Source organism: Curtobacterium sp. GC_Cur_3 (assembly GCF_026544205.1).
Taxonomy (GTDB): Bacteria; Actinomycetota; Actinomycetes; order Actinomycetales; family Microbacteriaceae; genus Curtobacterium.
Map to the genome: position 1 here is coordinate 1 of NZ_JALNUI010000025.1, position 56425 is coordinate 56425.

Here is a 56425-nt window from a genome sequence, read left to right on the forward strand (position 1 = left end):
CTTCGTGTCGGCTCCCGATGCCGGGACCCGACACGAACTGCGATCTCACCCGGGCTCGAGCGAGGACGCGGACGGGAACGACGACGCGGACGCGGATACGCCCGCGCACCCGACCGGTCACGACTCCCCGCTCACGTCCGCCGAGCGGTCGGAGACCGTCGCTGCAGAGCCCGCCGACCGACGCTCCCCGACCGGTCGGCGCCCACCCGACGGGGTGTCGTGACCACTCGGCGGGCGGAACCAGCGCTGCGGGGGCCACCCGAGCCTCCCGGCCGGCGCCACAGGCACGGCGGACCCTGCTGCCGACACCCCGGACACGACGAAGGCCCCGCACCGATCGGTGCGGGGCCTTCGTCAACAGGACTACTTGACGAGCGCGGGGAGGTTCTTCCGGCTGGTCAGGACCTGGTCGATCAGGCCGTACTCCACGGCTTCCTGCGCGGACATGATCTTGTCGCGCTCGATGTCGTGGTTGATCTCTTCCGGCGTCTTGTTCGAGTGCTTCGACAGCGTCTCCTCGAGCCAGGTGCGCATGCGGAGGATCTCCGCAGCCTGGATCTCGATGTCGGAGGCCTGTCCGCCACCCTGCTGGACGGCAGGCTGGTGGATGAGCACACGCGCGTTCGGCAGAGCGAGGCGCTTGCCAGCGGTGCCGCCGGCGAGGAGCACCGACGCGGCCGAGGCAGCCTGTCCGAGGCAGACCGTCTGGATCTGCGGACGGATGTACTGCATCGTGTCGTAGATCGCCGTCATCGCGGTGAACGAGCCACCGGGCGAGTTGATGTACATCACGATGTCGCGGTCCGGGTCCTGCGACTCGAGCACGAGCAGCTGGGCCATGACGTCGTCGGCGGACGCGTCGTCGACCTGCACGCCGAGGAAGATGATGCGGTCCTCGAAGAGCTTCGCGTACGGGTCCTGGCGCTTGTAGCCGTAGGCCGTGCGCTCTTCGAACGTCGGCAGGATGTACCGATCAGTGGGAGCCGGGACGTTCTGCGCGCCACCGAGCATGGGGAGATGCATTCTCGTTTCCTTTTCTTCGGTGGTGATCAGGACTGGGCGTCGGGGTCGGCGGCCGGGGTCGGCGTCTCGCCGTCGCTGACGGTTCCGCCACCACCGACGACCTCGGCGGACGATGCGCGGAGGTGGTCGACGAAGCCGTACTCCAGGGCTTCCTGCGCCGAGAACCAGTTGTCGCGGTCGTTGTCCTTGAGGACCTGCTCGATCGTCTTGCCGGTCTGCTCGGCGGTCAGCTCGGCCATGCGCTGCTTCATGTCGAGGATGACCTTCGCCTGCGTCTGGATGTCCGCGGCGGTCCCGCCGAAGCCACCGGACGGCTGGTGCAGGAGCACACGGGCGTTCGGGGTGATGTAGCGCTTGCCGGGCGTGCCGGACGAGAGCAGGAACTGCCCCATCGACGCGGCGAGGCCGATGCCCACCGTGACGATGTCGTTCGGCACGAACTGCATCGTGTCGTAGATCGCCATGCCGGCGGTGATCGAACCACCGGGCGAGTTGATGTAGAGGTAGATGTCCTTCTCAGGGTCCTCGGCGGCGAGCAGCAGCAGCTTGGCTGCGATCTCGTTCGAGTTGTCGTCGCGGACCTCGGAGCCGAGCCACACGATCCGGTCTCTCAGAAGGCGGTCAAAAACACTGGGGTTCAGTGTTGCTTCGGCCATGGAAAAGCTCCCGTTCAGTTGTCGCTTGATGTCGAACTTATCGGTTGCAACGCAGCACTTCTCGCCTGTTCGCTGTCGGCAATGCGGTGGTGCTCCGCGAGGACGTCGTGGGGGTGTTCTGGGGCGTTGCCTGGTGCGCATCGCGCGGCGCATCGCGGAGTCAGACACCCCTGTCTGCGCGAGACGCCGCCATCCGAGCGAGACGCCGCCAGAATCGGCGGCGTCTCGGCGCGCAGGCGGCGTCTCGCGGTGACGCCGGTGTCTCAGCGTCAGCCGGGCCGGGGCGGCCCAGCGTCGCTCCCCGGAAACAGACAGGAGGCGCGGTGCCAGCTGGCACCGCGCCTCCCGTCGTTGACGCTGGTCGCGTCGAGCAGATGACTACTCGGCGTCGACCGTGGTCGGCTCGGCGACGCCCGCGGTGAACGCGGACAGGTCGACCGGCTCGCCGTTGGAGTCCTTCACCGTGACCTGCGCGAGGACGGTGGCGACGGCCTTGGAACGAGCGACCTCGCCGACCATGCCGGGGATCTGCCCGTTCTGGTCGATCACCTTGATGAACTCGCCCGGCTCCATGCCGTACTGCGCGGCGGCCTGGATGAGGTACTGCGTGAGCTCCTCCTGCGAGACCTGGATCTGCTCCTTCTCCGCGATGGAGTCGAGCAGGATCTGCGAGCGGAAGGCGGTCTCGCTGGACTCCGCGACCTCCTTGCGGTGCTCGTCGTCCTCCAGGCGGTTCTCCTGCTCGAGGTGACGGTGCACCTCGTCCTCGATGAGCTTCTCCGAGATCGGGATGTTGACGTCCTCGAGCAGCTTCTCGACGAGCAGGTCGCGCGCCGCGGAGCCCTGACCGAAGGTCTTGGACTTCGCGATCTGCTCCTTCAGGTCGGCCTTGAGCTCGTCGATGGTGTCGAACTGGCTGGCGATCTGCGCGAACTCGTCGTCGGCGTCGGGGAGCTCGCGCTCCTTGACGGCGGTGACGGTCACGGCGATCTGGGCGATCTCGCCTTCGCGGTCGCCACCGACGAGCTTGGACTCGAAGGTGGTGGACTCGCCGGCGGTGAGGGACTCGAGGGCCTCGTCGATGCCCTCGAGCAGGTCGCCCGAGCCGAGCTCGTAGGAGACGCCGGTGGCCGAGTCGACCTCGTCGTCGCCGATGGTGGCGGTGAGGTCGATCTGCGCGAAGTCGCCGGTGGTGGCCGGACGGTCGACCGTGACGAGGGTGCCGAAGCGCGTGCGGAGGTTCTGCAGCTCTTCGTCGATCTCGTCGTCGGAGACCTCGACCGCGTCGACGGTCAGCTCGTACGAGGAGTAGTCGGGGAGGTCGAACTCCGGACGGACGTCCACCTCGAAGGTGAGGACGAGGTCACCGGTGAAGTCGTTGACGTTCGGGAGCTCGGCGACGTCGGCCTCGGCACGGCCGAGGATGCGCAGCTCCTGCTCTTCGACCGCCTGGCGGTAGAAGGTGTCGATCGCGTCGCCGACGGCGTGGTTCAGGACCTCGCCGCGGCCGACACGCTGGTCGACGATCGCCGGCGGGACCTTGCCCTTGCGGAAGCCGGGGATGTTGATCTGCTCGGCGATGTGCTTGTAGGCGTGGTCGAGGCTCGGCTTGAGCTCTTCCGGCGTCACGTTCACCGTGAGCTTGACGCGGGTCTCGCTCACCTTGTCGACGGTGCTGTTGGCCAAGGGGGATTCTCCTGATGGTTGGCGGTGGTGTGTCCTGGTCGGGGCGACAGGAGTTGAACCTGCGACCTCCCGCTCCCAAAGCGGGCGCTCTACCAAGCTGAGCTACGCCCCGTTTGACTGGGCCAGGGTGCTCGCGCACACCGGTAGGGCGCATGCGACGCCGATGAGTCTAGCGGGGATGTGCTCCGTCGTCCCCGGGAGCCGCGCGGCCTGTGGGAAGCTCGTCGTCCTCCACAGCCACGAGCCCCTTGCGCCACTGCACGCCGACGACGATCTGCACGCCGAGTGCGGCGAGCGCCAGCACCAGGCCGAGCACGATCCGCCACACGTGCAGGAGCGCGTGCCACGGCTGGGCCTGCGGGTCCCCGAGGACCTCCGGGCGCAGCGAGAGCACGACCGCGGCCAGCACGACGAGGGCGTAGGAGACGACCCGGGAGCGTCTGATCCTGCGCTGGGAGGCCTCGTCCGGCGGGAGCACGACCACGCTGCCGGGAGCCGTCCGCTTCGGTGCTGATCGTCCGCTCACGTGCCGTTCGTCCGCTACAGTGGTGGGGCTGCGCCTCGTGCGCAGGCGCGGGGATGTAGCTCAATGGTAGAGCCCCAGTCTTCCAAACTGGCTACGCGGGTTCGATTCCCGTCATCCCCTCTCTGCAACCACTCGCACCTCGGCCTGCTCGTGGCCGATGGAGAACGACGTCGCCGCACCACGCACGTCGACCCGGTACTCCCCCCGGAACCCGCGCACCTGCACCTGGCCCCGCTCGTCCGTGCGCATCGTGGTGGGAGCGAACCACCACTCCTCCTTCACCAGGCGGCGGAGCACGTCGTACGCGGGCTTCGGCGTGCCGTCGGCCCGGACGAGTCCGATCGGGGCCCCGAGCCAGGCGTCAGCGTCGGTGATCCCCCAGTAGGTGACCGCCTCGACGGACGGGTGCCCCACGAGGCTCCGGTAGTGCCGCTCGACGTCGTCCGCCTGGCGCGCCTCCCCCTCGGGCGTGGACGGCCACGAGTCGACCTGGTGGTCGTTGAGGTCGACGATGTGCGCGGGCATGAGGTCGCCCGACACGAGTGACGTCTCGGTCAGGTGCAGCGGCAGGCCGTAGCGGGCGAACCGATCGACCATCGCGAGCATCGTGTCCTCGCCCCAGTAGCCCTGGTGCATGTGGGTCTGCAGCCCGATGGCGTCGAGCTGCACGCCGGCCTCGAGGACGCCCTCGATCAGGCACTCGTACGCGCTCGACAGGTCGAAGTCGTTGAGCAGGAGCGTGGCGTGCGGGTTCGCCGCGCGGGCCTCCTCGAACGCCATCCGGATCATCGGGATGCGGCCCCGGGCCCGGGCGAGCGGGGTGATCGCGTTCTCGCCGTTGTCGAACACGGGCATGATCACGACCTCGTTGATCGCGTCCCAGGTGTCGATGACCCCGGCGAACCCGCTGACCTCGCGGCGGATGCGCGCGCGCTGCAGCTCCTCCACCTCGTCCAGGGGCAGTCCGAGCAGCCAGTCCGGCTGCACGGTGTGCCAGACGAGCGGGTGCCCCTTGAGGGCGATGCCACGGTCGCGGAACCACCGCGCCGTGGTCAGCAGCCGTGCGGTGTCGGGGTTCCCGCGCTCCGGCTCGAACCGCCCCCAGTAGAACGGCAGCGTCGCCACGTTGAACACGTCGGCGTAGAGGTCGGCGAGGTGGTCGTCACCGACCCCGGGCTCACCGTTCGCGAGCCCGATGAAGTCGAACCCGATGTTGCCGAACGAGAAGGCGTGTCGGGTCTGCTCGACGGTGACGTCGGCGCCGGGCACCGGGGCGCCGTTCCCGTCCACGACGGTCAGCGTCGTCGTTCCAGAGCGGTGGTCTGTTCCGTGCGTCATCGCGCGTCCTCCGACGTCGTCGTCCGGGTTTTGTTGTGCGCGCCAACATAGCACCGGGCTGCCCGTTCGTGAACAATGTGTCAACTTTCCCGTCGACGGCCCCGACCTTCGCCACACTGAGACCGGACCCGGCGAGCAGCCACCGTCGCCAGGCCTCCTCCCACCCGGAGCCGCCAGTGCTGGCGGCGTCGCACACAAAGGAGCTCTCATGGGCACGATCACCACCACCGACGGCACCGACATCTTCTTCAAGGACTGGGGCTCGGGTCAGCCCGTCGTCTTCAGCCACGGCTGGCCGCTGTCGGCCGACGACTGGGACACCCAGATGCTGTTCTTCCTGGCGCAGGGGTACCGGGTCATCGCGCACGACCGACGCGGGCACGGCCGCTCCAGCCAGACGTCGGACGGGCACGACATGGACCACTACGCCGCCGACCTCGCGGCGCTGACGGAACACCTCGACCTGCACGACGCCATCCACATCGGCCACTCGACCGGTGGTGGCGAGGTCGCCCACTACATCGCGCAGTACGGCGAGGAGCGGGTCGCCCGGGCGGTCCTGATCAGCGCCGTGCCGCCGATCATGGTGCAGACCGACGCCAACCCCGGTGGACTGCCCAAGAGCGTGTTCGACGACCTGCAGGCACAGCTTGCCGCGAACCGGTCGAACTTCTACCGCGCCCTGCCCTCCGGTCCGTTCTACGGGTACAACCGCCCGGGCGTCGAGGCCTCGGAGGCGATCATCGAGAACTGGTGGCGCCAGGGGATGATGGGCGGCGCGAAGGCCCACTACGACGGGATCGTCGCGTTCTCGCAGACCGACTTCACCGAGGACCTCAAGAAGATCAGCGTGCCCACCCTGGTCATGCACGGCGAGGACGACCAGATCGTGCCCTTCGCGGACGCCGGCCCGCTCTCGGCCGAGCTCGTGCAGAACGGCACCCTGAAGGCCTACCCCGGCTTCCCGCACGGCATGCCGACGACCGAGGCCGACACGATCAACGCCGACATCCTGGCCTGGCTCCGCGCCTGACCCACCGCGGTGCGGCAGCCCGGCGACGGCTGCCGCACCCCCGGCAGCCCGGCGACGGCTGCCGTACCCCCGGCAGGCACCACACGTCATCCCCGGCGGTGAAGCCTGTCCGTCGCGCGGCCGATGCGACGGGGCCCGGTCCGTTCCCAGACTGGAACCCCGTTCCCCGACCCCGCGCCCACCGAGGCCGGAGATGACGAGTCGAGCCATGACCACTGTCGCCGAGAAGCTCCAGCAGAAGACGAAACAGCCCGTCAGCACCCGCCAGGTCCGGCTCCGGCTGGTGCACCTCGACTTCTGGTCCGTGGTCAAGCTGTCGTTCCTCATCTCCCTGGCCGGGGCGATCGTGCTCGTCGTCGCCGTGGCGGTGGTGTGGGCGGTGCTCGAGCAGACCGGTGTCTTCGACCGGGTCGACTCCCTGCTGCGGGACGTCCTGCAGCAGAAGGCGTACTCGATCCGGGACGAGGTCTCGCTGGGTCAGGTGCTCGGGTTCGCGAGCGTCCTGGGCATCCTCGACGTGGTCGTCGGGACGGTGCTCGGCGCCGTGGTGAGCATCCTCTACAACCTCAGCGTGCTGGTCACCGGCGGCCTGAACGTCGGCTTCGCCAACGACTGACCCCGCCACGACGGTCAGGTCGCTCATCGAGCGCGTCCGCCCGCCGGACGGGAGGCTCGGTGCCAGCTCGCACCGAGCCTCCAGTCCGGCCCGTACCGGCCACGCGAGTGGTCACGACACCCCGAGCGCGTACCGGCGAGGGGTTGGAGGTCGTCGCTTCGCGACGCCCCGACGGACGATCTGTGACCCGTCGGCGGACCTGAGCAGGGTGTCGTGACCGCTCGCCACCCCCACTCGACCCGTCGCACGCCCGCCCGCGTTACATCGTTGACATGCGTTTACAGCGCTGTAAAGATGGTCCAGCGCGACGGAGCGCCAGAGGGAGCAGCAATGGCCGGCAGCAGGACAGGCACCATCGGAACCGCACTCAGTCGACGCGGGTTCCTCACGAGCGCCGCGGGTGGCATCGCCCTCGGCACGATGGCACTCGCCGGGTGCGCGGCTCCCGGCGGAGCGGCTTCGGGCGGTGCGACGACGATCCGCTTCTACGAGCAGAAGCAGGAGGTCATCGCCTACTTCGACGAGCTCCTCCGCCGCTTCGAGCGCGAGAACACCGGCGTCCGGGTCGTGCACGACAGCACGACGGCGATCGCCCCGCAGTTCGTGCGCGGGCAGCCGTCCGATGTCGGGTGCTTCAACGACAACCTCGAGCTCGCCCGGTACGTCGAGCGCGGCGTGCTGCGGGACCTCAGCTCCCTGCCGTCGGCCGACCGCATCCGCCCCAGCATCACCACCCTCGGCCAGCAGTACGCCACCTACCAGGGCCAGACGAGCGTGCTGCCGTACTCGCTCGCGGCCGCCGGCGTGATCTACAACAAGAAGATCTTCGCCGAGCACGACCTGCCCGTCCCCACGACGTGGAACGAGTTCGTCGACGTGTGCACCGCCCTGCAGAAGGACGGTGTCACGCCGATCTACGCCACCGACCGCGACACCTGGACGCTCTGGCAGGGGCTCTTCGACTACTCGGTCGGCAGCCTCGTCGAGCCCGGCGCCTTCTTCCGGAAGATGACGGCGATCGGCGCCGACGTCGGCCCCGACTCCGAGGTGTCGTTCGAGAAGACCCTCGCGGTGCCGATGGAGCGGGCGAAGCGCATCTCCACGTTCTTCAACCCGGACCACGCGACCCGGTCCTACGCCGACGGCAACCTGGCGTTCGGGCAGGGCAAGGCGGCGATGTACCTGCAGGGCCCGTGGGCGCTCGGGCAGATCGCGCTGATCGACGACAAGCTCGAGGTCGGGACGTTCGCGCTCCCGGTGACGAACGACCCCGCCGACCGCAAGGCGCGCGTGAACATCGACCTCGGCCTGTGGATCCCCACGGCGAGCGGCAACGTCGAGCGGGCGGAGGAGCTCGTCGAGTTCCTCATGCAGCCCGAGGTGCTCGACGCCTACAACCGCGACAACCTGGCCTACTCGACGACGAAGGACGCCCCGCCGCAGTCCGACGAGCGACTCGCGGGCCTGCAGCGCTACGTCGACAGCGCCGCGTTCTACCAGGGCGCCGGCACCTTCATCCCGACCTCGATCCCCCTCGGCAACTACCTGCAGTCGGCGATCCGGAGCGGTGACTTCACCTCGATGCTGCAGCGGCTCGACGCGGACTGGCGACGCCTCGCCGGCCGGTCCGCCACCGTCTGACCCGGCAGCGACCGAGACCTCCAGGAGCCCTCATGACCATGCAGACCCCGCTGTCCCCCGACACGGACCAGCCAGCGCCCGGCCCGGCCACCGCGGCCACACGCGTGCACCACCGCGTCGGGTCCATGCGCCGCACCGAGCGCATGTACTACGCGTTCATCATCCCCACGCTCGTGCTCTTCACGGCCTTCGTCGTGGCGCCCGCCTGCGTCGGCATCTTCTACAGCTTCACGGACTACCTCGGCTTCGGGCAGTGGAAGTTCCTCGGGCTGGAGAACTACCGCGCCCTGGTGTCCGACCCGTCGATCCTCGGCTCGTACGGGTTCACGCTCGGCTTCGCCGTCGTCACGGTCATCGTCACGCAGGCCATCGCGCTCTCGCTGGCGATCGCGCTGACGAAGCGCGTGAAGTTCGCCGCCGGGCTCCGCTCGGTGTTCGTCATCCCGATGGTCGTGTCCGGCATCATCGTCGCCTACGTCTTCAACTACCTGTTCTCGAACACGCTGCCGGCCCTGGCGACCTCGGTCGGGTTCGCGCCGCTCGAGCAGAGCATCCTCGGTGACCCGAACCTCGCCTGGGTCTCGATCGTGATCGTCTCCGCCTGGCAGACCGTGCCCGGTGCGCTCCTGGTCTACACGGCCGGCCTCACCTCGATCCCGACCGACCTGTACGAGGCAAGCGCGCTCGACGGCGCCGGCGCGTGGAAGCAGCTGCGCTCGATCACACTGCCGCTCATCAGCGGGTTCATCGTCATCAACACGGTGCTCGGCGTGAAGGGGTACCTCGGCGCGTACGACGTCATCGTCGGCCTGACCGGCGGCGGCCCCGGCACTGCGACCAGCAGCGTCGCGATGACGATCTTCAGCGGCTTCACCGGTGGCGACTACGCCTACCAGATGGCCAACGCGACCGTCTTCTTCATCATCACCGTCCTCATCTCCGTGCTGCAGCTCGCGGCGACCCGCGGAAGGAACCTGCGACTCGCATGACCGCCCTCGACACCCGCTCCCCAGCCCAGCGCCCGACGACGACGTCCGGACCCGACCAGCCTCCGCGGCGGCGCCGTGGACGCCTGGGCGGGACCAACTGGATCCTGACCACGGTCCTGGCCATCGCCTCCCTGACGGTGCTCGTGCCGCTCTTCGTGACCGTCGCCATGGCGTTCAAGACGAGCGCGCAGTCCGTCGACGGCAACGCGCTGTCCCTGCCGAACCCGTTCAACCCGGCGAGCTTCGCCGAGGCGTGGCAGCTCACCCGCTTCCCCGTGTCGTTCTCCGTGTCGCTCGGCGTCGCGGCGCTGACCGTGGTGGCCACCCTGCTGCTCAGCTCGTTCGCGTCCTACGCCATCGTCCGGAACTGGCACCGACGCTTCTTCCGCTGGTCGTTCGTCTACCTGCTCGCCGCGATGTTCCTGCCGTTCCCGGTGATCGCGCTCCCGCAGATCAAGCTGACGGCCGAGATCGGGCTCGACAACCCGGTCGGCGTGGGCATCCTGCACGCCATGTTCCAGCTGTCGTTCTCGGTGCTGCTGTACTCGGCGTACCTCAGGTCGATCCCGGTCGAGCTCGAGGAGAGCGCCCGCATCGACGGGGCGAGCACGTGGCAGATCTTCTGGCAGATCATCCTGCCGCTGCTCGCGCCGATGAACGCCACGGTCGGCATCTTCGCGTTCCTGGCGTCCTGGAACGACTTCATGCTGCCGTCGCTCATCACCGCGGACCCGACCCTGCAGACGCTGCCGGTGGTGCAGAACATCTTCCAGAGCAAGTTCGGCACGAACTACAACGTCGCCTTCGCCTCGTACCTGATGGCGATGGCGCCGACGATCATCGTCTACCTGTTCGCCCAGCGCTGGGTGATCAGCGGCGTGACCCAGGGAGCGGTGAAGAACTGATGCACGAGACAGCGAACGAGACCGACGTCATCCGTCCCTTCCCCGGCTCCGCCCCCCACGCGGACCCGGCGGCGGTGACCACCGGCGACCACTGGCGCGTCACCGTCCTCGGCGACGGCCTGTTCCGCGTCGAGTGGAGCGAGGACGGCGGGTTCGAGGACCGCGCCTCGACCTTCGCCCTCCGCCGTGACCTGCCCGTCCCCGAGCACACCGTCGTCCGCGTCGGCAGCGGGGTCGAGGTCACCACGGCACGCGCCCGGCTCCGCTACGACGGCCAGGCGTTCTCCCCCGGCGGCTTCGTCGTCGAGACGTTCGGCCCCGACGCGAACCGCTGGCGCTGGGGACAGCCCGCGCGGGACCTCGGTGGCACCGGCAGGACGCTCGACGACGTGGACGGTCGGATGCCCTTCGAGCAGGGGCTCCTGGCGCGCGACGGCATCACCGTGCTCGACGACTCCGAGTCATTCCTGTTCGAGGACGACGGCTGGATCGGCACCCGCGTGCCCGGTCGCCGTGACGTCACGGTCTTCGCCCACGGGCGGGACTACGCCGCCGCGATCCAGGCCTACTACGCGGTGTCCGGGGCGCCGTCGTTGCTCCCCCGCTGGGCGCTCGGCAACTGGTGGAGCCGCTACCACCCGTACTCGGACACCGAGTACCTGGCGCTGATGGACCGGTTCGCCGAGGAGTCCCTGCCGTTCTCGGTCGCCGTCATCGACATGGACTGGCACCGCGTGGACTCCGTGCCGGAGCGGTTCGGCAACGGCTGGACCGGGTACTCGTGGGAGCCCGAGCTGATCCCCGACCCGGCAGCGTTCCTGGCCGAGCTGCACCGCCGCGGGATGCGCACGACGCTGAACCTGCACCCCGCCGACGGCGTCCGGGCGTTCGAGGACGCCTACCCCGCGATGGCCGAGGCGATGGGCATCGACCCGGCGACGGAGACCCCGATCCCGTTCGACCCGACCGACCCGACGTTCCTCCGCGCGTACTTCGCGGTGCTGCACCGTCCGCTCGAGGAGCAGGGCGTCGACTTCTGGTGGATCGACTGGCAGCAGGGCCGCACGACGAGCCTGCCCGGCGTCGACCCGCTGTGGCTCCTGAACCACTTCCACCACCTCGACTCCGCGCGCGACGGCGGCGCAGGCATGACGTTCTCGCGCTACGCCGGGCCGGGTAGCCACCGCTACGCCGTCGGGTTCTCCGGCGACGCCGTCGTGTCCTGGGCGTCGCTGGCGTTCCAGCCGGAGTTCACCGCCACGGCCGCGAACATCGGCTACGGCTGGTGGAGCCACGACGTCGGCGGCCACACCCGGGGCGTCCGGGACGACGAGCTCGCGACCCGCTGGGTGCAGTTCGGCGTGTTCTCGCCGATCATGCGGCTGCACTCCGCGAACAACCCGTTCATCCGCAAGGAGCCGTGGGCCTTCCCGGCCGAGGCGCGTGCGGCAATGGGCGACGCGCTGCGCTTCCGGCACCGCCTGGTGCCGTACCTGCACACGATGAACCACCGCGCCGCTGCTGGCACCCCGCTCGTCCGGCCGCTCTACCACCTCGAGCCGCACCGCGACGAGGCGTACCGCGCGCCGAACGTGTACGCCTTCGGCAGCGAGCTCGTCGTCGCGCCGGTCGTCGAGCCGCGCGACCCGTCGACGCTGCTCGGTCGCGCCCGTGCCTGGCTGCCGCCGGGCAGCTGGACGGACGTCTTCACCGGCACGACGTACGCCGGTGACCGCTGGGTCGACCTGCACCGCGGGCTCGACGGCGTCCCGGTGCTGCTCCGTGCCGGCGGTGTCCTGCCCCTGGCCACCGAGGACGAGGTCGACGCCACCGTCAACCCGACGTCGTTCGAGGTGCTCGTCGCCCCCGGTGCGTCCGGCTCGTTCACCCTGGTCGAGGACCGGGAGGGCGACCCCGCCTCGACCTGCACCACGCGGCTGTCGTGGGACGCGGACACGGCGACGTTCCGCATCGAGGCCGCCGAGGGCGACCGCACGGCCGTCCCCACGGAGCGGCACTGGCGTGTGACGTTCCTGGCGGCACCGGCACCGGGACAGCACGTGGACGCGCAGGGGCACGACCGGTTCTCCGTCGACGTCACGGCCGACACCGCCACGGGCGCAGACGTCACGCTCGCCGGCTCGCCCTCGGTCGGGCTCGACGCCCGCGACGCCGTCCGCCAGGTGCTGGAACGCGCGCAGGTCGGCAACCCCGAGAAGCTCGAGGCGTGGACCGTGCTGGCCCGCGACACCCCCCGCGCGGACCGGATCGCGGAGCTCGAGACGGTCGGGCTGCCAGACCCGCTCCGCGCCGCCCTGGTCGAGCTGCTGGGGAGCGTCCACCCCGCGGTCTGACCGCCGGACGGGAGGCTCGGCCCGGGCCCGCATCGCACGCCGCGGACCGCAGGCGCTGGGGACCGGAGATGACGTGGACCGCGAGCGGCGGGGCGGGCAGGTGCCGAGCCTCCTGGCTGTCAGTCCACGGACCCGTCCGGGTAGGGCGCGCTCTCGCCGACGAGCAGGCGGTGCCCGACCGACACGGTCCGCCCGGGGCCGTCGTGGCCGTCCATCCGCTCGAAGAGCAGCGTCAGGGCGGTCTCGGCGAGCGCGACGGTGTCCGGTGCGACCGAGGTCAGGCTCGGGACCAGGCTGGCGGCGAGACCGATGGCGTCCCAGCCGACGACGGCGACGTCGCGCGGGGCCTCGAGGCCGCGCAGCCGCATGGCACGGAGGGCACCCACGGCGGCGAGGTCGTCGCGACAGACCAGGCCGTCGATGACCAGGCCGTCGTCGAGTGCCCGGCCGAAGGACTCCTCGGCACCGCGGGCGTCCCCGACCTCGCGGGCGACGAGCAGGTGGTCGTCGACGGGCAGGTCCCCGCGCTCGAGGCCGAGGTGGTACCCCTCGAGCCGGAACGCCGAGGTGCGCGATGCCGGTCCGACCTCGTGCCCGAGGAACCCGATCCGGCGGCGGCCGAGGGCCACGAGGTGGTCGACGGCCTCGGCGGCGGCGCGGACGTTGTCGATCGCGACCTGGTCGGCGTGCTCGGGCGGGACGTCCTCGCCGAGGAACACGACGGCGGTGTCCCCGCGGATCGCGTCGATCTCCGCCGGCGTCATGATCTGCGGGTGGATGACGACCCCGTCGACCACGCCGGCCTCACGCCCGCGGACGGCCGAGCGCTCGCCGTCCGCTGCGCCGCCGGTCTCCTCGAGCAGCAGCTGGTAGCCGTGCTGCACCGCGACGCGGGAGAAGACGTGCGCGAGCTCGGCGAAGTACGGCCGACGGAGGTCGGGGAACGCGAACGCGAGCATGTTCGTCCGTCCGGTCGCCAGGCTGCGGCCGGAGACGTTCGGCCGGTACCCGAGCTCGTCGACCGCGGCCTGCACCCGGTCGCGCATCGGCGTGCTGACGTGCCGGTAGCCCCGCACCACGTTGGACACGGTCTTCATCGACACGCCCGCGTGGTCGGCGACGTCCTGCAGCGTGACCTTGCCCATCGGGTCACCGTACCGTTGACGGGTGATTTACAGCGCTGTAAATTACGGGCATGAGTTCCGTCATCGACGACGTCGCCGTCGCCGCCCCTGCCGCTCCCCCGCTCGCCAGTCGTCAGGACGGCACCCACCCGCGGCCGCAGCTGCTACGCGGCGCGTGGGCCGACCTCACGGGGACGTGGGACTTCCGCCATGACGACGAGGACACGGGCTCGGATGCCGGCTGGGCGCAGGGCTTCCCCGACGCGCGTGACATCGTCGTGCCGTTCCCGCCGGAGTCCCCCGCGTCGGGCATCGGCGACACCGGGTTCCATCCCGTGGTCTGGTACGCCAGGACCATCCGGACCGAGGACCTCGTCGCCGCCGGCCACGGAGCCGATCGCCCGCGGCTGCTGCTGCACTTCGGGGCGGTCGACCACCGGGCACGCGTGTGGGTCGACGGCCGCCTGGTCGGGGAGCACGAGGGCGGTCACACCCCCTTCACGTTCGACGTCACCGACGTGCTGCTGGGCGTCGGTGCGGACGGGCGCACCGAACACCGGCTCGTCGTCCGTGCCGAGGACGACCCGCACGACCTCACCCAGCCCCGCGGCAAGCAGGACTGGCACCAGGACGCCCACGCGATCTGGTACCGCCGCACCACCGGCATCTGGCAGACCGTGTGGCTCGAGGCCGTGCCCACCGCGTCCGTCGCCGCGCTCCGCTGGACCCCGGCCGGGCCGACGGCGGTCGCCCTGAGCGTCCGATTCCGCGGGCGTCCGCCCGTCGGGGCCCGGTTCCAGGTGGCACTGCGGTTCGACGAGCGCGACGAGGACCTCGGCACGACCGAGTTCGACGCGGCCTCGCACCACCCGACGCTCGACGTGACGGTGCCGATCGGCCGGCAGCGCAACGGCCAGGCGGAGGACGAGCTGACGTGGTCCCCCGAGCGACCCCGGCTCGTCGACGCCACCCTGGAGCTCCTCGACGCCGACGGCCAGGTGCTCGACACGGTGACGAGCTACCTCGGCGTCCGCACCGTGGGGGTCGGCGGCGGGCGCTTCCTGCTGAACCACCACCCGTACGACGTCCGCAGCGTGCTCGACCAGGCGTTCTGGCCCGAGTCGCACCTGGCCGCCCCGGAGCCGCTCGCGCACCGCCGCGAGGTCGAGCTCATCAAGGACCTCGGCTTCACGGCCGCCCGGGTGCACCAGAAGATGGAGGACCCCCGCTTCCTGTACTGGGCGGACCGGCTCGGGTTGCTCGTCTGGGCCGAGGCCCCGGGCGCCTACGAGTTCTCCCCCGTCGCCGTCCAGCGCCTGACGGCCGAGTGGATCGCGGTGGTCGAACGGGACGCCTCGCACCCGTCGATCGCCACCTGGGTGCCGTTCAACGAGTCGTGGGGCATCCAGCACGTCGTCGACGACCCGGCGCAGCAGGCCTACGCCAGGGCCCTCACTGACCTGACCCGGGCGCTCGACCCCTCGCGCCCCGTGATCACGAACGACGGGTGGGAGCAGCAGCACACCGACATCGTCACGATCCACGACTACGAGGGCGACGGCACCCGCCTCGCCGCCACCTACGCCGACGACGCCGCTCGGACCGCCGCGGTGTCGGGCATCGCGCCGTCCGGGCACTTCCAGTTCGTCGGCGGGGCGTCCGACGCGGGCCAGCCGGTGATGCTGACCGAGTTCGGGGGCGTGGACTACCAGCCCGGGTCGGCGCGCGAGGACGGCTGGGGCTACACCTCCGCCACCGACGGCGACGACTGGATCGCCCGGATCACCGCGCTGTACGACGCTGTCCGCGCGAGCTCGTTCCTCGCCGGGTCCTGCTGGACGCAGCTCACCGACACGATGCAGGAGACGAACGGCCTGCTCAACGCCGACCGCAGCTCGAAGGTCCCGATCGAGCAGATCCGGCGCGCGGTCACGGGGCGCTGACCGGGGGGCGCGGCGTCAGGCCCCGAGCTTGAGGAGCCAGTCGCGCGGGGCCGCCTGGTACTCGGACGGCACCGCGTCGCCGGCGGCGTCGATCGCCCGCTGCCAGCTCAGCGCCCGCGGCACGACGGCCAGCCGGGTCGCGAGGCCGACGATGTGCTGCACATCCGGGTCCTCGGCAGCGCCGGGCTCGTCGAAGAACGTGTCGAGGTAGGCCGCCATCGCGCCCGGCACCTCCTGCTGCCCGGCGACGAGCAGGCTGAGGAACGGGTGCGACACGCAGGCGTCGCCCCAGTCGAACGGCACCGCGCCGGCGGCGAACGCGTTGCCGTCGTGCAGGTCGCCGTGCTCGAGGGTCGCCATCGGCAGCAGTTCGTCGAGCTCGGCCGCCAGGTCGCGCAGCACCGGCACGAACCCGGGCCGCTCGGGCACCCAGCGCGCGACGACCTCGGCGGCGGCGTCGGGCAGCACGGACAGCCGGAGGTCGGGCACACCGGCGCGCACCAGGTCCTCGGCAGCTGCGGGTTCGGTCGCCCACTGCACCTCGGCGTAGTGCCGCATGACCTCGAGCCAGCGGGCGTCACGGTCGGGTGCCGTCCGGACGAGCGGCCCGCCGTCGGGCAGCAGCACGTGGGCACCCTCGACGGCGACGGGACGCTGCACGTGCGGGACCCCGTGCAGGGCCAGGACCTCGAGCAGCGCGGGCTCCGGCGAGACCCCGGCCGGCGCGGTCTTCAGGAACAGGTCCCCCGACGCGGCCCCACCAGCGACGGCGTCGGCGTCAGCGTCGACATCGGCGGCTGCGTCCGTGCGCACCCGCCAGACCGTGCTCCACGCACGCCGGTGCACCTCCTCGACCCCGAGCACCGTGGTCCCCTGCTCGGCGAGCACCTCGCGTGCCCACGCGACGGCGTCCGTCACTCCGTCGTCCTGCCCGAGGTCCCTGTCCATCCCGACACCGTATTGCAGCCCGCAGCATGACGGATCCGGTCCGCCATCCCCGAGGGGAGCGAACCGGATCCGTCACCGCGCGGGAGGAAGTCCTACTGGTAGACCGCCGCCTGGCCGTACAGCACGTTCGTGAACGAGGACACGTACGCGCTCTCGTCCCCACCCGGCAGGTTGTACGTCATGAACACGCCGTAGCCGTCGGCCTTCGTGCGCTGCGCGAGCGTCACGGCCGTCGCCTGCGGGGTGTTCTGGATGTCGACCGCGGCCGCGGAGATCTTCGACTTCGGCAGGCCCGGGATCGTCGGCGCCGTGTAGGTGCCGTAGTACGGGTTCCAGGCGTAGTCGAGCTTCTTCCCGATCGACGGGTTCGCGGTCTTCAGGGCGTCCGACGACGGGCCGATGTCGTAGAACGAGATGAGCTTGCCGGGCATGTCCGCCCGCAGCGCCGAGACGAGCCAGCCGATCGACTGATCGTTCGGCTGCGGGGTGCCGTTCACGCCGTAGTCCGAGTACTCATCGTCGAGGTCGACGCCGTCGAGCCCGTACTGCTTGACGGTCGCCGCGACCTGCGCCGCGAAGTCCCGCGCGGCGGCCTTCGAGGTGAAGTTGGCGAGCCCCGCACCCTGGTGGTTCCCGAGCACCGAGAGCGACACCTTGATGCCCTTGGCCTGCAGCGGCCGGATCTGCGTCGCCGCCTGGTCGAGCGTGCGCTGCACGTTCTCGTTCTCGACGAGCACGGCCTTGCCGTCCTCGGAGTTGATGTTCGCGGCGAAGATGATCGCCACGTCGAACGCGTTCGCGCCGTTCGCCAACGTGTACCGGCCGACGTTGGCCAGCTCGTCGTTGTTGACCTCGACGTACGCGATGCTCGTCGGACCCGACTTCGTCGGAGCGGCGTGCCCCGGCCGCCCGTGACCGTGCCCGTGTCCGATGCCGTGCCCGGCGCCGTGTCCCTGCGCTGCCGCAGGAGCGGCCGACGCTGCGGCCGGCACCATCGGCACCGCCACCATCGCCACGAGTGCCGCGACGATCCCGATCTTCATTGACTGCTTCATGTCACTCCTCATCTCCGATCCGCGGGAAGCGGAAGGTCCTGACCTCGAAGGCGTCGACCGGGAACGCGGCCACGCCGTCGGTGATCGCCGCGACGCCAGGCAGCGCCGGGTCGCGCTCCTCGAGCAGGGTCACCTCGACCGGCTGGCCGAAGGGTCCGTCGACCGCCAGGCCACCGGTTCCCCGGCGCCCGGACGGCTCGTACACGCGCACGACCAGGTCGCCCGAGCGGTCGTCGGCGAGCTTCACGCTCGACACCACCACGTCGCCGGAGGCCTGCACGAGCGGCCCGAAGCCCGACCCGCCCGTGACCGTCCGCGCGCTCGTGTTCATCAGGATGCCGGCGGTGGTCGCACCGACGACGTCCGTCCCGACGACCAGCCCGTACCGGTGCGTCTGCACGCCCTGGTCGGTCTCCGGGTCGGGGAACCGGGGTGCCCGGAGCAGCGACAGCCGGAGCGTCGTCGTGACGTGGCCGTCGACCGAGTCCCGCGTGACGTCGAACCCGTGGATCGAGTCGTTCACCAGGGCGACACCGAAGCCGGGCTCCTCGACGAGCACGTAGCGGTGCATCGAGGTCTCGAACTTGGCGGCCTCCCACGAGGTGTTCGTGTGGGTCACCCGCTTCTGGGCACCGAACTGGGTCTCCGCGATGGTGTGCTCCGCGCGGACGTCGAGCGGGAACGCCACCTTGAGGAACTTCTCGGTCTCGTGCCAGTCGGTCGTCTGGTCGAACTCGAGCGTCCGCGACCCGGGCTCGAGCACGATCTCCTGCGTCACGGTCGACTCGCCGAAGGCCCGGGACACGACGACCCGGGCGACACCGGCGGCGTCGACGGAGGCGTCGATCGAGGTCACCGACACCAGGTCCTCGACCCGGTTGCGGTAGTACCGGTCGACGTCCCACGCGTCCCACATGTTCGGGAAGTCCTGGTGCAGCTGCAGCAGGTTCGCGACCTGACCCGGGGCGATCGCCTCGCGGCCGGTGTCCAGGTCCACGGCGCTCGTGACGAGCCCGCGGGCGTCGACGACGACGCGCACCAGCTCGTTCGTGAGCACGAACCCGCCATCGGCCTCGGTCAACGTGACCGGGGTCGTCGCCTCCAGGTCGCTGGTCAGGACCGCGCTCTGCGCGAGGGCACCGCCCTGGAGGCTCGGGGCCGGGTTCACGACGATCGTGCGGTCCCCGTTCCCAGCGAGAGCCGACAGGGCGGAGGCGATGAGGGCCTCCAGGCGGTCCGCGACCTCCGCGTACCGCTCGACGGCCTCGCGGTGCACCCACGCGATCGACGTGCCCGGCAGGATGTCGTGGAACTGCTGCAGCAGGACCTGCTGCCACAGCGCGTCGAGCTCCTCGTACGGGTACGTGAATTCGGTGCGGGCGGCGGCGGTCGCTGCCCAGAGTTCGGCCTCGACGAGCAGGTGCTCGCTGCGGCGGTTGCCCTGCTTGGTCTGGTGCTGGCTGGTCAGCGTCGCGCGGTGCAGCTCGAGGTAGAGCTCGCCGACCCACACGGGCGGGTGCTCCAGCTCGGACTTGGCCCGGTCGAAGAACGCGTCCGGGTGCTCCCACGTCACGCGGGCGCTGCCTTCGAGGTCCGCCAGGCGCGCGGCCGTGCCGGTCATCTCGCGCGTGGTGCCACCGCCGCCGTCACCCCAGCCGACCGGGGCTATCGAGCCGGAGGCCAGACGGTTCTCGCGGAACTGGCGCGAGGCCTTCGCGACCTCGGACCCGGACAGCCGCGAGTTGTAGGTGTCCATCGACGGGAAGTGCGAGAACACCCGCGACCCGTCGATGCCCTCCCAGAGGAACGTGTGGTGCGGGAACTTGTTCACCTGGTTCCAGGAGATCTTCTGCGTGAAGAACCACTCGAACCCGGCACGGCGCATCAGCTGCGGGAGCGCCGGCGAGTACCCGAAGCTGTCGGGCAGCCACACGCCCTTCGGCCGGATGCCGAACTCGCGCTCGAAGAAGCGCTGGCCCTGCGAGAACTGCCGGACGATGCTCTCGCCGGTCGGCATCACGGTGTCGGACTCGACCCACATCCCGCCGAGCGGCAGGAACCGTCCGGCGGCGACGGCGGCCTTGACCTTCGCGTAGACCTCGGGACGGTGCTCCTTGATCCAGGCGTACTGCTGCGCGCTGGACATGCCGTAGAGGAAGTCGTCGGTCTGGTCGATGAGCTCCGTCATCGACGAGGTGGTGCGGGCGACCTTGCGGATCGTCTCGCGCACCGGCCACAGCCAGGCGGAGTCGATGTGCGCGTGGCCGACGGCGGAGATCCGGTGCGCGGAGGCCTCCGCGGGGGCGGCGAGCACCTCGGCGAGCGCGGCGCGGGCGTCCGGGGCGGTCTCGGCGATGTGCTGCAGGTCGAGGGCGTCGAGCGCGTCGTCGAGGGCCTGCAGGATGCGCATGCGGCGTGGGCCCTGGGGCAGCTCCTCCTGCAGCTCGAGCAGCACGTCGATGTCGAGCGCGAGCTCGTGCACGGCGGACTCGAACACGGCGAGGTCCATCCGCCGCGACGTGTAGAGCCGCTTCGACGACGAGGTCTGGATGTCGCCCTCCTGCGTCACGAGGAAGGGGTGGTAGTCGAGCAGGACGGGGTTCGACGCGGCCTCGACGAAGAACTCGACGGTCTCGCCGCCCACTGCTTCCTCGGCGATGAGCACCCACTGGTTGCGCGGGTTGATCGACTTCACCGGGGAGCCGTCGGCCAGGTACACGAGGCCCTCGCACTGGAAGCCCGGCATGTTCTTGTCGAACCCGAGGTCGATGACGGCCTCGATGCGGCGGCTGGCCCAGGCGACCGGGACGGTGCCGGAGAGCCGGAACCAGGTCGTGCCCCACGCGGCGCCCCACGGCGTGCCGACCTCGTACGGCTCGAACGTCAGCGCGAGCCCCTCGGCCGGCGCGATCGGCTCACCGGGCAGCTCGTGCCAGGCGGTGTCGAGCGGGGTCGCGGTGGCGTGCACCGCCGGGGTGATGCGCTCGTCGAGGACCCGACGTGCGCGGCCGATGGTGAGGGGGATGTCGTCGTGCATGGTGCCTTCCGGGGCTGGGGAGGGTCAGGGCATGGTCGCGGGGTGCGCGACCGAGATCGGGGGGTGTGCGGTGTCCGCGTCGAGGTCGGTCGGCACGTCCATCGTGCTCGTCACCCCGCGGGCGGCCAGCAGGTCCGTGTCGCCGAGCCGGGAGCGGAGGACGACCTGCGGGCCGACGCCGTGCTCCTCGGCGACGGCGAGCCACGCGGCGGCGAAGCGTCCGCCGGGGGCGCAGTCGGCGCGGACACCGTCGAGGGGTGCGCCGTCCGGGGCGACGTCGTCGAGGACGAGCCCGACGGTGGGCCCGGCGGGAGCGGGGTAGGCGCCGTCGCCGAACGCGGTGGCCATGGCACGGAAGCGCTCCCCCGTCGGCTTCACCCGGCCGTCGTTCGTCAGGAGGCCGAGGTCGTACTCGAGTTCCGGGAAGTCGGCGAGGGACCGGGACACGTCGTGGGAGCACCACCACGTGACGCCGAGCAGGTGCTGCACGTCGAGGGCGTGCCGGATGGTCTGCTCGGTGAACGACGGTGCGTCGGCGACGTCGACCACGTTCGTCGGGGCGCCGACCTCCTGCAGCCAGTTCGGACGGGCGGGGTCGCGGTTCCAGGCGGCGGCGAGCTGCAGCAGGTACTCCCCGTGCCGCACGGACCCTGCTCCGAGGGCGCCGTGCACCGCCGCTGAGCCGTTGAACACCCACGAGTGCGTGACGGTGGCGTCACCGTGCTCCGCCGCGTGCTCCGGCCCGAAGGGCTGGGCGTCGTCGTACCAGGCGGCGTCGTACTGGGCGACGGTCACCAGCGGTGCCGGGGCCGACCCGCTGCCGGGGGCGACCGACGGGTCCGACGGACCCCGAGCCTCCCGGCCGGCGGACGCCAGCCCGGAGCGTGCCGCAGCGACCATCGCCGCCGCCCACGCGTGTCCCTGCTCCGCCGTGATCACGTGCGGGGCGGGGTGCGGGGCGTGCGCGAACTGGTTGACCTCGTTGCCGATCGTGATGCCGAGCAGGTTCGGTCGGTCCGCGACCGCGGCGGCGAGGGCCTTCACGTACGCGGCCGTGGACGCGACGACGTCCGGGTCGGTGAACAGGTTGCGCCGGTGCCACGAGTCGAGCCAGGACGGCAGGAAGTCGAAGCTCGACAGGTGTCCCTGCAGGGCGTCCACGTTGACGTCGAGGCCGAACGAGGCCGCGATGTCGACGACCCGGGCGACGTCGGCGAGCGCCTGCGGCCGGATGAGCGTCCGGTTCGGCTGGACGACCGGCCAGAGCGGGAAGATCCGCACGTGGTCGGCGCCGAGGCCCGCGATCGCCTGGAGGTCGCGGGCGGTGTCGTCCGCCGAGAAGTCGAGCCAGGAGTGGAACCAGCCGACCGACGGTGTGTAGTTGACGCCGAACCGCATCAGCCCTTCACACCGCCCTCTTCGACGCCCTTGAAGAAGAAGCGTTGCAGGACGGCGAAGATCACGGCGATCGGGATGAACGCGATCATGGTGCCGGCCGCGATCAGGCGTTGGTCGGTGCCGAACGTGCCGCGCAGGTACTCGAGCCCGACGGTCAGCGTCAGCTTGTCCGGGGACTGCAGGACGATGAGCGGCCAGAGGAAGTCGTCCCACGCGCCGATGAAGGCGAAGATCGCGATGACGGCGATCGTGCCCTGCACGGCGGGCAGCGAGATGTACCGCAGCCGCTGCCACGCGTTCGCGCCGTCCATCACCGCGGCCTGGTCGATCTCCTCGGGGATCTGCCGGAACGCGTTGAACATGAGCAGGACGTTGAGCGCGGCGATCATGCCGGGCAGGGCGACGCCGACCAGGCTGTCGGCCAGGCCGAGGTCCTTCACGGTGACGAACTGGGAGATGATCGTCGCCTCGCCGGGGAGCACGAGCGTCGCCAGGAACAGGCCGAGCACGGCCTTGCGGAAGCGCCACTGCAGCCGGGCGAGCGCGAAGCCGGCGAGGGTCGCGAACACGATGTTCCCGATCACGTCGATCGCGGCGACGATGAGCGAGTTGCCGATGTAGCCGAACACCGGGATGGCGTCGCCCACCCGGAGGTAGTTGCCGATCGTCGGCTGGCTCGGGATGAAGGACGGGTTCGCCGTGTAGATGTCCTCCCCCGGGCCCTTCAGCGAGGTGGAGAGCTGCCAGAGGAACGGCCCGATCGTGATGAAGAGCACCACGATGAGCAGGACGTAGCGGATCGCCTTCTCGCGGGTGGACATGACGCCCCAGACCACGCGGCGGCGCTTGCGGGGCGGCCTGGAGGCTCCCCCTCCGCCCGTCGCGCCGGTCACGTCCGGTGTCGGTGCGGCGGTGCCGGCGTTGCCGCCGATGGCCGGTTCGGTCGTCGTGTTCGTCATCGGTCCGCCTTGCTGTTCATCCGCGCGAGGGCGAGCATCGGGATGAGCGTCACGGCGAAGAGCAGGAGGCTCAGCGCGGACGCGTACCCGAGGTTGCCGGTGAACCCTCGTGCGTACTGCTGGATGAGCATGACGAGGGAGTTGTCCTGGCCGCCGGGTCCGCCCGTCCCGTTCGTCAGGATGTAGAGCTCGCTGAACACCCGGAGCGCGCTCACGCACACGAGGATGCCGACGAGGGTCAGGGTGCCGCGGACGCCGGGCATCGTGACCGACCAGAAGCGGCGGACCGAGCCGGCGCCGTCGAGTGCCGCTGCCTCGTGGAGCTCCTTGCCGACGTTCCCGAGGGCCGCCAGGAAGATGATCATGTAGTACCCGAGGCCCTTCCAGACCGTCAGGCTGATCGCGCTGAACAGCAGCAGCCACCGGTCGGTGAGGAACGGGATGCTGCCCTGCACGATGCCGAGCGACTGGACCATCTCGTTGATGACGCCACGGTCGTCGAGGATCCAGTTCCAGATCAGCCCGACGACCACGGCGCTGGCGATGACCGGCGTGTAGTACGCCGTGCGGAAGAAGGCGATGCCGGGCAGCTTCTGCTGCACGAGCACGGCCATGAGGAGCGGGAGGACCGTCAGGAGCGGCAGGCAGATCGCCATGTAGATGACACTGTTGAGCAGCGCCTCCCACACCTGCGGGTCGGCGAGCAGGGTCTGGAAGTTCTGCAGACCGACCCAGCGGCTGACCCCACCGAGCGGGCTGGCGTTGGTGAACGACAGCCGGACGGTGTTGATCGACGGCCAGAGGCTGAACGCGACGAGCCAGACGAGTGCCGGCAGGACGAGCAGCCACGGGGTGAACCAGCGGTTGGCGCGCATGGCGATCCTCCCTCTCTCTCTTCTTCGGGGCCGGATCAGCCGTTGGCGAGCAGGGTGTTCATCTTGGTCTGGGCCGTCTGCAGCGCCTTCTCGGGGGTCACGCCGCCCTTCATCGCCAGCGCGATCTGCTGGTCGAGGAAGTCGGTCATGGCCGAGTTGGCCTCGACCGGGTTGAGGTTCTTCGCCGTCTTCAGGGCGTCGTTGGCGAGCACGCGGGCCTTGCCCTCGACGGTGCCGTCGTCCTTCGAGAAGAACGGGTCGGACTGCGACGAGGTGGTCGACGGGAAGATGTTCACCAGGTGCGCGAAGGCCTCCTGGTTCTTGGCGTTCGTCATGAACGACGCGAGTGCTTCGGCCGTGGCCACGTGCTTGCTCTTCGCCGAGACGCTGAGGCCCTGCACGTACAGCGGCGGGTTGTCCAGCGCCGGGGAGACGACGATGTTGCCCTTGAGCGACGGGTTGTTCTTCTCGAAGTCCGTGATGGCCGTGGCCCCACCGGTGGTCCAGGCGACCTTGCCCTGCGTGAACAGGGTCGAGTTGCCGAGGTAGTCGGTGTTCAGGACCGAGGAGGGCATGAGGCCGTCCTTGTAGGCCTTGGCGTACTTGCTGATCAGGTCGGCGGCCTTCGACGAGTTCGCGAAGGTGAACTTCGTGCCCTTGTCGTTGATGATCTTCACGCCGGCGAGCGAGAAGTCGCTCAGGCCGGGCTTGCGGCTCATCAGGTAGTCGTCCGGGCACTTCTGGTGCATGGTCTCGGCCTGCGTGAACAGCTCGTCGGTGGTCTTCGGCGGGTTGGCCGGGTCGAGACCGCACTTGGTGAACATCGTCTTGTTCCAGTAGTCGATGTCGGTGTTGAGGTACCAGGGGTACCCGAACGTGCCCTCGACGCCCTTGTAGTCGTACGCCGCGAGCGCGCCCTTGACGTAGGTGCTCGAGAGCGTGCTGTCGTCCTTCGCGACGTCCTGCAGGAACCCGCGCTTGGCGAGCGGCAGGGCGATGTCCGGCGGCAGGTTGACGACGTCGGGCAGCGAGTTCGACGAGGCCTGGCTGAGCACCTTGTCCGCGTAGCCGTCGCCGGGCTGGTCGACGAGCTTGACCTTCGCGTCCGGGTACTTCTTCTCGAAGGCCTTCACGACGCCGTTGAGGTAGTCCGTGTAGCTCGGTGTGAGGGCCCAGGTCTGCAGGGTGATCGAGCCGGAGACGTCGTCGCCGCCGGTGCCCGAGGAGCTGCCACCGGCCGAGCAGCCGGTGAGTGCGAGTGCCGCTGCTGCGACCCCCGCGAGGACTGCGACGGCGCGACCCGTCGTCGTGCGTGTGGTGGTTCTCATCGCTGCGGACTCCTTCGTGCGTGCGGATGGTCGTGCTCGTCGCCGTAGGTCCAGATCTGCTGAACCGGTTCAGTTCCGACGGCCGGACGACGTGTGTGCCGCCGACTATCGACGAATAAAGCGCTATAGTCAAGCCCATGGCCAGCAAGCGCCGGACGACCATCGCCGACATCGCCGCGAAGGCCGGCGTGTCCATCAGCGCCGTCTCGTTCGCCCTCAACGACCGCCCCGGGGTGTCCGCGGCGACCCGGGAACGCGTGCGCGCCGTGGCCCGTGAACTCGACTGGCAACCGCACACCGCGGCACGTGCACTCGGCGGCGCGAAGGCCGGGTCGATCGGCTTCGTGCTGAACCGTCCGGCTCGCACGCTCGGCACCGAGTCGTTCTTCGGTGACCTGATCTCCGGCATCCAGCTCGGCCTCGCCGGCACCCACGTCGGCATGACCCTCCTCGTCGCCCGCGACGCCGACGAGGAGCTGCAGACCTACCGCGACTGGTGGAACGGCCACCGGGTCGACGGCGTGATCGTCATCGACCCGCGGCACGACGACGCTCGGCTCCGGCTGCTCGACGAGCTCGGCATGCCCACCGTCGTCGTGGGGTCGCACCCGTCCCCTCCCGGAGCTGCTCCCACGGTCTGGATCGACGACTCCGACGCCACCACCACGGTCCTCCGCTACCTGCACGCCCTCGGGCACCGTCGCATCGCCCACGTCGCCGGGCGCCCGGAGTTCGAGCACACCGCGATGCGCATCGACCGGCTGCGGGACTTCGCCGCGGCCGAGGGGCTCGACGCCGCCGAGTCCATCCCGACCGACTACTCCGCCGAGAACGGTGCGGCGGCCACCAGGGACCTGCTCTCCCGCAGCGTCCGCCCGACCGCCATCGTGTTCGACAACGACGTGCTCGCGGTCGCGGGCCTCGGCGTCGCGAGCGAGATGGGCGTCCGGGTGCCCGCCGACGTCTCGATCGTGTCGTTCGACGACTCCGCGATGATCCGGCTGGTGCGCCCCGCGATCACCTCACTCACCCGTGACACCGTCGAGCTCGGCCAGCGCGCCGCCACCCTCCTGCGCGCACAGATCGACGCCGACGACCCGCTGCCGTCACTGCCCGGCCCCCTGCTCACGCTGAGCGTGCGCGAGTCCACGGGCCGCATCGCCCACTGACCCCTCCGTTGTCCAGCACCCAGCGCCCACTGCCCACCGGTCTCCTTCTCCGGTCGTGACGGATCTGGTCGGCGATCCTCGAGGATCGCGAACCGGATCCGTCACGGCGGGATCTGAACGTCGCCGCACGGCCCGACCCCCGACGGTTTCGCTTCTCGCTCGTGACGAATCTGGTCGGCGATCCTCGGGGATCGCGAATCGGATTCGTCACGGCGGAAACGAAATTCCAGTGCGGGGCGGAGATGCGCGCAGGACAGACCAGTGGCGGTGGGCGCGGCGGCCGGGTCGGCAGCGTCGGGTGCGGCGACAGAACCGGTCAGGGTGGGATCGGGATGTCCGGGGGTGATCGGTTGAGGCGGGATGTCGTCCGCTCGACCCGCCGCAGGACACGGTGCATCGCGGCGACGGACGGGTACCCGTGGTCGGCGGCGACGCGGCCGGGCGGCGTGCCCTCGGACAGCGCTGCGCGGACGGGCAGCGTGCGGAACCAGCGGGCGAACTCGTCGGGGGTCAGGCCGGTGGCGGCGCGGAAGCGTCGGAGGAGCGTCGACGGCGACACCCGGACCCGGGCGGCGAGTTCGGGGACGGTCGGGGGCGGGGTGACCTCGAGGTCGGCGATCGCGTCGATCGCGCGCGTCAGGCTGTTGTCGTGCAGGACCGGAGGGCGCCAGGCACCCAGCACGGTGAGGACGAGCATCCGCGCGAGGGCGTCCTGGTACGGGCCCGGCCAACGGCGGTGTCCCTGCTCGTCGAGGTGCTCCAGGGTCCGGCGGAGGTCGTCGCCGGGGTCGGGGCGCCACACGGTCGTGAAGCAGTCCGGCAGGGCGACGGCCTCGGGCATGAGCGGTCCGAACGTCGCCGTGCCGTGGTGCACGCCCGTCAGGACCATCGCGACGCCGAGGCCCCAGTCCGGACACGTGCCGGAGACGGTCGGCGGCGGGTGGGCGTGCTCGTCGGTCCCCATCCAGGCCGCGGCACCGGGCGCGAGGAGTGCGGCCGTGCCGGGCTCGAGGCACTCGGACTCCTGGCCGCGGCCCACCCAGACCCGCCGCCACCGCGTGGCGACCCAGACGTGGTGGTGGCGATCCGGCGGGTACCGGAGGGTCCAGGCGGAGTCGGGATCAGCCTCCAGTTCGGCGGTGTGGGTGACGTCGAGACCGACGGCACCGATGAGGGCGCGGAGCGCATCAGCCATCCACCCAGCGTGACCGACCCGCGGAACCCGCCGACCGTCACGTGACGATCTGTGGAGAGCGGGTCAGCGCACCTCGGCTGTGGACCAGAGGTACCGGGCGCCGGCGCCGACCGGGCGGACGAGCGGTCCGACGAACAGCAGGGCGGCGGTCAGGAAGGCGACGGCCTGGCCGAGCGCGGGGAACGTGAACAGCAGGGTGAGCAGCTCCTGGGAGGCGCCGGGCAGCGTGCCGAACCAGATGGTCAGTCCGCCCACGAGCCAGACGGCTCCGGCCACGGCGATGACCCAGCCCGCAGCCCGCGCGGCACCCGTGCTCCGGCGCAGGACCATCACACCGAACGCGATGACCAGGGCCTGGGACGCGAGCGACAGGATCGAACCCACCGCGAACGAGGCGGCCCCGAGCGGGAGCCAGGTGAGCGCGAAGCACAGCACCGACAGCGCGAAGCCGAGCGCTGCCCGGTCGTGTCGACGTCGGGCTGCGAGGGCGACCACGACCGCCGCGATCCCGCCGACCACGGCCCCCGCGGTGCGCATCGGCGGCTCGAGGTACCACCCCGTGGACACGACGAGACCGGCCACCCCCGTGAGCGCCGGTGCGAGCGCCGCCACCACCCCGGCGAGCGCGATCCACTGTTCCTGCCTGTTCGTCGTCATCGACCCCATGCGCCCAGGGTAGGGCTAACCCCACCCGGAGTCCGGGAGGGGGCAGGATGGGGCGGAGCGTCGGACCTCGCGATGCTGGATCCATGACCGACACCGACCGTCTCGACCAGGCCATCACCGTGCCGTTGGACGACGCAGTACCACCCGGAGCCACCACGCCCATGCCCGACCTGCCCAGCACGAGCACCGGCGACGACGACGTCCCGCCGACGACGAACGCGCGGCAGTTCTACCGTGAGGCCTGGCGCCGGTTCCCCCGTGACTTCGGGTACATGGCGCTGACGGCGGTGCTGCTCTGCACGCTCTACTTCGCGTTCCCCGCGGCGGTGCTCGGTGGCGGGTTCCGTGACCTGTTCAACCCGTTCGTGCTGCTGATGTTCTTCATCGCGCTGTTCATCGCGCGGTGGCTCGGGCAGTTCGAGCGCCTCCGCATCTCGTGGGCGGACCCGCGGCCGATCCGTCCGGTCGACTGGACCCCGCGGTGGCAGCAGAACTGGTGGACGCGCACCGGTTCGGCCGTCGCGAACCCGCACTACTGGCTGTACCTGCTGCACGCTGCGGTCGTCTACCCGCTCGCGGCCCTCGTCACGGTCGGCGCCGGTGCACTGCTGGTCGTCGGCTTCTTCGGCCCGTTCGTCGCCGGCTTCACGGCCCTGCGCTACGGCTGGCAGGTAAACCAGTGGCTGATGGTGAACAGCCTGGACCAGGGCTGGGCGTGGGGCCTCGGCTTCGCGGCGTGCGTCGTGAGCGTGGTGGCCTCGGTCGTGCTCCTCCCGCTGTGGTCCCGCGGCTCGGTCACCGCGCACTACTGGATCGACTTCGGGCTGCTCGGTGGCTTCCGCGCCGAGGTGCTCGAGCAGCGCGTGGCCGGCCTGCAGGCCTCCCGCGCCGGTGCGGTCACCGCCGAGGGCCAGGCACTCCGACAGATCGAGCGGGACCTGCACGACGGACCCCAGCAGCGGCTCGTCCGGCTGCGGATGGACCTCGCTGCTGCCGAGCGGGCGTTCGAGAAGGACCCGGCGGCGTCGAAGCAGCTCATCGCCGAGGCATCGGAGCACGCCAAGGACGCCCTCGACGAGCTCCGGGCGCTGTCCCGCGGCTTCGCCCCGCCGATCCTGCTCGACCGCGGGCTCGTCGCCGCCCTCGAGGCCCTGGTCGCCAGGACCCCTATCCCCGTCGGCCTCGACGTCCGCCTGCCCGACGGGCTGCAGCTCGCGACCGAGATCCAGCGCAACGTGTACTTCACGGTGTCCGAGCTGCTGACGAACACGACGAAGCACGCCGGCGCCTCGACGGCCGGGGTCTACCTCGGGCTCTCCGTCGACGCGTCCGGGGTCTGGTACCTCATGGTCAGCGTGACCGACGACGGTGTCGGTGGTGCGAGGACCCGCGAGGGGCATGGCATCGAGGGCCTCATGGGCCGGATGCAGTCCCTCGACGGCGAGCTCACGGTGTCGAGCCCCGCCGGCGGACCGACCGAGGCCACCGCGCGGATCCCACTCGGTGCACTGAACGGGGTCCCGACTCCCGCAGCACGATGAGGACGGTGCCCTCCCACTAGGGTGGGGAGCATGACCGACGGCCCGGATGCAGCACGCATCCGGGCCGTCGTCGTCGACGATGCCGTCCTGATCCGCGAGGGCCTGTCCCGCGTCCTGCTCGAAGCCGGCATCGACGTCGTTGGGCAGTACCCCGACGCGACGTCCTTCCTCGCGACGCTCCCGGACGCCGCCCCCGACGTCGTCGTGATGGACGTCCGCATGCCGCCGACGTTCACCGACGAGGGCGTCCGCGCCGCCGTGGAGACCCGACGCCTGGCACCGGGCACCGGGGTGCTCCTGCTGTCGCAGTACGTCGAGGCCACCTACGCCGAGGACGTCCTGGCGTCCGGCACCGCCGGCATCGGCTACCTGCTCAAGGACCGCGTCACGCGGCTCGAGGAGATCGACGACGCCGTGCGCCGCATCGCCGCCGGCGGCACCGTCCTCGACCCCGAGGTCGTGACGCAGCTGATGAGCCGTCGTCGCGACCCGATCGCCGCGCTGACGCCCCGCGAGCGCGACGTCCTCGGGCTGATGGCCGAGGGACGCACGAACGCCGCCATCGCCCGCGCGCTCGTCATCGGCACCGGCGCGGTCGAGAAGCACGTGTCGAGCATCTTCGCGAAGCTCGGCCTCGAGGACACCGGCGAGGACCACCGCCGCGTGCTCGCCGTCCTCGCCTACCTCGGATGACCCGTGTCCCGGCACCGGTCCTGGCGTTCGCCGCGATCGTCTCCGTGCAGCTCGGCGCCGCCGTCGCGAAGACCCGCTTCGACGAGGTCGGCTCGGTCGGCGCGGCGACGCTCCGCCTGGTGATCGGTGCGCTCGTCCTCGCCCTCGTGGTGCGGCCCCGCGTCCGGCACTGGGACCGCGCGCAGTGGACCGGTGCCGTCCTGCTCGGGCTGGCGCTCGGCGGCATGAACGTCTTCATCTACCTGGCGTTCGCGACGATCCCGATCGGCGTCGCCGTGACTATCGAGTTCCTCGGGCCGCTCACGCTCTCGCTCGTGCACACCCGACGCTGGCGTGACGTCCTCTGGGCGGTGCTGGCGCTCGCCGGGGTCGTGCTCCTCGGCGTGGGCCCCTCCGCCATCACCGAGCTCGGGGGCGTGGCCTGCGCGGTCGCCGCCGCCGCGTGCTGGGCCGGCTACATCGTGATGAACCGGCACGTGGGGGCGCTCGTCCCGGGCGTCGACGGTCTGGCGGTGTCCATGCTCGTCGCGATGGTGGTGTCGCTGCCGTTCGGCCTGCACACCGCGGTCGACGGCGTCGTGGCCGACCCGACGCTCCTCGTCGTGTTCGGCGCCGTCGCCGTGCTGTCGAGCGTGCTGCCCTATGCCCTCGAGATGCTCGCGCTGCGCCGGATGCCGACGCGGGTGTTCGGCGTGCTGCAGAGCCTCGGTCCGGCGGTGGCGGCGCTCGCCGGGCTGCTCGTGCTGCACGAGGCCCTGTCACTCGTGGAGGTGGTGGCGCTCGCGTGCGTCACCACGGCGAGCGTCGGCGTGACGGTCTACTCGGCGCGGAGGAAGTCGGCGTAGGTCGGTTCATGCGCGTCGCCGGAGAGCAGGGCGGGGTCGTTGACCCGGCGCTCGACGTAGGCGGCGATGACTTCGGGCGGGGTGAGCACGTGTGCCACCCAGGACGGCACCTCATGACGGGTCACGGCGCCTCCTTCCGGTCGGGACACTCGCGGGACGGATGTCTTGATCGTCGAGAATCTTCGCGAACCCCGACTGCATGAACGATCCCGCGCCGCCGAGGCCCCTGTCAACCGGGTGCGCTATCCGGAGTCCGGTGCACGCGCCCGGCGGTCGGCGTCGACCCGCAGCACCCGGTGCTTGACCGCCGACCGCCACACCCAGGCCTGCGCCTGCTGACCGAACTGCGCCCACTCGACGAGCACGGCGTCGCGGGTCCAGCTCTTCGCGAACGCCTTCACCCGGACGTGGAACGTCGGGAACTGCACCCACGCCCAGACCGGCATCGGGGTGACCGCGTGGCAGACGTCCGGCCCCCGTGCGTCGTCCGAGAGCGTGTAGGCATGCGGACGTTCGACCTCCGGGTGCTCCGGGGGCTGCCACCGGTTCTCGCGACGCCGTCCCACCGGATCATTCGAACGTGTGTTCGAACGAACGTCAAGTCCGGTGCGCCCCGGCGGACACCCTGGAGGCTCGGATCGGCGTGTCGACGTCAGCCTCCGACCGAGGATCCCGCCCGGAGGCGCGGGGTGACGGATCCGGTTCGCTCGCCTCGGGATCTACGAACCAGATCCGTCACGCGCGAAGCCGGATGGACCCCTCCGGTGGCCGTACCGTGGCCGTCCGCCGATCGACGGGGTCACCGCTCCAGCGCAGTGCGGGCGCGCCGCGCCCGCCGCGCCCGACACCTGATCGCGCTGCGGCCGGTGACGGATTCGGTTCGCTCGCCTCGGGATCTACGAACCAGATCCGTCACGCGCGGAACGGACTGGACCCGTCCGGTGGCAGCCCAGTGGCCGTCCGCCGATCGACGGAGTCACCGCTCCAGCGCAGTGCGGGCGCGGCGCGCCCGCCGCGCCCGACACCTGATCACGCTGCGGCCGGTGACGGATCCGGTTCGCTCGCCTCGGGATCCGCGAACCGGATCCGTCACGCGCGAAGCCGGATGGACCCCTCCGGCGGCCGTCCCGTGGCCGTTCGGTGGCCGTCCGGCGATCGACCGTGTCACCCCTTCGGTGCAGTGTGGGCGCCGCGGGCGCGTCGAGCGCCACGCGTGATCGCGCTGCGGCCGGTGACGGATCCGGTTCGCTCGCCTCGGGATCTACGAACCAGATCCGTCACGCGCGAAACCGGATGGACCCCTCCGGCGGCCGTCAGGGGGCCGTTCGGTGGCCGTGCGGTGGCCGTCCCGGGATCGACGGGGCCACCGCTCCAGCGCAGTGCGGGTGCGGTGCGCGTGCTGCGCGCTACGCGTGACACGGGATCTCGCTGCGGCCGGTGACGAATCCGGTTCGCTCGCCTCGGGGTTCGCGAACCGGATCCGTCACGCGCGCGAACGAGAAGCGTCCGGCCCCGGGCAGGTCTGGGCAGGGCCGGACGCGAGGGGCGCGGCGGGGCGGGGCGGGGCAGACCGGGCGGTCAGGACGCGAGTGCGGCCAGGCGGGCGGCGCGGCGGAGCGCCTGCTCCTCGGGGTCCGGGACCGGAGCGGCCTGGATGAGGCGTCGGGTGTACGGGTCCTCGGGCGCGCGGAGGATCGCGTCGCACGTCCCCTGTTCGGCAACGCGCCCCTGGTGCAGGACGACGACGCGGTCGCACAGTGTGTCCACCACGGCGAGGTCGTGCGTCACGAACAGGCAGGCGAAGCCGAGGCGTTCCTGCAGCTCGCGGAAGACGTCGAGTACCCGGGCCTGCACCGACACGTCGAGGGCACTCGTGGGCTCGTCGGCGATGAGCAGCGCCGGGTCCAGGGCGACGGCGCGGGCGATCGCGACGCGCTGGCGCTGGCCGCCGGAGAGCTCGTGCGGGTAGCGCTCGCGGAATCCGCCGTCGAGCCCGACGTCCGACAGGAGCCGTTCCACGCGGGTCTCGGTGTCCGCGGCGGACAGCCGGAGGATCTGCCGGAGGGGCTCCGCGACGGTCTGCCCCACCGTGTACCGGGGGTTGAGGGAGCGCAGCGGGTTCTGGAAGACCACGCCGACGCGGCGTCGCATGCTCCGGCGCTCCGCACGTCCGGCACCGGCGAGGTCGATGCCGTCGACGGACACCGAGCCGGCGGTGATCGGGGCGAGTCCGACGGCAGCGCGGCCGATGGTGGTCTTGCCGCTGCCGGACTCCCCCACCAGGCCGACGATCTCGCCGCGGCCGACGGTGAACGACACGTGGTCGACCGCTCGGAAACGACGGCGCAGCGCACCGCCGTACTCCACCACGAGGTCGCGGACGTCGAGGACGGTCGACGGCAGGGGCGTGGCGGGGCCGAGGGGAGCCTCCCGGCCGTCGACGGCACCCAGCCGCGGGACCGCGGCCAGCAGCTCGCGCGTGTAGTCGGCGGTCGGCGCCGCGAAGACGGCGACGGCGGTGCCGGACTCGACCACCTGGCCACGGCGCATCACGACGACCCGGTCGGCGATGTCGGCGACGACGCCCATGTCGTGCGTGATGAGCAGGATCGCGGTGCCGGTGCGCTCCCGGAGCGCCCGCAGCACGTCGAGCACCTCGGCCTGCACGGTGACGTCGAGCGCGGTCGTGGGCTCGTCGGCGATGAGCAGGTCGGGGTCGGCGGCGAGCGCCATCGCGATCATCACGCGCTGGCACTGGCCACCGGACAGCTCGTGCGGGTACTGCCCCAGGCGGCGCTCGGGCTCGGGGACCTCGACGGCGCGCAGGAGCTCCAGCGCCCGGGCCCTGACCGTCGCACGGTCAGTGGAGGCGTCGGCGCGGCGGACGGCCTCGGCGAGCTGGAACCCGATGGTGAAGACGGGGTTCAGGGCGGCGGAGGGGTCCTGGAAGATCATCGAGACGGTGCGGCCGCGGACCTCGCGGAGGTGCTGCTCGCCGGAGCTGAGCACGTCGACGCCGCCGATCCGGATCGCGCCGGTGGCGACGGCGCCGTCGGGGGCGATGCCCATGGCGGTCATCGCGGTCATGCTCTTGCCGGAACCGGACTCCCCGACGACGGCGACGACCTCACCACGGCCGACGGTGAAGGAGGCGTCGTCGACGGCGCGGACCACCTCGCCCTCGACGTCGAACGTGACGGTGAGGTGGTCGACGACGAGGACGTCCTCGCGCGGCTCGGTCATGGTGTTCCCGTCCCTGGTGCGTCGTCGCCCGTGTCGCGGGCGGCCTTGAAGGCCTCCCAGTCCTCGAGCATCTTGCGGTGGTGGCCGTGCAGCCACTGCATGTAGTCGCGCCCGTTGCGCAGGCGCTCGCGGACGGGGGCGTCCACGTCGCCGGGGCCGGTGTGGCCGTCCTGTTCGACGACGGCGAGCCCGCGGGCGATGATGTCCCGCTGCCGGTCGAGGTACTTCCGCTCACTGGCCAGCCAGCTGCCCCACACGTCGGTCTCGGCGCGGAAGTAGTGGCTCCGCTCCCCCGGCACGGTGTGGCGTTTGACGAAGCCGGAGTCGACGAGCCGCCTGGTCGCCATCGACACCGACCCCGAGCTCGCCCCGAGGGCCGCCTGCAGGTCGGCGGAGGACGAGTACGGGGCGCGGGTCATGATGAGGTAGCCGAGCACCCGGGCGTCGGTGAGGGGCATGCCCGCGCCGTCGCCGAGCATCAGCGCGAACTCCTCGACGAACGCCTGGCGCACCGGGTCCAGGACGCGGTCGTCGGTCGTGACGGTCTGCTGCTGCTCGGTCATGGTGGTCCCCTCGTCGATCCGTGGTCCGCGCCAGGCTATGCGAGCCCGGCCGCGACCTCCGGAGCCTCGTCGGGGATCGACCACGGCTCCTCGCTCATGCCGCCGCTGCCGCGGATGCCGGTGACGGTGCCGTCGGCGTCGCGGGCGAACACGATGTCCTCGTCGACGGAGCCGAAGCGGTTGCCGTGGGTCATCCGGAGCGTGTCCGCGTCGACGACCTCGAGCCGGGTGGGCGACTCCACCGGGTCGGGGCCGGAGGGGTCGATCGCGAGCAGCCGGTCCCCGACCCTGGCGATGTCGGTGACACCCCAGGGGTTGGCGTAGCGGCCGGTGTAGCGCGCGGCGACGTCCTCAGGGACGACCGCGCCGGGCGCTGCCGAGTCGGCAGCGGCGTCGAGCAGGTTCACGATCCCGGTCGCCAGGAGCGTCGCGGGGCCGGCGGCCGAGCTCGTCATCACGGACACGACCAGGCCGGACTCGGGGTCGAACAGCGACTGGGTGATGTGACCGGGGAAGCCGCCGGAGTGGCCGCGGACCTCGCGCCCGTTGATCCGGTCGACGATGAAGCCGGCACCGTAGCCGCGGGCTGCCGGGTCGTCGTCGGACGCGCTCCACGACTTCCGCTGCGCGAGGCGCTTGGAGTGGTCGCTCAGCAGCTCGCCCTGCCCGAGCACGTGCGCGGAGAAGTACTTCACGAGGTCGGACGCGGTGCCGTGGAACCCGGTCGCCGCGGCCATCGCCCGGGTGTCGACGTGGGCGATGCGCTGCCGGTGCCGTGCGACGTGGAAGCCGGAGTAGCCGACCACGAAGTCGTCCTCGCGCGACGGGTCCCAGTCGGGTCCGGTGTTCCGGAGGCCGAGCGGTTCGACGATCTCCTGGCGCACGAAGTCGTTGTAGCTCCGACCGGACGCCGCGGCGATGACGAGCCCGAGGAGCGAGTACCCGAGGTTGGAGTAGTTGAACGAGGAGCCCGTCGGCACCTTCTGCCCGCGGTCGAGCACCAGCGCGAGGAGCTCGTCCTCGTCCGGGAACGGCCGGGCGAGGGACCAGTAGTCGCCGTCGTGGCCGTCGCGGATCACGCCGGCGCCCATCTCCATCAGCTCGCGGACGGTGGCGTCGGCGATCGGCGACCCGCCCTCGACGAGTGCGGGGACGTACGTGCCGACGGTGTCGTCGAGCCGCAGGGAGCCCCGCTCGGCGAGGAGCAGCAGCGCCGTCGACGTGAAGGTCTTGGAGTGCGAGGCGATCCGGAACAGGTCGTTCGTCGTCAGGCGGCGGCCGGCCTCGACGTCGGCGTGGCCCCACGCCTCGGAGAACAGCTCCTCGCCCTTGTAGCCGATCGCGACCTGCACGCCGGGCACCCGCAGCTGCCAGACCTTGTACGCGACCCAGTCGCGGATGGTGGGCAGCGTCGTGCGGTAGGCGGTGCGGGTGGCCTCGGTGTCGGTCACGGTGGTTCCTTTCACGAAGAGCAGGGGGTTCGAGTCTGGCGTCAGCGGCGACGCGGGTCGAGTGCGGCCCGCAGGGTGTCACCGAGCGCGATGACGGCGAGCACCGTGACGGCGAGGAACGCCGCGGGTGCGACGAGCATGTGCGGGGCGCGGAGGAACTGGCTGGTGGCGGCGGAGAGCTGCAGGCCCCAGGAGATCGCCGGGCTCTCGAGCCCGATGCCGAGGTAGGTCAGCGACGACTCGGACACGATGACGCCGCCGACGGTGATCGTGGCGAGGACGAGCAGCGGCGAGATCGACGACGGCAGCACGTACCGCGTGGTGATCCGCCACGTGGAGAGCCCCATCGTCCGGGCGGCCAGGACGAACTCGGCGTTCCGGACACCGCGGACGCTCGACCGGACGAGCCGCGCCATCGTCGGCCACCCGAACAGCGCGAGCACGAGCGACACGGTGAGCACGGACCGCTCCCCGACGCTGTTCAGCACCACGACGGCGCCGAGCAGGAACGGGAACCCGAGGAACACGTCGGTCAGGCGGGCGAGCACGGCGTCGACCCAGCCGCCGACCATGCCGGCGACGGTCCCCACGACGACGGCGACCATGCCCGCGAGCACGGTGGTGAGCACCGCGACGGCGATCGACGAGCGGGTGCCGTACACGACGTTGGCGTACACGTCGCAGCCCTGCAGGTCGAAGCCGAACGGGTGCCCGGCGGCCGAGCCGTCCCCGCTCCGGCCGAGGTCGCACACGCGCGGGTCGCCGTGGCCGAACAGCCCGGCGAAGAGCTGCGGGAATGCGGCGATCGCGAGCACGAGCACGAGGACCGACGCGGGCACCCAGAACCCCGGGGTGCGGGCGGCTGCGGCGAGGGGGCGGCGCTTGACCCCGACGACGGGGTCGACGGTCGCGGCGAGGTCGGAGGTGGTCATGCGGCGGCTCCCGATCGGACGCGCGGGTCGAGGGCGGCGTGCAGCAGGTCGACGAGCACGCTCGTGACGAGGAACACCAGGATGAGGGCGGTGGAGATCCCGACGACGACGGCGCCCTCGTGCGAGCGGATGCCCTGGAACAGCAGGTTCCCGACGCCCGGCAGGTTGAAGATGCCCTCGATGATCACCGTGCCGCCCATCAGGTAGCCGAGGTCGGTCGCCAGGTACGTCGCGGTCGGGATGAGCGAGTTGCGCATCACGTGCACCCCGACGACCCGGCCGGGCGTCAGGCCCTTCGCGCGGGCGGTCCGCACGTAGTCGGCGTCGAGCGTCTCGATCATCGAGGTCCTGGTCAGCCGGGACACCGCGGCGAGACCGAACAGCGCGATGACGAACGCGGGCAGCACGTACGCGGTCGGCCAGCCGGCAGTGGCGCCCGCGACGGGGAACCAGTGCAGCCGGACCGAGAACACGAGCTGCAGGGCGACGCCGAGCACGAAGACCGGGACCGCGCCGACGACGATCGTGCCGACGAGGACGGTCTTGTCGAGCACCGTGCCGAGCTTGAGCGCCGACAGCACGCCGAGCCCGATGCCCAGCACGATCTCCAGCGCCCACGCGGTGAGTGCGAGCGTGATCGTCACCGGCCAGCGCGAGGCCATCTGCGCTGCGACCGGCTGCCCGGTGAAGTCGGTGCCGAAGTCGCCGCGGAACAGCCCGCCGACGTACTGCACGTACTGCAGCCAGAGCGGCTGGTCCAGGTGGTACTCGGCCCGGAGCGCCCGCACGACCGAGTCGCTGAGCGGCCGGTCACCGCCGAGCGCCTTGATCGGGTCGCCTGGCAGCGCGAAGGTCATCGCGTAGATCAGGAAGGTCACCCCGAGGAAGACGATGACCAGGCCGCCGAGTCGCCGGCCGACGGCGAGCGTCGGACGCATCACGCGCCTCCCGGCATGCCCACGGACACCGGACGGGAGGCTCGTGTCGGGTCCGCCACGTGGCTCGCGCAGGCGAGGATCGCCCCGTACTGCACCCCCACCAGCTTCCCCACCGGGATCGGCGCGGCGTCGGTCACCGCGTCCGCCTGCCAGAGCGCGTACCGCTCGGCCAGGTCGTCGCGGAGCCGCCGGAGCGGCGCGGACGCCGTGCCGGCGGTGGTCTCCGCCTCGAGTGCGCGGAGGAGCATGCCGCCGTAGCGGAGCCGGAAGCAGCGCACCAGGTCCTCGCAGCCGAAGCGCTCGGCGACGGTGGCCATCCGGTCCGCCGGCTCACGTTCGGCGCGGGCGCGGTCGGTCTCCGGCGTCGCGGTGAGCATCGGGATGAAGGCGCGCGAGCCTTGCAGGAACGGCGTCGCGATCGTGAGCATCGGCGACGCGGTGTCGAGGACCCGCTGGAGCTCGGCCCCGGAGCCGCCGAGGTCGTCCGCGCACCGCCGGAGGAGGTCCGCGTAGGACTCGTCGGTCGGGGTCTGGTCGTCGGCGTCGGGGTGGCTCCAGTACGGCAGCTCGGCCACCATGCACAGTGCGCCGTGCCGGAGGGCCCACGCGGCGCTGGACGCCCCGTGGATGTGCTCGGCGGGGTCGACGCCGAGGCCCTCGAGGTAGTCGTGGACCTCCTCGACGCCGTCCATCGCGAACACCGCCGGGGCCAGCTCGCGCAGGTGCGGCGACTCCGGCTCCCCCGTGTCGAGCGGCAGCCCGAGCGCCCGGGGCACCGCGTGCAGCACGTCGATGACGTCGGGCAGGTCCTCGGAGAGGTAGTAGTAGACGCCGCCCATCTCCCCGTTGTGCAGACTCACCAGGAGGTCCGGTTCGGTGTCGTCGATGAGCCGCATGAAGGCGAGCGTCTCCGGCAGCACCTGGTCGAAGTACACCGACTTGTGGTTGTTCGGGAACGTCCACTCCACCTGGCTGTCCGGGGCGGGCCGATAGAAGTGCCGGGAGTAGAAGACCCGGTCGTACGGGTCGTGGAACCAGGCCTCGTTGAGCCGCATGCCGTCCGGGTCGATCGTCGGGACGATGTGCCAGGTGACGTCGAGCGCGGTCGCGTCCCGGTCGTCGCCGAGCATCGTCTCGGCGAGGTGCAGCGCCGTCCACGAGCCGATCGGTTCGTTCGGGTGCACGCCGCCGACGATGACGGCGGCGTGCGACCCGGTGCCGATGCGGTAGCTGTGCAGCGGTTCGCCGAGGCGGCTGGTGCCGATCCTGGTGACCGTGACCCGGTCCGGGTGGGCCGCGGCGAGCGCGTCGAACCGGGCGTGCAGGTCGTCGACGAGCGGGAAGCCGTCGCGGTCGGGGACCTCGCGGACGAGCCGCAGTATGGTGTCGCTGTCCATGCGGTGCCCTACTTCACGGCGATCTGAGCGATCACCGGGCTGCCGGCGACCGCGGGGAGCTTCGCGATCTTGTCGCTGGTCACGTACGAGTACTTGTCGAAGAACGTGGGGACGACCGGGAAGTCCTCGAGCACGGCCTCCTGCGTCTTCGTGTAGTACTCGTTCGCCTCGGCCTGGGTGCCGGCGGAGTCGGCCTTCGCGAGCAGCGAGTCGACCTCGTCGTCCTGGTAGTACCCCGTGCAGGGTGCGCAGCCGCCGGCCGTGGTGAACAGGGCGCGGAGGGTGTTCTGCTGGCTGATGTAGAGCGCACCCCAGTGGCCGAAGTGCGGGCCCTTGACGGTCTTGTCCGTCAGCTCGGAGTAGTACGAGGCCCAGTCGGTGGTGGCCTTCGCCTCGGCGTCGACCCCGAGGTTCTGGCGGATCTGGTTGGCGTACGCCTGGTACAGCGAGTCGAGGCCGTTGCCGCCCGGGTAGACGAGCTCGATGGTGCCGTCGAACCCGCCGGCCTTCGCCAGGAGCTGCTTGGCCGCTGCCGGGTCGAACTCGCAGGCGTCGCCGCAGATGCCCTCCTTCGTCCCGGACATCGACGGCGGGGTGAGCGCGGTCGCGGGGTCGTACAGGCCGCCGTAGATGGCCTTGTTGACCTGGTCGCGGTCGATCGACATGGAGATCGCCCGGCGGACGTCGGGGTCGGAGTAGCGCTGGTCCCAGAGCGGGAAGCCGAGGTAGTCGATGCCGGGGGCGTCGAAGGAGTGCAGCCGGTCGCCGAAGTCGTCCTTGGCGCTCGTCATCTTGTCCGTCGGCAGGAAGAGCACGTCCGCGTTGCCGGCGAGGACGTCGGTGTACGCGGTGTTCATGTCGGAGTAGCTGCGGAACGTGACGTTCGGGGTCGCGGGCTTCGTGCCCTCGTAGCCCTTCCGGGCCGTGACGGTGAACTCCTGGTTCGCCTTCCAGGCCTTCGCCATCTCGTACGGGCCGTTGCCGATCGGCTTCTTGTCGTACGCCTTGAGGTCGTCGTACGCGGCGGACGGCATCGGGTAGAACGCCGTCTGCGCCTGGCTGAGCTGCAGCGGGAACTGGCTGTCCGCGTGCGTCAGCGTGACCGTGAAGGTGTCCTTGCCGGTGACCTTCAGCCCCGACATCTCCTTGGTCGTCGGGGTGCCCTTCGCCGGGTTCAGGTCCGAGTACCCGACGATCGACGCGAGCTGGCCGCTGTTCTCCCAGGCGTTCGGGCCGTAGGCGACGTGGTTCCAGGCCTTGACGTAGCTCTCGGGGGTGACGGCCTCGCCGTTCTGGAACTCCCACCCGTCGCGGAGCGTGATCGTCCACGTGGTGGCGTCGTCGCTCTCGACGCTCTTCGCGGCGACGTCGTGGAGCTCGCCCTTCGCGTCCGTCTGGGTCAGCGGGGCGAACAGGCTCATCACCTGGTCGAAGGCGACCGTCTGCCGACCGGGCGTCAGGTGGTCGGGCTCACCGGTGGCGTACACCAGGCTCGCGTCCGCGGCGGAGTCGGCGCTGCCGCCCGCCGAACAGCCGGTCGCCACCAGGGCCACCGTGGCAGCCGCGGCGAGCGCGGCGATCGTCCTGCGTCGCATGGACAACTCCTTCGATCGGGTGCGTCCGGTCCACTGCCCGGTCGTCGTTGTCCGGAAAGCTAGGCCCGGTCGAATCCCGACCGCAAGGCTTCTTTCAATCGCCTCTGAAACTTTTACCAGGCAGAAACACCCGCGAAACGACACCTGTCGCGCGGCCCTGGACCGGTGTGCCACGCTCGGGACATGCGCCACACACCGCACTTCCTGATGACCGACGTCGCCGAGGTGAAGCGGCTCGTCGACGACAACCCGTGGGCGACGATCGTGTCGCACACGGACGCCGGACTCGTGGCCTCGCACTACCCCTTCGTGCTCGAGGCGCCCGGTCCCGACGAGGACCCCGACCAGCTCGTGCTCGTCTCGCACGTCGGACGCCCGGACGAACAGGCCCACGAGCTCGGGCAGCACGAGGTGCTCGTCATCGTGCAGGGGCCCCACGGGTACGTCTCCCCCGCCTGGTACCCCGCGGCGCAGTTCGTCCCGACGTGGAACCACGTCACCGCGCACCTCTGGGGGACGCCGGAGCTCCTGTCCGACGAGGAGAACTTCCGCGTCCTCGGCGAACTCGTCGACCACTTCGAGCGGGTGATGCCCGACCCGGTCTCGCTGCAGGTCGACGAGGACACCGCCAGGCGGATGGCGAAGGGCACCGTGGGGATCCGCATCCGGGTCGCCCGCTTCGACGCCCGCGCCAAGCTCTCGCAGAACAAGGCCCCGGCCGTGGTCGCCGACGTCATCGCCGGGCTGCGTGGCGACGGGCCCTACGCCTCACCGGCGCTCGCCGCCGAGATGGAGCGGGTGCACGAGACCACGGAAGGACGGGAGGCACGATGAGCGACATCCTGCTCCGCACCGTCCGGCGCGTGGGCACCGCTGGAGCCCCCGCCGACGTCCGCATCGCCGACGGCGTCGTCACCACGATCGCCCCGGCCGGCACGCTGGCGCCGACGGGCCCCGACACCGAGGTCGTCGACGCCGGCGGCGCCTGGCTCGGCCCCGGGCTCGTCGACCACCACACGCACTTCGACCAGTGGGCGCTCGTCCGCCGGCGCGTCGACGTCACCGGCTGCGACTCCGCCGAGGCGACCGCCGGCCTCCTCGCCGACGTCGCCCGCACCGGGGTGGCGGACGCCGTCCTCGTCGGTCACGGCTACCGCGACGGTCTCTGGCCGCGCCCCGCCCGACGCGCGCTGCTCGACGCGGCCACACCGAGCCTCCCGACGGTCGTCATCAGCGCGGACCTGCACGCCGTCTGGTGCAGCACCAGCGCGCTCGCCCACTTCGGCCGGGTCCTCGGGCGGCCGCTCGAGACCGGGGAGGACGGCGTCCTGCGCGAGCAGGACGCGTTCGACGTCACCGGCGCGCTGTCCAGCGTGCCGGACGCCGTGCTCGACGGCTACGTCGCGGACGCTGCCGAGGCCGCTGCCGCCCGCGGGGTGACCCGCGTCGTCGACCTCGAGATGCGCTTCGGGCTGGACCGCTGGGTCCGACGGATCCACGGCGGGACGGACGCGCTCCGCGTGGCCTCCGGCGTGTACGCGACGGAGCTGCCCGACGTCATCGCCCGCGGACTCCGCACCGGCGACGTCGTCGAGGGCACCCGCGGCCTGCTCACGATGGGGCCGTTCAAGGTGATCACCGACGGTTCCCTCGGCACCAGGACCGCCGCGCTCGTGAACGGTGAGGGCGTGCTGGCGTGGGCCTTCGACGACCTCGTCGCGATCACCCGCCGAGCCGTCGACGCCGGACTCACACCGGCGGTCCACGCCATCGGCGACCGGGCCAACACCCTGGCGCTCGACGTCTTCGAGGCCGTCGGCACCCGCGGCACGATCGAGCACGCGCAGCTGCTGGTGGACACCGACGTCGAGCGGTTCGCCCGGCTCGGTGTGGCCGCGTCGGTGCAGCCGGAGCACGCGATGGACGACCGGGACATCGCGGACCGGCACTGGGCGGGCGACACCGACCGGGCCTTCGCGTTCGCGTCCCTGGTCCGTGCTGGGGCCCAGGTGCTCCTCGGGTCGGACGCCCCCGTCGCGCCGCTCGACCCGTGGGTGTCGCTCGCCGCGGCCGTCGGGCGGGACCGTGACGGCCGCGAGCCGTGGCACCCCGCCGAGCGGATGTCGGCGCTCGCGGCCTGGCGGGGCTCGACGGACGGACGGGTCGCCGTGGCCGTGGGGGACGTGGCGGACCTCGTGCTCACCGAGGCGGACCCGCTGGCCGCGTCCTCGGCTGCGCTGCGGTCCATGCGGGTGCTGGGCACCGCGATCGCCGGGCGGTGGACGCACCTGGACCTGTGACGGCAGGACCTACTTCTGGTCCTTCGGGCACCAGTAGAGCTTGCGGCCGGCCATGTCGGCGATCCGGATCTCGGTGCCGCACGCCCGGCAGGGCTCGCCCTGGCGGTGGTACACCCAGTGGCGGTCCTTCCGGGAGCGCAGGGCCTTCTTGTGGTCGGCGGCGGACAGGCCGTCCATCGTCATCATCAGGCCGTCGCGGACGCCGTCGTGCAGCAGCTTCGACCAGTCCGCCCAGAGCGCCTTGGCCTGCTTCACAGTGATCTTCTTGCCCACCTTGTACGGGTCGATGCGCTGCCGGAACAGCAGCTCGGCACGGTAGATGTTGCCGATGCCGCTCACCACGGACTGGTCCATCAGGAGCTGGCCGATCGCGACGTTGCGCTTCCGGATGTTGTCCACGAAGACCTTCTCGGCCTCGGGGCCGTCGTCGTTCATCGGGTCGGGGCCGAGCTTGTCGAGGGCCTGCTGGACCTCGGTCGGGGTCTCCACGACGCACTTCGTCGGGCCGCGGAGATCGGCGACGGTGTCCTCGGTCAGCAGCCGCACGCGCACCTGTCCGACGGGGTCCGGCGGGAAGGCCTCGATCGGGTCCTCGGTCTTCTCCTGCTCGGCCATCCGGTACCGGGCCAGCCGCGGTGCGCCGATGGAGGACAGCGACTCTTCTCGGTCGTCGTCGTCCGACAGGGCCTCGGCGGTGGAGATCACGCCGGCGAAGTCCCACGCGCCGTACAGGCCGAGGTGCACGCGGAGGAACAGGTGGTCCTGGAACTCGAGGAACATCTGCTTGCCGACGGCCCGCGCCGCGAGGAGCGTCTTGCCGTCGAGCTGTTCGGCACCCGCGGCGAACCGACCCTGGGGGCTGGAGACCTCGCAGCGCTTGCCGACGAAGTGGCGGGTGAACTGGTTGGCGATTCGGTGGACGGAGTGACCCTCGGGCATGGGTCCTGTTCTACCCGGTGCCGCTGACGGTCGGTGTCCCCCGACGGCCTGCTACGCGTCGACCTGCTTGCCGGCGATGGTGCCGGTCTGCTCGTACTCGGCGAGCTGCGCGATGCGGCGGGCGTGGCGCTCCTCGCCGGAGAACGGCTCGGCGATGAACAGGTCCACGAAGTCGATGACCTCGGCCTCGGTGTGCTGGCGGGCGCCGAGCGAGATGACGTTGGCGTCGTTGTGCTGGCGGGCGAGGAGCGCGGTGGACTCGTTCCACACGAGCGCTGCCCGGACGCCGTCGACCTTGTTCGCGGCGATCGCCTCGCCGTTGCCCGAGCCGCCGAACACGACACCGAGCGCCTCGACACCCGCGCGCTGGTCGGCGACGACGGCGTGGGCGGCGTTGATGCAGAACGAGGGGTAGTCGTCGAGCGCGTCGTACTCGGTCGGACCGTGGTCGACGACCTCGTGTCCGGCCTCGGCGAGGTGCGAGGCGAGGGTCTTGGCGAACTCGAGGCCGGCGTGGTCCGTTCCGAGGTGGATGCGCATGGACCGATCCTATTCCCGGCCGCGGGTCACCCTCGCCACGACGACGACGTACCGGCAGGCGTCCTCGGTGGCGTTCCGGTAGGTGACCTCGGCGGGGTCGCCGAGCTCGATCCGGTCCCCCGCCGCGAGCACGACCGGCTCACCGCCGACGACGAGCTGGAGCTCGCCCTCGACGACCCAGATGCAGTGCCGGACGAACGCGTACGCGGCTGCCGGGTAGGTCACGGCAGCTCCGGCCGGGAGGCACACCTCGGTGACGTCCACGGGGAAGTCGGCACTGGCGAGCGGACGGCGGCGGTACCCGGTCTCGGGGTCCGTCCAGTGGTCGGCGGTGGCGGCGCGCTGCACGCCGGTCGCGTCCTCGGGGCTGCCGGGCTCCTGCTCGTCGTGCGCGTGCGTCTCGTGGGACCCGTCGAGCAGCTGGGAGACCGTGAGCCCGAACGCGCCGGACAGCCGACCGAGGATGGTCGCCGTCGGGCTGGACACCCCGCGCTCGACGCGGTTGATCATCGCGCGCGAGACGCCGGACGCCTCGGCGAGCTCGGTGAGGCTCCACCGCCGGTCGTCCCGCAGCGCGTGCAGCCGCGCACCGAGGCGGCGCTGGTCCGCGGCGTCCGCGGGTTCCGGTCCCGCTCCGGCGTCGGGTTCCACTTCCGGGGCCGAGTCGTCTACGATCTGAGACATGACGACAGCATATGCGACGGGTGGGCCGAGGGCGGTCACGGTCCGGGTCTGCGAGCCGGACGACCTCGACGTCGTCCACGCGCTGCACGTCGACGCGGTCCTGAACACGACCGCCGTCTGGCAGGACACGCCGAACCCGCGGGCGTGGTTCGACGGCTGGCTCGCGGAGCGTCGGGCGGCGGGGCTGCCGGTCCTCGTGGCCGAGGTCGACGGGGCCGTCGCCGGCTACGTGTCGTACGGACCGTTCCGGCCGCTCGAGGGCTACCGGTTCACGGTCGAGCACAGCGTGTACGTGGTGCCGGCGTTCCGGGGCCGTGGCATCGCGTCGACGCTCATGCGGGCGCTGGTGGCCCACGCCCGGGAGCAGGACCTGCACGTGATGATGGCCGGCATCTGCAGCTCGAACACGGGGTCGATCGCCCTGCACGAGCGCCTCGGGTTCGAGGTCGCGGCCGTGCTCCCCGAGGTCGGGCGCAAGTTCGACCGCTGGTGGGACCTCACCCTGATGCGCCTGCCGCTGGCCTGACGGCCGCTCGGCCGGCGCGGCCGCGGCCGCGCCGCCGCGCGCGCCGCGGCCGCGCCGCCGCGCGGGCCCGAGTCTCGGTCTGGCGGACAGCCTGCGGCTCCCGGAACCCGCGCGGCGTCCGCGGAGCCGAGTCTCGCCGGACGCGGGCGGCGGGACGGGGCCGAGCCGGGCCTCCCGTCAGTCGGTGGCGGCCGTGTCGAAGATCGGGCCGACCGTACGCGAGCGCTTGAGCTCGAAGAAGCCCGGGTACCGGGCTGCCGCGACGATGCCGTCCCAGAGGTCGAGTGCCTGCTGGCCCTTCGGCGCCGGGGAGATGACGGGACCGAAGAAGGCGGTGCCCTCGACGGCGATCACCGGGGTGCCGACGTCCTGGCCGACGCGCTCGATGCCGTCGCGGTGGCTCTCACGGGTTGCGGCGTCGGCCTCGTCCGTCCAGGCCGCGTCGGCGAGGTCGGCGTCGAGGCCGAGCTCCGCGAGGACGGCGGGGACGACCTGGGCGGGGTCGTGCTCCTGGCGGTGGTGGATGTGCTCGCCGAGGGCGTCGTAGAGGGGCTTGACGACCTGGTCGCCGAGCCGGAGCCGCGCCGCGGTGACCAGGCGCGGGTAGACCTGCCCCTGCTCGAGGCGTTCCTTGTACTCGGGCGGGACGTCCTGGTGCTCGTTCAGCACGAACAGGCTCATCACGTGCCAGGTGACGTCGAGGTCGCGGTGGCGCTCCACTTCCTCCACCCACCGGCTCGTCATCCAGGCCCACGGGCAGTTCGGGTCGAACCAGAAGTCCACAGCCGTACGGGTCGTCTCGATCTTGTCCACAGTCGTCTCGGTCACGGGTACGAGCGTACGCGCGCTCGCTAGGCTGGTTCCGACACGTCCCGCGGGTGCACGACGCCCAAGTGGGACACAGCTGCGCGGACATCGATCGTCCGCGCCCGCATCGAAGATGGAGCGTCCGTGCCCGGAGAGAACCTCACCCGAATCGAAGCCCAGGAACGCGCCACGCTCGTCGACGTCCAGTCGTACGACGTCGAGCTCGACCTCACGCGTGGCGCCGAGTCCTTCGGCAGCACCACCCGCGTGCGCTTCACCGCGACGCCCGGTGCGTCGACGTTCATCGACGCGATCACCAGGACGGTGCACTCGGTCACGCTGAACGGCACCGAACTCGACGTCGCCGCGGTCAACGACGGCGTCCGCATCCAGCTCGCCGACCTGCAGGAGACCAACGAGCTCGTCGTCGTCAGCGACGCGCCCTACACGAACACCGGCGAGGGCCTGCACCGCTTCGTCGACCCCGTCGACGACGAGGTCTACCTCTACTCCCAGTTCGAGGTCCCGGACTCCCGCCGGATGTTCGCGGTGTTCGAGCAGCCCGACCTCAAGGCCGAGTTCACCTTCACCGTCACCGCGCCGTCGCGCTGGCAGGTCGTCTCGAACTCCCCCACGCCGGAGCCCAGCGTCGACGGCGACGTCGCCACGTGGGCGTTCCCGCCGACCACCCGGATCTCGAGCTACATCACCGCGCTCATCGCCGGCCCGTACGCGGTGGTCCGCAGCGAGCTGACCTCCAGCGACGGCCGCACGATCCCGCTCGGGGTCTTCGCTCGCAAGTCGCTCGCCGAGTACCTCGACGCCGACTACGTCTTCGAGACCACCCGCAAGGGCTTCGCCTACTACGAGGACAAGTTCGACGTCCCGTACCCCTTCGAGAAGTACGACCAGCTCTTCGTGCCCGAGTTCAACGCGGGCGCGATGGAGAACGCCGGCGCGGTGACCTTCACCGAGACCTACGTGTTCCGCTCGAAGGTCACGGACGCCATCAAGGAGCGCCGGGTCGTCACGATCCTGCACGAGCTCGCGCACATGTGGTTCGGCGACCTCGTCACGATGAAGTGGTGGAACGACCTCTGGCTCAACGAGTCCTTCGCGGAGTGGGCGTCGACGATCGCCACCGCAGAGGCGACCGAGTGGACCGAGGCCTGGACCACCTTCCAGGCGATGGAGAAGTCCTGGGCCTACCGCCAGGACCAGCTCCCCTCGACGCACCCGATCGTCGCGACGATCAACGACCTCGAGGACGTCCAGGTCAACTTCGACGGCATCACCTACGCCAAGGGCGGCTCCGTCCTGAAGCAGCTCGTCGCGTGGGTCGGCATCGACGCCTTCTTCGCCGGGGTCTCCGCGTACTTCAAGAAGCACCACCACTCCAACACGGAGCTGGCCGACCTGCTCGTCGAGCTCGAGGCCACCAGCGGCCGTGACCTCAGCGAGTGGTCGCAGCTCTGGCTCGAGACCGCCGGCGTGAACACCCTGCGCCCCGAGATCGAGACCGACGCCGACGGTGTCATCACGTCCTTCGCCGTCCTGCAGGAGGCCCCGAGCGACTACCCGACGCTCCGCCCGCACCGCCTGGCGATCGGCGTCTACGCGTTCACCACGGACGCCTCGGCCCCGTTCGGCGCGGACACCGCGTCGGCCGGCGGCAAGCTCGAGCGCGCTGCCCGCGTCGAGATCGACGTCGACGGCGCCCGCACCGAGGTCCCCGAGCTCGTCGGCACGCACCGCGGCGACCTCGTGCTGCTCAACGACGACGACCTGGCGTACGCCAAGATCCGCCTCGACGAGCAGTCCCGTCGCACCGCGATCGAGCACCTCGCCTCGATCGCGAACCCGCTCGCCCGCTCGATCGTCTGGGGTGCGATGTGGGACGCCACCCGTGACGCCGAGTCCCCCGCCAGCGACTACGTCCGCCTGGTCCTCGGCAACATCGCCACGGAGACCGAGTCCACGACGATCCGCACCACGCTCTCGCAGCTGCTGCTGACCGCGCGGAACTACGTCGCCCCGGCGAAGTCCGACACCACCGTCCGCACCGTCGGCGACACGCTCTGGCAGCTCGCGTCCTCGGCCGAGGCCGGCTCGGACGCCCAGTTCCAGTTCGTGAAGTTCTTCGCCCAGGTCGCCTCCACCCCGGAGCACGTGACGACGCTCTCCGGCCTGCGCGACGGTTCGGTCACGCTGAGCGGTCTCGAGATCGACACGGACCTGCGCTGGGAGCTGCTCGAGGGCCTCGTGCTCGCGGGCGCTGCCGGTGACGCCGAGGTCGACGCCGAACTCGCCGCCGACCGGACGGCGTCGGGCGAGCAGGCCGCCGCACGAGCCCGTGCGACGATCCCCACGGCCGAGGGCAAGCTCGCCGCGTTCTCGTCGCTCGTCGACTCGGACGCCCTGCCCAACGCGATCGTCCGCCAGATCACGGTCGGGTTCCAGCACACGAACGCGCCCGTCGTGCTCGAGGGCCTGGTCCCCCGGTACTTCGACGTGCTGACGCGCATCTGGGCCGAGCGGAGCTACCACATGGCCGACACGATCGTCACCGGGCTGTACCCGGCGCCGCTCGCCTCGGTCGAGCTCCGTGACGCCGCAGCCGCATGGCTCGAGGCCCACCCGGAGACCCCGGCGCTGCGACGCATCGTGACGGAGAACCTCGCCGGCACCGAGCGTGCGCTGCGCGTGCAGGCAGCGGACGCCTGAGTCGGCGCTGAACCGCTGAGGCACTGAACTGCTGATCCGCTGAACCAGGACGGGGTGTGGTGTTCCTCCAGGGACGCCACACCCCGTCCGTTTACCATCGATCGGACATGATCACGGCTGCAGACACCACGGACGTCCCGAAGTGGGCGTCGAACGCATTCACCCAGTTCGTCGACGCCTGGCACGTCCCGATCACGATCGTGATCACGATCCTGGCGGCGATCCTGCTCCGCGTGATCCTCCGGCGGATGATCAAGCAGATCGTCGACCGCGTCGTGAACGGCGTCAAGAAGCGCCAGGGCGCCGACGACACCCAGGCGCTCATCGCCTCCCCGATCCAGACCGCCCGCGTCGTCCAACGCACCCGGACACTCGGCAGCGTGCTCGAGAACCTCGCGACGGTGATCGTCGTGGTGATCGCGCTGGCGATCATCATCCCCGTCGCCATCCCGAACGCCGCGGTCGGCATCGTCGGTGGCGCGTCGCTCGTTGCGGCGGGCCTGGCCGTCGGTGCGCAGTCCATCGTGAAGGACCTGCTCTCCGGGGTCTTCATGATCCTCGAGGACCAGGCCGGCGTCGGTGACGTCGTCGACACCGGGCCCGCCACCGGGGTCGTCGAGAACGTCGGGCTGCGCGTGATGCAGATCCGGGACGTGAACGGCATCCTCTGGTTCGTGCCGAACGGACAGATCCTGCGCGTGGGCAACCTGTCGCAGGGGTGGTCCCGGGTGCTCGTCGACATCACCGTGCCGTACGACACCGACATCGACGCCGTGCAGGACGCCCTGCTCGCCGCCGCCGTGCGGATGTCGCAGGAGCCCCGCTGGCGCCAGCGCATCGTCGAGAAGCCGGAGATCTGGGGCCTGCAGTCGATCAGCGAGGACGGCATGGTGTTCCGCCTCGTCGTGAAGACCCGCGCGTCGGAGCTCGACGTCGTCGGGCGCGAACTCCGCATCCGGCTCAAGCACGGGGTGGACGAGCTCGGCGTGACCCTGCCGGCGATGGCGATGATCATGCCGGAGGGCTGGGAGAACGCCACCTCGATCAACGGACTGCGCACCGTGCGGACGCAGCCGACCCCCGTGCCGCAGACGAAGCCCCGTCGCGGCCGGAAGACGAACGTGTACGGGCAGCCGATCGACACCGACCGGCCGCAGCCCCGGAAGGACGACCGATGACCGACCTGCCCTCCTCGAGCGGTGCCCCCGGCGGGCTCCCCGTCGGGATTCCCGGTGGCGTCCCCGGCAGCGTTGCCGGCCAGCCGATCACGCTGCGGGTCGGGCTCGGCGGGTCGTCCGCGTCGGGGTCGTTCTTCGACCGCATCGGCGGTGCCCCGACCTTCGACCGCCTGGTCCGCCGCTTCTACGACGGCGTGCAGACCGACGACGTCATCTGGCCGATGTACCCGCAGGACGACCTGGAGGGCGCCATCAGCCGCCTGTCGCTGTTCCTGCAGCAGTACTGGGGCGGCCCGGGCACGTACAGCGAGGAACGCGGCCACCCCCGTCTCCGCATGCGGCACAACCCGTTCCGCATCACGTCCGAGGCCCGCGAGCACTGGCTGCTCCACATGCGCGACGCCGTGGAGTCGCTCGAGCTCGCGCCCCTCGACGAGGCCGAGCTCTGGGGCTACGTCGACCGCGCCGCGCACGCGATGACGAACACGTTCGACTGATCGGTCGCGATCACTGACGAACAGGAGGCCCGGTGCCAGCTGGCACCGGGCCTCCTGTCCGTCAGTGGGTCGCGGCCAGGTCCTGCAGGAGCGTGGGGCGCGTCGGCGTCCAGCCGTAGGCCGAGCGTGCGTGCGCACCCGAGCACTCCTGGTGCATGAGCAGGGCGTCGGCGAAGTCGGTGCCCAGTCGCTCGCGGGACGCGTCGACGCTCTCGGCGACGACCGGGGACCCGTGTGCTCCGGCCTCGCCGATCTCGCGCATCGAGGGGTTGTCCCCGGTCGCGGCGAGGACGTACCCGTCCTGCTCGCCGCGCTCGAGCGCGAGGACGTACAGCTCGGCCAGGTCGTCCACGTTCACGGTCGGCCAGCGCTGTGAGCCGTCGCCGACCAGTCGGACCTCGTGCTCGCCGTCCCCGACGAACATCTGCGGGATGCCGGCGCCGTGGCCGTACACGATGCCCGGGGCGACGACGGTCGTGCGCGCGCTGCTGGCACGGAGGAGGGCCTCGTTCGGGCCACGCCACGCGGTGAGCGCCGGCGGGGAGGCGGGCGACTGCTCGGAGATGTCCGTCGAGTTGCCGAAGGTGAAGATCCCGCCGGTGTGCACGAACGGCTTCGGGGTGCCCTCGAGCGCGCGGAGGACCGTGCGGACGAATTCCGGGTCGACCTCGGCGGCGCTGGCGGTGTGGACGACGCCGTCGGCCTCGTGCGTGAGCCGTTCGACGACCTCGGTGTCGGTGACGTCCCCGACGAGGGCGTCGCCGCCGGACTCGCGGACGACCTGGGCCTTGTCGTCCGAACGGACGATCGCGGTGACCCGGTGCCCGTGGGCGACGAGCGCGCGGAGGACGGAGGAGCCGATGTAGCCGGACGCGCCGGTCAGGAAGACGTGCATCGGTCCAGACAACCACGCGTCCCGTGCAGCACGGTGGGTGCGGTCCGCGGCGCGGAGGCCTGGCTCAGTTCAGGGTCCAGGCGCGACGCTTGACGAGCACGTGACCGCGGGACGTGGTGAGGCGGCTCCAGGGACCGGTCTCGAAGAGGCGGACCGGGTCGTGCCCGAGGAACCCCAGGCTCTCCCCCGCGAACCCGGCGGCGGCCGGCAGGTGCTCGACGCCCGGCACCGGGCGACCCCAGACCTCGGAGCGGACCCTGCGGACGACGGCCTCGCCGGAGTTCGTCGGCACGGCGTCCGCGACCTCGGCGATGCCGGCCTTGGCCGCTCGGCGGAGGAGCTCCGGCGAGACGTCCGGCAGCGGGACCCAGCCGCCACGCGGAGGTGAGATGGCGGCCCAGGTGACCGTGTGGACCTCGTGCGGGAGCTCGACCTCGATCGGGGTGGCCCGGGTGGGGTCGGCACCGTCGGCGTGCTCGGCGTCCTGCGTCTCGGCGAGGACCCGGAGGCGCTCCTGGAACGACGCGAGCGGCACGACGACGTCGATCGTCGCGGGCTGGGTCAGCGAGAAGGTGCGGAGGCCGAGGACCGTCGGGAGCTCGTCGAGCAGCCCGAGCGGGTACATGATCGCCGTGTACACGGCCAGCACGCCGGAGTCGGCGATCAGGCGGACGGAGCCGTCCTCGACGCGGGCGGCACGTGCGAGGTACGTGCGGAGGTCCCCGAGCGAGGCGGCGTCGGGCAGCGTGAACGAGGTGCTCATGTCGTCCCGATCCTACCGGGACCCCGCCGTTCGTAGACTGCAGGGGTGGTGATCGGTGAACCGGACTTCCTGCAGACCCTGCGACTCGAGGACACGGGGGCGAGCACGCGCGAGACGATCCTGACGGGTGCGAGCCACTGGTCGGCGAACGGCCGTGTGTTCGGCGGCCAGGTGCTCGCCCAGTGCGTCGTCGCGGCGCAGTCGACGATCGAGGGGCGGGCCATCCACTCGATCCACGGGTACTTCCTGCGGCCCGGCGACATCGAGGTCCCGATCACCTTCGGCGTCGAACGCATCCACGACGGGCGGTCCTTCGCGACCCGACGGGCGCAGGCGTACCAGAACGGCGTGCCGATCTTCTCGATGATCGCGTCGTTCCAGACCGAGGACGACGGCGTCGAGCACCAGGACCCGTTCCCCGAGGACGTCCCGGAGCCGGAGTCCCTGCCGTCGGCCGCGTCGGTCCTGTCCGCGATCGACCACCCCGTCGCGCGGGCATGGGCCGAGCGGGCGATCGACCTGCGCCACGTGGACGGTCCGGTGTTCGTCGACGTCGAGGGCGAGCACGTGCCGCACCAGGCCGTGTGGTTCCGGGTGCAGGGGACGCTGCCGGACGACCCGGCGCTGCACCGCGCGGTGCTCGCCTACGCGAGCGACCTGTCGATCCTCGAGCCGATCATGCGCCGGCACGGGGTGGCGTGGGGAACGCCCGGGGTGAAGAGCGCGAGCCTCGACCACGCCATGTGGTGGCACCGGGACGGCCGGGCCGACGACTGGATCCTGTACACGCAGGAGTCGCCGAGCGCGCAGGGCGGGCGGGGCCTGGCGTTCGGGCGGATGTTCTCCCGAGACGGGCGTCTGCTGGCGAGCGTCGCGCAGGAGGGCATGATGCGGCTGCCCCGCGGGCGCTGAGGTCCGCGGGCGCTGAGCCTCGCGCGGGACCCGGCGCACCGGACAGCCCACACGCGCAGGACTCGCGCACGCGGGACTCCGGGGTGCCCGTCGCCGGTCAGGGGCGGGAGAAGACCACCGGCGGCTCGACGTACTGCTCGCACGCCGCCCGCTCTGCTCCGGTGAGCCGCCGCGGCCGGTTCGTCGCGGCGTCGACCATCACGAGCGTGGTGGTCGCCCGGGTGTACAGCTCGGCCGGTTCCTGCCCGACCGGCGACCAGACCTCGTACGAGATGTCGAGGCTCGCACCCCCGAGCCGCCCGATCCACAGCTGGATGTCGAGCGGCCGTCGGTAGTACGGCGTGGACGCGAGGTACTCGAGCCGCTGTGCCGCGATCACGGTCATCGTGCCGGACCCGGGTCGGCCGTCGATGACCGGCTGCGGCGCGGATCCCGACTCGTCGACCTCGTCGGGATCCGGCGCCCAGAACGCCAACACGCGTGCTTCCTCGAGCAGCCGGAGCATCGCCGAGTTGTTCACGTGCCCGTAGGCGTCGATGTCACTCCAGCGGATGCGGACCGGCGTGTGCAGCCGCGCCATGCGGGGTCAGTCCCGCGTGAGCTTGCGGTACGTCGCCCGGCCGGGCTTGGCCGCGTCGGCACCGAGGCGCTCGATCTTGTTCTCCTCGTACGCCTCGAAGTTGCCCTCGAACCAGTACCAGTTCGGCGTGCCGTCCTCGTTGAGGCCTTCCCACGCCAGGATGTGCGTCGCGATGCGGTCGAGGAACCACCGGTCGTGCGTGATGACCACGGCGCAGCCGGGGTACTCGAGCAACGCGTTCTCCAGGCTGCCGAGGGTCTCGACGTCCAGGTCGTTGGTCGGTTCGTCGAGGAGCAGGAGGTTGCCGCCCTGCTTCAGCGTCAGCGCCAGGTTGAGACGGTTGCGCTCACCACCGGAGAGGATGCCGGCACGCTTCTGCTGGTCCGGGCCCTTGAACCCGAACTGGGAGACGTACGCGCGCGACGGGATCTCCGTCTTGCCGACCTGGATGTAGTCGAGGCCGTCGGAGACGACCTCCCACAGGTTCTTGTTCGGGTCGATGCCGCCACGGCTCTGGTCGACGTAGGAGATGTCGACCGTCTCACCGATCTTCAGCGTGCCGCCGTCGAGGGGCTCGAGGCCGACGATCGTCTTGAAGAGCGTGGTCTTGCCGACGCCGTTCGGGCCGATGACGCCGACGATGCCGTTGCGGGGCAGCGTGAACGAGAGGTCGCCGATGAGGACACGGTCGCCGAACTGCTTGTGCAGCTTCTCGGCGTCGATGACCTGCGAGCCCAGACGCGGGCCCACGGGGATGACGATCTCCTCGAAGTCGAGCTTGCGCGTGCGCTCGGCCTCCGTGACCATCTCCTCGTACCGGGCGAGACGGGCCTTGGACTTCGCCTGGCGGCCCTTCGTGTTGCTGCGGACCCAGTCGAGCTCCGAGGTCAGACGCTTCGCGAGCTTGGCGTCCTTCTTGCCCTGGACCTCGAGACGCGCGCGCTTCTTCTCGAGGTAGGTCGAGTAGTTGCCCTCGTACGGGTAGAGACGGCCGCGGTCGACCTCGGCGATCCACTGGGCGACGTGGTCCAGGAAGTACCGGTCGTGGGTCACGGCGAGGACGGCACCGTGGTACTGCTGCAGGTGCTGCTCGAGCCACTGCACGCTCTCGGCGTCGAGGTGGTTGGTGGGCTCGTCGAGGAGGAGCAGGTCGGGCTTCTGGAGCAGGAGCTTGCAGAGCGCGACGCGGCGCTTCTCACCGCCGGACAGGTGCGTGACGAGCTCGTCCCCCGGGGGGCACTGGAGCGCGGCCATGGCCTGCTCGAGCTGCGAGTCGAGGTCCCACGCGTCGGCCGCGTCGATCACTTCCTGCAGGGTGCCCATCTCGGCGAGCAGCGTGTCGAAGTCGGCGTCCGGCTCGGCCATCAGCGCGGAGATCTCGTTGAAGCGGGTGAGCTTCCCGTGGATCTCGCCGACGC

General features: G+C 71.2%; 50 protein-coding genes and 2 tRNA genes (1 of these 52 cut by a window edge). 19 read left to right on the forward strand and 33 right to left on the reverse strand.

All coding sequences use genetic code 11. The features are described 5' to 3' along the window. Nucleotides 1–363 precede the first annotated feature (363 nt). The 5 genes from OXR63_RS13500 to OXR63_RS13520 form a co-directional block, all read right to left on the reverse strand. Complete coding sequence (locus OXR63_RS13500) at nt 364–1023, reverse strand: ATP-dependent Clp protease proteolytic subunit (protein ID WP_071274268.1); 660 nt, start codon at nt 1021–1023, stop codon at nt 364–366. A gap of 26 nt (nt 1024–1049) precedes the next feature. Next, nucleotides 1050–1679, reverse strand: coding sequence for an ATP-dependent Clp protease proteolytic subunit (locus OXR63_RS13505; RefSeq protein WP_267424085.1), 630 nt, complete (start codon nt 1677–1679; stop codon nt 1050–1052). Between the two features lie 378 nt (nt 1680–2057). Next, nucleotides 2058–3365 (reverse strand): trigger factor, encoded by a 1308-nt coding sequence (gene tig / locus OXR63_RS13510; protein WP_267424087.1) that lies wholly within the window; start codon nt 3363–3365, stop codon nt 2058–2060. Nucleotides 3366–3400: 35 nt separating this feature from the next. Then, nucleotides 3401–3477 (reverse strand) — tRNA-Pro (locus OXR63_RS13515). 57 nt (nt 3478–3534) lie between these two features. After that, nucleotides 3535–3891, reverse strand: a complete 357-nt coding sequence (locus OXR63_RS13520; protein ID WP_267424089.1) for a hypothetical protein — start codon at nt 3889–3891, stop codon at nt 3535–3537. Nucleotides 3892–3940: 49 nt separating this feature from the next. On the opposite strand from OXR63_RS13520, the gene OXR63_RS13525 reads away from it, so the two are divergent. Further along, nucleotides 3941–4011 (forward strand) — tRNA-Gly (locus OXR63_RS13525). Here the strand turns inward: OXR63_RS13525 and OXR63_RS13530 are convergent. Next, nucleotides 4003–5229 (reverse strand): endo-1,4-beta-xylanase, encoded by a 1227-nt coding sequence (locus OXR63_RS13530; RefSeq protein ID WP_267424091.1) that lies wholly within the window; start codon nt 5227–5229, stop codon nt 4003–4005. The genes OXR63_RS13525 and OXR63_RS13530 overlap by 9 nt on opposite strands. A 208-nt stretch (nt 5230–5437) precedes the next feature. Between OXR63_RS13530 and OXR63_RS13535 the strand changes: the two genes are divergently transcribed. From OXR63_RS13535 to OXR63_RS13560, 6 genes are all read left to right on the forward strand, one after another. Next, complete coding sequence (locus tag OXR63_RS13535; RefSeq protein WP_194660711.1) at nt 5438–6262, forward strand: alpha/beta fold hydrolase; 825 nt, start codon at nt 5438–5440, stop codon at nt 6260–6262. 208 nt (nt 6263–6470) lie between these two features. After that, nucleotides 6471–6878 carry a DUF3566 domain-containing protein gene (locus OXR63_RS13540; protein ID WP_267424093.1) on the forward strand — a complete coding sequence of 136 codons (408 nt, stop codon included), beginning with the start codon at nt 6471–6473 and terminating at the stop codon, nt 6876–6878. 330 nt (nt 6879–7208) lie between these two features. Then, nucleotides 7209–8519, forward strand: coding sequence for an ABC transporter substrate-binding protein (locus OXR63_RS13545; protein WP_267424094.1), 1311 nt, complete (start codon nt 7209–7211; stop codon nt 8517–8519). A 32-nt stretch (nt 8520–8551) separates the two neighbouring features. Further along, nucleotides 8552–9508, forward strand: coding sequence for a carbohydrate ABC transporter permease (locus OXR63_RS13550; RefSeq protein WP_276585363.1), 957 nt, complete (start codon nt 8552–8554; stop codon nt 9506–9508). Beyond that, entirely contained in the window at nt 9505–10413 is a 909-nt protein-coding gene (locus OXR63_RS13555; protein ID WP_267424095.1) for a carbohydrate ABC transporter permease, read from the forward strand. The genes OXR63_RS13550 and OXR63_RS13555 overlap by 4 nt, the downstream gene beginning before the upstream one ends. Then, a complete protein-coding gene (locus tag OXR63_RS13560) occupies nt 10413–12767 on the forward strand; it encodes a glycoside hydrolase family 31 protein (protein WP_267424097.1) in 2355 nt (784 codons plus the stop codon). The genes OXR63_RS13555 and OXR63_RS13560 overlap by 1 nt, the downstream gene beginning before the upstream one ends. A gap of 119 nt (nt 12768–12886) precedes the next feature. Here the strand turns inward: OXR63_RS13560 and OXR63_RS13565 are convergent, their stop codons facing one another. Continuing rightward, the gene (locus OXR63_RS13565; protein WP_267424098.1) at nt 12887–13912 is read right to left on the reverse strand and encodes a LacI family DNA-binding transcriptional regulator; all 1026 of its coding nucleotides are present in this window, start codon (nt 13910–13912) and stop codon (nt 12887–12889) included. A gap of 50 nt (nt 13913–13962) precedes the next feature. On the opposite strand from OXR63_RS13565, the gene OXR63_RS13570 reads away from it, so the two are divergent. After that, complete coding sequence (locus tag OXR63_RS13570) at nt 13963–15834, forward strand: glycoside hydrolase family 2 protein (RefSeq protein ID WP_267424099.1); 1872 nt, start codon at nt 13963–13965, stop codon at nt 15832–15834. 15 nt (nt 15835–15849) lie between these two features. Here OXR63_RS13570 and OXR63_RS13575 read toward each other — a convergent pair whose 3' ends face one another. The 7 genes from OXR63_RS13575 to OXR63_RS13605 all read right to left on the reverse strand — a co-directional run bounded on the left by OXR63_RS13575 (nt 15850) and on the right by OXR63_RS13605 (nt 25434). Then, on the reverse strand, nt 15850–16782 hold the full coding sequence (locus OXR63_RS13575) for a hypothetical protein (RefSeq protein ID WP_267424101.1): 933 nt from the start codon (nt 16780–16782) through the stop codon (nt 15850–15852). Nucleotides 16783–16874: 92 nt separating this feature from the next. Beyond that, nucleotides 16875–17837: an endo-beta-N-acetylglucosaminidase H gene (locus OXR63_RS13580; RefSeq protein ID WP_267424103.1), complete on the reverse strand. Its 963-nt coding sequence runs from the start codon at nt 17835–17837 to the stop codon at nt 16875–16877. A gap of 1 nt (nt 17838) precedes the next feature. Then, on the reverse strand, nt 17839–20874 hold the full coding sequence (locus OXR63_RS13585) for an alpha-mannosidase (RefSeq protein WP_267424105.1): 3036 nt from the start codon (nt 20872–20874) through the stop codon (nt 17839–17841). 24 nt (nt 20875–20898) lie between these two features. Beyond that, nucleotides 20899–22272, reverse strand: coding sequence for a glycoside hydrolase 5 family protein (locus OXR63_RS13590; RefSeq protein WP_267424106.1), 1374 nt, complete (start codon nt 22270–22272; stop codon nt 20899–20901). After that, nucleotides 22272–23231: a carbohydrate ABC transporter permease gene (locus OXR63_RS13595; RefSeq protein WP_267424107.1), complete on the reverse strand. Its 960-nt coding sequence runs from the start codon at nt 23229–23231 to the stop codon at nt 22272–22274. The genes OXR63_RS13590 and OXR63_RS13595 overlap by 1 nt, the downstream gene beginning before the upstream one ends. Further along, a complete protein-coding gene (locus OXR63_RS13600; RefSeq protein ID WP_267424108.1) occupies nt 23228–24106 on the reverse strand; it encodes a carbohydrate ABC transporter permease in 879 nt (292 codons plus the stop codon). The genes OXR63_RS13595 and OXR63_RS13600 overlap by 4 nt, the downstream gene beginning before the upstream one ends. 35 nt (nt 24107–24141) lie before the next feature. Further along, nucleotides 24142–25434, reverse strand: coding sequence for an ABC transporter substrate-binding protein (locus OXR63_RS13605; protein ID WP_267424110.1), 1293 nt, complete (start codon nt 25432–25434; stop codon nt 24142–24144). 137 nt (nt 25435–25571) lie between these two features. On the opposite strand from OXR63_RS13605, the gene OXR63_RS13610 reads away from it, so the two are divergent. Next, a complete protein-coding gene (locus tag OXR63_RS13610) occupies nt 25572–26603 on the forward strand; it encodes a LacI family DNA-binding transcriptional regulator (protein ID WP_267424111.1) in 1032 nt (343 codons plus the stop codon). A gap of 316 nt (nt 26604–26919) precedes the next feature. Here the strand turns inward: OXR63_RS13610 and OXR63_RS13615 are convergent, their stop codons facing one another. Both OXR63_RS13615 and OXR63_RS13620 read right to left on the reverse strand, forming a co-directional pair. Continuing rightward, on the reverse strand, nt 26920–27798 hold the full coding sequence (locus OXR63_RS13615; protein WP_267424112.1) for an AraC family transcriptional regulator: 879 nt from the start codon (nt 27796–27798) through the stop codon (nt 26920–26922). Nucleotides 27799–27861: 63 nt separating this feature from the next. Further along, nucleotides 27862–28464 carry a hypothetical protein gene (locus OXR63_RS13620; RefSeq protein ID WP_267424113.1) on the reverse strand — a complete coding sequence of 201 codons (603 nt, stop codon included), beginning with the start codon at nt 28462–28464 and terminating at the stop codon, nt 27862–27864. 83 nt (nt 28465–28547) lie between these two features. Between OXR63_RS13620 and OXR63_RS13625 the strand changes: the two genes are divergently transcribed. From OXR63_RS13625 to OXR63_RS13635, 3 genes are read left to right on the forward strand one after another with little or no spacing between them, the layout of a single operon-like run. Further along, nucleotides 28548–30005 carry a sensor histidine kinase gene (locus OXR63_RS13625; RefSeq protein WP_267424115.1) on the forward strand — a complete coding sequence of 486 codons (1458 nt, stop codon included), beginning with the start codon at nt 28548–28550 and terminating at the stop codon, nt 30003–30005. 30 nt (nt 30006–30035) lie between these two features. Next, on the forward strand, nt 30036–30698 hold the full coding sequence (locus OXR63_RS13630; RefSeq protein WP_267424117.1) for a response regulator transcription factor: 663 nt from the start codon (nt 30036–30038) through the stop codon (nt 30696–30698). After that, complete coding sequence (locus tag OXR63_RS13635; protein ID WP_267424119.1) at nt 30695–31543, forward strand: EamA family transporter; 849 nt, start codon at nt 30695–30697, stop codon at nt 31541–31543. The genes OXR63_RS13630 and OXR63_RS13635 overlap by 4 nt, the downstream gene beginning before the upstream one ends. On the opposite strand, the gene OXR63_RS13640 is transcribed toward OXR63_RS13635, so the two are convergent. From OXR63_RS13640 to OXR63_RS13680, 9 genes are all read right to left on the reverse strand, one after another. Further along, nucleotides 31516–31668 (reverse strand): hypothetical protein, encoded by a 153-nt coding sequence (locus tag OXR63_RS13640; protein ID WP_194660692.1) that lies wholly within the window; start codon nt 31666–31668, stop codon nt 31516–31518. The genes OXR63_RS13635 and OXR63_RS13640 overlap by 28 nt on opposite strands. 117 nt (nt 31669–31785) lie before the next feature. Then, nucleotides 31786–32109 (reverse strand): hypothetical protein, encoded by a 324-nt coding sequence (locus OXR63_RS13645; RefSeq protein ID WP_267424120.1) that lies wholly within the window; start codon nt 32107–32109, stop codon nt 31786–31788. A gap of 1012 nt (nt 32110–33121) precedes the next feature. Beyond that, a complete protein-coding gene (locus OXR63_RS13650; protein ID WP_267424121.1) occupies nt 33122–34786 on the reverse strand; it encodes a dipeptide ABC transporter ATP-binding protein in 1665 nt (554 codons plus the stop codon). Further along, nucleotides 34783–35349, reverse strand: coding sequence for a GbsR/MarR family transcriptional regulator (locus OXR63_RS13655; RefSeq protein WP_194629023.1), 567 nt, complete (start codon nt 35347–35349; stop codon nt 34783–34785). Before OXR63_RS13655 ends, OXR63_RS13650 begins: the two co-directional genes overlap by 4 nt. A gap of 35 nt (nt 35350–35384) precedes the next feature. Further along, nucleotides 35385–36800, reverse strand: coding sequence for a serine hydrolase (locus OXR63_RS13660; protein WP_267424126.1), 1416 nt, complete (start codon nt 36798–36800; stop codon nt 35385–35387). 41 nt (nt 36801–36841) lie between these two features. Then, nucleotides 36842–37732, reverse strand: a complete 891-nt coding sequence (locus tag OXR63_RS13665) for an ABC transporter permease (RefSeq protein WP_267424127.1) — start codon at nt 37730–37732, stop codon at nt 36842–36844. Beyond that, complete coding sequence (locus OXR63_RS13670) at nt 37729–38670, reverse strand: ABC transporter permease (protein WP_267424129.1); 942 nt, start codon at nt 38668–38670, stop codon at nt 37729–37731. Before OXR63_RS13670 ends, OXR63_RS13665 begins: the two co-directional genes overlap by 4 nt. Then, nucleotides 38670–40067, reverse strand: coding sequence for a M14 family zinc carboxypeptidase (locus OXR63_RS13675; protein WP_267424131.1), 1398 nt, complete (start codon nt 40065–40067; stop codon nt 38670–38672). Before OXR63_RS13675 ends, OXR63_RS13670 begins: the two co-directional genes overlap by 1 nt. Before the next feature lie 8 nt (nt 40068–40075). Continuing rightward, nucleotides 40076–41662, reverse strand: coding sequence for a peptide ABC transporter substrate-binding protein (locus OXR63_RS13680; protein ID WP_267424133.1), 1587 nt, complete (start codon nt 41660–41662; stop codon nt 40076–40078). Between the two features lie 183 nt (nt 41663–41845). Here OXR63_RS13680 and OXR63_RS13685 point away from each other — a divergent pair, with 183 nt between their 5' ends. Together OXR63_RS13685 and OXR63_RS13690 are read left to right on the forward strand one after the other, a co-directional pair. After that, entirely contained in the window at nt 41846–42496 is a 651-nt protein-coding gene (locus OXR63_RS13685; RefSeq protein ID WP_267424135.1) for an FMN-binding negative transcriptional regulator, read from the forward strand. Further along, on the forward strand, nt 42493–43962 hold the full coding sequence (locus OXR63_RS13690) for an amidohydrolase (RefSeq protein WP_267424137.1): 1470 nt from the start codon (nt 42493–42495) through the stop codon (nt 43960–43962). The genes OXR63_RS13685 and OXR63_RS13690 overlap by 4 nt, the downstream gene beginning before the upstream one ends. 9 nt (nt 43963–43971) lie before the next feature. Here OXR63_RS13690 and OXR63_RS13695 read toward each other — a convergent pair whose 3' ends face one another. Genes OXR63_RS13695 through OXR63_RS13705 form a run of 3 tightly spaced genes read right to left on the reverse strand, consistent with a single transcriptional unit; the run spans nt 43972 to nt 46125 of the window. Further along, nucleotides 43972–44901 (reverse strand): Fpg/Nei family DNA glycosylase, encoded by a 930-nt coding sequence (locus OXR63_RS13695; protein WP_267424138.1) that lies wholly within the window; start codon nt 44899–44901, stop codon nt 43972–43974. Between the two features lie 51 nt (nt 44902–44952). Then, nucleotides 44953–45441, reverse strand: a complete 489-nt coding sequence (locus OXR63_RS13700) for a ribose-5-phosphate isomerase (protein WP_267424139.1) — start codon at nt 45439–45441, stop codon at nt 44953–44955. A gap of 9 nt (nt 45442–45450) precedes the next feature. Next, on the reverse strand, nt 45451–46125 hold the full coding sequence (locus tag OXR63_RS13705; RefSeq protein ID WP_267424141.1) for a helix-turn-helix domain-containing protein: 675 nt from the start codon (nt 46123–46125) through the stop codon (nt 45451–45453). On the opposite strand from OXR63_RS13705, the gene OXR63_RS13710 reads away from it, so the two are divergent. Continuing rightward, a complete protein-coding gene (locus OXR63_RS13710; RefSeq protein ID WP_267424143.1) occupies nt 46124–46651 on the forward strand; it encodes a GNAT family N-acetyltransferase in 528 nt (175 codons plus the stop codon). The genes OXR63_RS13705 and OXR63_RS13710 overlap by 2 nt on opposite strands. Before the next feature lie 177 nt (nt 46652–46828). Here OXR63_RS13710 and OXR63_RS13715 read toward each other — a convergent pair whose 3' ends face one another. Then, complete coding sequence (locus OXR63_RS13715) at nt 46829–47479, reverse strand: mycothiol-dependent nitroreductase Rv2466c family protein (RefSeq protein WP_374116137.1); 651 nt, start codon at nt 47477–47479, stop codon at nt 46829–46831. A 123-nt stretch (nt 47480–47602) separates the two neighbouring features. On the opposite strand from OXR63_RS13715, the gene pepN reads away from it, so the two are divergent. The 3 genes from pepN to OXR63_RS13730 all read left to right on the forward strand — a co-directional run bounded on the left by pepN (nt 47603) and on the right by OXR63_RS13730 (nt 51857). Next, nucleotides 47603–50182: an aminopeptidase N gene (gene pepN, locus OXR63_RS13720; RefSeq protein WP_267424145.1), complete on the forward strand. Its 2580-nt coding sequence runs from the start codon at nt 47603–47605 to the stop codon at nt 50180–50182. A 107-nt stretch (nt 50183–50289) separates the two neighbouring features. Further along, entirely contained in the window at nt 50290–51360 is a 1071-nt protein-coding gene (locus tag OXR63_RS13725) for a mechanosensitive ion channel family protein (RefSeq protein ID WP_267424146.1), read from the forward strand. Then, entirely contained in the window at nt 51357–51857 is a 501-nt protein-coding gene (locus OXR63_RS13730) for a globin (protein ID WP_267424148.1), read from the forward strand. Before OXR63_RS13725 ends, OXR63_RS13730 begins: the two co-directional genes overlap by 4 nt. A 61-nt stretch (nt 51858–51918) precedes the next feature. Here the strand turns inward: OXR63_RS13730 and OXR63_RS13735 are convergent, their stop codons facing one another. Then, entirely contained in the window at nt 51919–52752 is an 834-nt protein-coding gene (locus OXR63_RS13735; RefSeq protein ID WP_267424150.1) for an NAD-dependent epimerase/dehydratase family protein, read from the reverse strand. A 64-nt stretch (nt 52753–52816) separates the two neighbouring features. Next, nucleotides 52817–53515 carry a hypothetical protein gene (locus tag OXR63_RS13740; protein ID WP_267424152.1) on the reverse strand — a complete coding sequence of 233 codons (699 nt, stop codon included), beginning with the start codon at nt 53513–53515 and terminating at the stop codon, nt 52817–52819. A 51-nt stretch (nt 53516–53566) separates the two neighbouring features. On the opposite strand from OXR63_RS13740, the gene OXR63_RS13745 reads away from it, so the two are divergent. Further along, nucleotides 53567–54427, forward strand: a complete 861-nt coding sequence (locus OXR63_RS13745; protein WP_374116138.1) for an acyl-CoA thioesterase — start codon at nt 53567–53569, stop codon at nt 54425–54427. 97 nt (nt 54428–54524) lie between these two features. Here OXR63_RS13745 and OXR63_RS13750 read toward each other — a convergent pair whose 3' ends face one another. Both OXR63_RS13750 and ettA read right to left on the reverse strand, forming a co-directional pair. Next, nucleotides 54525–55007, reverse strand: coding sequence for an acyl-CoA thioesterase (locus OXR63_RS13750; RefSeq protein WP_267424153.1), 483 nt, complete (start codon nt 55005–55007; stop codon nt 54525–54527). Between the two features lie 6 nt (nt 55008–55013). Further along, nucleotides 55014–56425, reverse strand: the 3' portion of a protein-coding gene (gene ettA / locus OXR63_RS13755) for an energy-dependent translational throttle protein EttA (RefSeq protein ID WP_267424154.1). Its footprint extends 274 nt past the window's final position; only the last 1412 of its 1686 coding nucleotides appear in the window; the start codon falls outside the window, past its right edge; it ends in the stop codon at nt 55014–55016.

Bases quoted from the DNA above. Each gene is read 5' to 3' on its own strand.
- OXR63_RS13560 (WP_267424097.1), top strand. From the start codon at position 10,413: ATGCACGAGACAGCGAACGAGACCGACGTCATCCGTCCCTTCCCCGGC.
- OXR63_RS13500 (WP_071274268.1), bottom strand. From the start codon at position 1,023: ATGCATCTCCCCATGCTCGGTGGCGCGCAGAACGTCCCGGCTCCCACT.
- OXR63_RS13565 (WP_267424098.1), bottom strand. From the start codon at position 13,912: ATGGGCAAGGTCACGCTGCAGGACGTCGCCGACCACGCGGGCGTGTCG.
- OXR63_RS13700 (WP_267424139.1), bottom strand. From the start codon at position 45,441: ATGCGCATCCACCTCGGAACGGACCACGCCGGCCTCGAGTTCGCCAAG.
- OXR63_RS13630 (WP_267424117.1), top strand. From the start codon at position 30,036: ATGACCGACGGCCCGGATGCAGCACGCATCCGGGCCGTCGTCGTCGAC.
- OXR63_RS13665 (WP_267424127.1), bottom strand. From the start codon at position 37,732: ATGACCACCTCCGACCTCGCCGCGACCGTCGACCCCGTCGTCGGGGTC.
- OXR63_RS13600 (WP_267424108.1), bottom strand. From the start codon at position 24,106: ATGCGCGCCAACCGCTGGTTCACCCCGTGGCTGCTCGTCCTGCCGGCA.
- OXR63_RS13685 (WP_267424135.1), top strand. From the start codon at position 41,846: ATGCGCCACACACCGCACTTCCTGATGACCGACGTCGCCGAGGTGAAG.
- OXR63_RS13625 (WP_267424115.1), top strand. From the start codon at position 28,548: ATGACCGACACCGACCGTCTCGACCAGGCCATCACCGTGCCGTTGGAC.
- OXR63_RS13605 (WP_267424110.1), bottom strand. From the start codon at position 25,434: ATGAGAACCACCACACGCACGACGACGGGTCGCGCCGTCGCAGTCCTC.
- OXR63_RS13570 (WP_267424099.1), top strand. From the start codon at position 13,963: ATGAGTTCCGTCATCGACGACGTCGCCGTCGCCGCCCCTGCCGCTCCC.
- OXR63_RS13710 (WP_267424143.1), top strand. From the start codon at position 46,124: ATGACGACAGCATATGCGACGGGTGGGCCGAGGGCGGTCACGGTCCGG.
- OXR63_RS13545 (WP_267424094.1), top strand. From the start codon at position 7,209: ATGGCCGGCAGCAGGACAGGCACCATCGGAACCGCACTCAGTCGACGC.
- OXR63_RS13505 (WP_267424085.1), bottom strand. From the start codon at position 1,679: ATGGCCGAAGCAACACTGAACCCCAGTGTTTTTGACCGCCTTCTGAGA.
- OXR63_RS13690 (WP_267424137.1), top strand. From the start codon at position 42,493: ATGAGCGACATCCTGCTCCGCACCGTCCGGCGCGTGGGCACCGCTGGA.
- OXR63_RS13575 (WP_267424101.1), bottom strand. From the start codon at position 16,782: ATGGACAGGGACCTCGGGCAGGACGACGGAGTGACGGACGCCGTCGCG.
- OXR63_RS13550 (WP_276585363.1), top strand. From the start codon at position 8,552: ATGACCATGCAGACCCCGCTGTCCCCCGACACGGACCAGCCAGCGCCC.
- OXR63_RS13595 (WP_267424107.1), bottom strand. From the start codon at position 23,231: ATGACGAACACGACGACCGAACCGGCCATCGGCGGCAACGCCGGCACC.
- OXR63_RS13555 (WP_267424095.1), top strand. From the start codon at position 9,505: ATGACCGCCCTCGACACCCGCTCCCCAGCCCAGCGCCCGACGACGACG.
- OXR63_RS13610 (WP_267424111.1), top strand. From the start codon at position 25,572: ATGGCCAGCAAGCGCCGGACGACCATCGCCGACATCGCCGCGAAGGCC.
- OXR63_RS13740 (WP_267424152.1), bottom strand. From the start codon at position 53,515: ATGAGCACCTCGTTCACGCTGCCCGACGCCGCCTCGCTCGGGGACCTC.
- OXR63_RS13530 (WP_267424091.1), bottom strand. From the start codon at position 5,229: ATGACGCACGGAACAGACCACCGCTCTGGAACGACGACGCTGACCGTC.
- OXR63_RS13615 (WP_267424112.1), bottom strand. From the start codon at position 27,798: ATGGCTGATGCGCTCCGCGCCCTCATCGGTGCCGTCGGTCTCGACGTC.
- OXR63_RS13585 (WP_267424105.1), bottom strand. From the start codon at position 20,874: ATGCACGACGACATCCCCCTCACCATCGGCCGCGCACGTCGGGTCCTC.
- OXR63_RS13680 (WP_267424133.1), bottom strand. From the start codon at position 41,662: ATGCGACGCAGGACGATCGCCGCGCTCGCCGCGGCTGCCACGGTGGCC.
- OXR63_RS13540 (WP_267424093.1), top strand. From the start codon at position 6,471: ATGACCACTGTCGCCGAGAAGCTCCAGCAGAAGACGAAACAGCCCGTC.
- OXR63_RS13655 (WP_194629023.1), bottom strand. From the start codon at position 35,349: ATGACCGAGCAGCAGCAGACCGTCACGACCGACGACCGCGTCCTGGAC.
- OXR63_RS13730 (WP_267424148.1), top strand. From the start codon at position 51,357: ATGACCGACCTGCCCTCCTCGAGCGGTGCCCCCGGCGGGCTCCCCGTC.
- OXR63_RS13750 (WP_267424153.1), bottom strand. From the start codon at position 55,007: ATGGCGCGGCTGCACACGCCGGTCCGCATCCGCTGGAGTGACATCGAC.
- OXR63_RS13670 (WP_267424129.1), bottom strand. From the start codon at position 38,670: ATGCGTCCGACGCTCGCCGTCGGCCGGCGACTCGGCGGCCTGGTCATC.
- OXR63_RS13535 (WP_194660711.1), top strand. From the start codon at position 5,438: ATGGGCACGATCACCACCACCGACGGCACCGACATCTTCTTCAAGGAC.
- OXR63_RS13675 (WP_267424131.1), bottom strand. From the start codon at position 40,067: ATGGACAGCGACACCATACTGCGGCTCGTCCGCGAGGTCCCCGACCGC.
- OXR63_RS13650 (WP_267424121.1), bottom strand. From the start codon at position 34,786: ATGACCGAGCCGCGCGAGGACGTCCTCGTCGTCGACCACCTCACCGTC.
- OXR63_RS13705 (WP_267424141.1), bottom strand. From the start codon at position 46,125: ATGTCTCAGATCGTAGACGACTCGGCCCCGGAAGTGGAACCCGACGCC.
- OXR63_RS13620 (WP_267424113.1), bottom strand. From the start codon at position 28,464: ATGGGGTCGATGACGACGAACAGGCAGGAACAGTGGATCGCGCTCGCC.
- OXR63_RS13695 (WP_267424138.1), bottom strand. From the start codon at position 44,901: ATGCCCGAGGGTCACTCCGTCCACCGAATCGCCAACCAGTTCACCCGC.
- OXR63_RS13725 (WP_267424146.1), top strand. From the start codon at position 50,290: ATGATCACGGCTGCAGACACCACGGACGTCCCGAAGTGGGCGTCGAAC.
- OXR63_RS13580 (WP_267424103.1), bottom strand. From the start codon at position 17,837: ATGAAGCAGTCAATGAAGATCGGGATCGTCGCGGCACTCGTGGCGATG.
- OXR63_RS13590 (WP_267424106.1), bottom strand. From the start codon at position 22,272: ATGCGGTTCGGCGTCAACTACACACCGTCGGTCGGCTGGTTCCACTCC.
- OXR63_RS13735 (WP_267424150.1), bottom strand. From the start codon at position 52,752: ATGCACGTCTTCCTGACCGGCGCGTCCGGCTACATCGGCTCCTCCGTC.
- OXR63_RS13635 (WP_267424119.1), top strand. From the start codon at position 30,695: ATGACCCGTGTCCCGGCACCGGTCCTGGCGTTCGCCGCGATCGTCTCC.